Consider the following 57,671-nt stretch of genomic DNA (forward strand, 5'->3'; position numbering starts at 1 on the left):
GGCCGAGATCCGGGCCCGCGGCGAACGCTCCTACCTGTTCGACTACGAAGCGCCGGGGCTGGAGCAGCTGGTCGCGTCGCGTGCCGATGGCGTGCAGGTGATCGAGGATTGGGACGCCAACGAGTTTCGCGCGCTGGTGCATCTGGACGCTTTCGTGGACCGCTACCTGCTGGTGGCGCGGCAGGTCGATGGCGATTTGCTGAACCTGTTGGATGACACCCAGCAGACCGCGCAATTGTACCAGCAGCTTGAGCGCGATCGCGGCCGGATGCTGTTCGAATTCTCGCTGCTGTACCTGGGCTTTGCCGTCATGCTGATGCTGGCGGCGGTCTGGCTGGGGTTGTGGTTCGCCGAACGGCTGTCGCGTCCGGTGGGCCGTCTGGCCGGGGCGGCGCAGCAGGTGGGCGAGGGCAATCTCGAGGTGCGGGTGCGCGAGGAAAAGGGCGACGACGAGATCGCCGTTCTGGGCCGCGTGTTCAACCAGATGACCCGCCAGTTGAAGCGCCAGCGCCAGACCCTGCTGGACACCAATGCCAAGATCGAACAGCGCCGCCGGCTGTTCGATTCGGTGCTGTCCTCGGTCTCGGCCGGGGTGATGGGGCTGGATGCGGATGGCCGCATCGACTTCATCAACCGGTCCGGCGCGCGGCTGATCTTCATGGAGGATCAACCGGTGTCGGGGCGCGCCATGGCCGAGGTCGTGCCCGAGTTCCTGCCGCTGCTGGAAACCCTGCGCCACGGGCGCGAGGATTTCGCCCAGCAGGAGGTCAAGCTGCGGCGCGGCGGGGTGCAGGACATCCTGCTGGTGCGCATGGGCATGCGTTTTGGCAATGACCGCGTGATCGAGGGCTTCGTGGTGGCCTTCGACGATGTCACCGATCTGGTCTCGGCCCAGCGGATGGCGGCCTGGGGCGACGTGGCGCGCCGCATCGCCCATGAGATTAAGAACCCGCTCACCCCGATCCAGCTGTCCGCCGAGCGCATCAACCGCAAGTTCGGTCGCGCGCTGGAGGCCGAGGATGCCGAGAAACTGGGGCAGCTCACCGATGTGATCGTGCGCCAGACCGGCGACCTGCGCCGCATCGTCGACGAGTTTTCCAAATTCGCGCGGATGCCCGAGCCGGAACCCGAACGCGAGAACCTGACCAAACTGGTGGCCGACGCGGTGCTTTTGCAGACCACGGGCCAGCCCGAGGTGCAGATCTCCAGCGACATGCCCTCCGAACCGGCACTGGCCGATCTGGATGCCACGCTGATCTCGCGCGCGCTGGTCAACGTGCTGAAGAACGCCTGCGAGGCGGCGCTGGCCTGCAAGGATCGCGCCGAAGGCGCGGGCGCGCAGGTGCGGGTGTCGCTGGAAATCCTCGATCACCAGTTGCGCCTGTCGGTCGAGGACAATGGCGCCGGCTTCCCGCCGGACCGGGCCAAGCTGTTCGAACCTTATGTGACCAACCGCGAAGGTGGCACCGGGCTGGGGCTGCCGATCGTCAAGAAGATCGTGGAAGATCACGGCGGACGGGTGCGGCTGGAAGATGCCAGACCCTTCGGCCCCGGCGAGCACCGGGGCGCCTGCGTGGTGGTGACCCTTCCACGCGCGGGCGATGAATTGCAGGATGCCGCGCAATGAGAACACCGAGCATGACAATAATGGACAAGGGGGCCAACCCGTGACCGATATCCTGATCGTGGATGACGAACGCGACATCCGGGAGCTGATTTCCGATATTCTGGAAGACGAAGGGTTCACCACCCGTCTGGCCGGCAACTCGGACGACTGCCTGAAAGCGCTGGAGGACGGGCTGCCCGGCCTGATGATCCTGGATATCTGGCTGAAGGACAGCCAGATGGACGGCATCGACATCCTGACCAAGGTCAAGCGCGAAACCCCGGATGTGCCGGTGGTCATCATCTCGGGGCACGGCAACATCGAGATCGCCGTCGCCGCCATCAAGCAGGGCGCCTATGACTTCATCGAGAAGCCGTTCAACATCGACCAGTTGCTGGTGGTCATCCGCCGCGCCATGGAAACCTCGCGCCTGCGTCGCGAGAACACCGAATTGCGCCGCGCCGAGGTTTCGACCGGTGATCTGATCGGCTCCAGCCCGTCGTTCAAATTGCTGCGCAGCCAGCTGGAAAAGGTGGCCAAGACCAACAGCCGGGTGCTGCTGACCGGTGGGCCGGGCTCGGGCAAGGAAAGTGCGGCGCGCTATATCCACGCCCATTCGGGGCGCGCGGGCGGCAGTTTCGTCATGCTCAACTGCGCCTCGGTCTCGCCCGACCGGATGGAACACATCCTGTTCGGGCAAGAGGCGGACGGCCAGCGCGTCGAGCCGGGGCTGCTGGAACAGGCGGACAAGGGCACGCTCTATCTGGACGAGGTCGGCGATCTGCCCCCCGACACGCAGGCGCGCATTCTGCGGGTGCTGGTCGAACAGCAGTTCCAGCGCATCGGCGGCTCCGCGCGGATCAAGGTGGATGTGCGGATCATCTCGTCGACCGCACGCAACCTGGAGCTTGAGATCGAACAGGGCCGGTTCCGGCAGGAGTTGTTCCACCGGCTTGCCGTGGTGCCCATCGCGGTACCTGGACTGGACGAACGCCGCGCCGATATTCCCGAGATCGCCGAGCATCTGATCGACCAGTTCCACGACCGCGACGGTCTGGTGCGCCGCGCGCTCAGCGAGGAGGCCGCGGCGACCCTGCAATCCATGGTCTGGCCCGGCAACATCCGCCAGTTGCGCAACATGATCGAACGGGTGCTGATCCTGGGCTCGGGCGACGGCGAGATCCAGGCCCGCGAACTGCCCAACATGGATGCCGTCCCCGGCGACGAGGATGAACGCGTGGTGCTGTCGTCGGCCATCGCCCGGCTGCCGCTGCGCGAGGCCCGCGAATTGTTCGAACGCGAATACCTGCTGACCCAGATCAACCGCTTCGGCGGCAACATCTCGCGGACAGCGAATTTCGTCGGCATGGAACGCTCGGCGTTGCACCGGAAGCTGAAATCGCTGAACGTCGTCACATCGACCCGCGCCGGGGCGCGCGTGGCGGTCGTTGAAGAGCCGGATGAAGAGTAACGCATTGGTCGGCCCGACCCGGGCCAGACGCGGGGAGCCTAGCGCATGAAGGTCATCATTTGCGGCGCCGGGCAGGTCGGCTGGCAGATCGCCCGCCACCTGGCCGGAGAGCGCAACGAGGTCACCGTCGTGGACCACAACGAGGAACTCGTGCGCCGCGCCACTGACCAGCTGGATGTGACCGGGGTGACCGGCTTTGCCTCCTATCCCAATGTGCTGGAACGGGCCGGGGCAGAAGACGCCGACATGATCATCGCCGCCACCTATTCGGACGAGGTCAACATGGTGACCTGCCAGGTGGCGCATTCGGTCTTCGGCGTGCAGCGCAAGATCGCGCGGCTGCGGGCGCAAAGCTATCTCGACACCCTTCATTCGGACCTCTACCGCCGCGATCACCTGCCCATCGACGTGGTGATCAGCCCCGAAAAAGAGGTGGCCGAAGCGGCGTTGCAGCGGCTGGCCGCACCGTCGACCTTCGACATCGAAAGCTTTCTGGACGACAAGGCGCAGCTCATGGGGGTGCAGCTCAGCGACGACTGCCCGGTGCTGAACACGCCGCTGCGCCAGTTGACCGACCTTTTCTCGACCCTGCGCGCCATCGTTGTCGGGGTGCGCCGCGAGGGCACGCTGTTTGCGCCCGAGCCGCGCGACCAGCTGTTCGCCGGCGATCAGATCTATGTGTTCAGCCATACCGACGACGCCCAACGCGCGCTGGAAATCTTCGGCAAGAGCCAGAGCCGCCAGACCCGCGTGGTCATCGTCGGCGGCGGCAATGTCGGCCTTGCGGTGGCCAGCGCGCTGGAAGCCCGCACCGACCGGGTGCGGGTCAAGGTGATCGAGAAGGATCGCAAGGTCGCCGAAGCCGCCGCCGAGGCGCTGGAACGCACCATCGTGCTGAACGGCGACGGGCTGAACGCCGATCTTCTGGCCGAGGCCAACATCACCAAGGCCGATGCGCTGCTGGCGGTGACCGATGACGACAAGACCAACCTGCTGACCGCGGTGCGGGCCAAGTCGCTGGGCTGCCCGCTGACGATCTCGCTGGTCAATGATCCCGCGCTGTTGCCGCTGATGGGGCCGCTGCATATCGACGCCTATATCAACCCGCGCTCGACCACCGTGTCGTCGATCCTGCGCCATGTCCGCCATGGCCGGGTGCGCAGCGTCTATTCCATCGGTGACGCCGAGGCCGAGGTGCTGGAAGCGCAGGTCCTGAAGACCGCCACGCTGGCCGGCCAGCAGGTGCGCGACATCGACTTGCCGGAAGGCGTGCTGATGGGGCCGTTGCGCAAGGGCGACAAGGTCATCATCCCGCACGGCGGCACGCGGATCGAGGAAGGCGACGTGGTCACCTTCTTCGCGCTGTCCGAGGATGTGCCGGAAGTCGAACGGCTGCTGCAGGTCTCGATTGACTACTTCTAGGATCCGCCGCCAGACCCAGCATCAACGCTGGTACGACCGCCTGCCGCTGCTGGTGATGACGGCGGCGGTGGCGGCGGCGCTGATGCTGGTGCCCGCGATCTATGCCGGCTGGGTCGGCGATCACGACGCTGGCCGGCCGTTCCTGTATGGCGCGCTGACTTTCGCCGCGATCATCCTGTTCATCGGCCTGTCGGTCTGGACCATGGATCAGAACAACGCCGCGCGGGCGATGCTGCTGTCACTGGTTGGCACATTCGCCCTGCTGCCGGTGATGCTGGCCCTGCCGGTGGTCGAGGCGATGCCGGGGCTGAGCTTCCGCTCGGCCTATCTGGAGATGGTCTCCAGCCTGACCACCACCGGCGCCACGGTGTTCTCGGTGCCATCGCGGGTGCCAGACACCGTGCATCTGTGGCGGGCGCTGATGGGATGGTACGGCGGGTTCATCATGTGGGTGGCCTCGATCGCCATTCTCGCGCCATTGCGGATCGGCGGCTTCGAACTGGTGTTGACCTCGGTCTCGCTGGGCCGCGATGCAACCTTGGGGCGGGCGGTCATGGCGGAATACCCGATGCAGCGGGTCTGGCGGTTCTGCCGGGCGCTTGCGCCGGTCTATGGAGGGCTGACCCTGGTGGCCTGGCTGGCGCTGCTGGTGGCGGGTGAGACGCCTTTCATCGCCGCCTGCCATGCCATGTCGGTGCTGTCGACCAGCGGCATCTCGCCGGTCGCTACGCTGGGGCAGGCCGCGTCGGGGCTGGCCGGAGAGATCGTGCTGTTCGTGTTCCTGTTCTTCGCCCTCAGCCGGGGCCTGTTCGCCCGCGACGTGCCGACACCGCTGGGGCGCAAATGGTACCAGGATCCCGAGCTGCGGCTGGCGGTGGTGATGATCGCCGTGGTGCCGCTGCTGGTGTTCAGCCTGCATTGGGTGTCGCTGCTTGAGGTGCTGGTTCTGTCCTCGGACTTGCAGCCCCTGCGCGGCTATTGGGGCGGGCAGTTCATGACCCTGTCCTTCCTCAGCACCGGGGGGTTCATTTCGGCAGACTGGGAAACCGCGCGCAACTGGTCGGGGCTGACCACGCCGGGGCTGATCCTGATGGGGCTGGCGATGATCGGCGGCGGGGTGGCGACCACTGCGGGGGGCGTGAAATTGCTCAGGGTCTATGCCTTGGCCCGCCACAGCCAGTTCGAGATGGCCAAGCTGGTGCACCCGTCGATCGTGGCCAACCCCGGCACCCGGCTGCGCCGGTTCAAGCCCGAAGCGGCCTACGTGGCCTGGCTGTATTTCATGATCTTCGCGGTCACCATCGCCGCGCTGATGCTGGCGTTCTCGGTGGTGGGGGCGGATTTCGACACCAGCCTCGTGCTGACCGTTGCCGGGCTGACCACCACTGGCCCGCTGACCATCGTGGCTGGTGATGTGCCGATTGAACTGGGGCTGCTGAGCGGCCCGCAACAGTTGCTGCTGTGCGTGGCCATGGTGCTGGGGCGGCTGGAAACGCTGGCCCTGATCGCCCTGCTGAACCCGGAATTCTGGCGCGCCTGACCCGGTCGGTGCAAAAATGCTGCATGTGCGAAGTGATATTTCCGCATCCCGCGCGCCGTCTGGCCATCACCGCCTGTTGCGTACAGTCTTGAAACGCGATTGAATGCCCTCCAAGAGCACGGGCCGAGAACAAAAAGGTTTATAAAAAATGGCAACCGACCGTCAGAACCTGCAGGATGCATTTCTGAACCACGTTCGGAAAACCAAGGTTCCGGTGACGATTTTCCTGATCAATGGCGTAAAGCTGCAGGGCGTCATCACATGGTTTGACAATTTCTGCGTGCTGCTGCGCCGGGATGGACAATCGCAACTGGTCTACAAGCACGCGATTTCCACCATCATGCCCAGCCAGCCGATCAGCCTGTACGAGGGCGAAGACTGACCGAGCCTGCCTCCCGCACCCCGGAGCCGACGCGCGCCTGGGTCCTGCATCCCGATATCCCGTCGAAGCCGGGGCGCCGTGCGCCCGCTTTCGCGCTGGAAGAAGCTGTTGCCCTGGCCGCTGCGCTGCCGGGGCTCGACATCGTGGGCGGCGACCTGGTGCGCCTGAACCAGCCGCGGCCGGGGACCCTGTTCGGTACGGGCAAGGTCGAGGAACTGGGCGCGCTGTTCAAGGCCAACGACATCGAACTGGTGCTGATCGACGGTCCCCTGTCGCCCGTGCAGCAGCGCAATCTGGAAAAGGACTGGAAGGTCAAGATCCTGGATCGCACCGGCCTGATCCTGGAAATCTTCTCGGACCGCGCCCGCACCCGCGAGGGTGTTCTGCAGGTCGAGATGGCGGCGCTGTCCTATCAGCGCACGCGACTGGTCCGCGCCTGGACCCACCTGGAGCGGCAGCGCGGCGGGCTTGGCTTCGTCGGCGGCCCTGGCGAAACCCAGATCGAGGCCGACCGCCGCGCCATCGACGAGCAACTCACGCGTCTGCGGCGGCAATTGGACAAGGTCGTCAAGACCCGCGAATTGCATCGCTCGGCCCGCGCCAAGGTGCCGTTCCCCATCGTCGCGCTGGTGGGCTATACCAACGCCGGGAAATCGACCCTGTTCAACCGGGTGACCGGGGCGTCGGTGATGGCCAAGGACATGCTGTTTGCCACGCTGGACCCGACCATGCGGGCGATCGATCTGCCGGACGGGCCGAAGATCATCCTGTCCGACACCGTGGGCTTCATCAGCGCCCTGCCGACCGAACTGGTCGCCGCCTTCCGCGCCACGCTGGAAGAGGTTCTGACCGCCGATCTGATCGTGCATGTGCGCGACATCTCGGACCCCGAGACCGAAGCCCAGGCCGAGGATGTGCGCGAGATCGTGGAAAGCCTTGGCGTCGATCCCGACACGCCGCAGATCGAGGTCTGGAACAAGCTGGACCGCCTGGATGCGGAAGCCGCCGAACGTCTGCGCGCCCTGGCGCCGCGCCAGCCCGATGTGCATCTGATCTCGGCGATCACCGGCGAGGGTCTGGACGACCTTCTGGCCGATATCGCGACCCGCATTTCCGATCCGGTTCTGAACGACACCCTGCATCTGGAATTTTCCGATGGCCGCCGCCGGGCCTGGCTGTTTGCCCAAGGCGTGGTCGAAGCCGAGCGACCGGGCGAGGACGGGGTCGAACTGGACCTGCGCTGGACCGCGCGGCAGAAAGAAACCTTTTCGCGCCTCTGACGCCGGTTTGGCCTTCCGAGACGTCGCTGTGGCGGGTTTTCGCTTGTTTGCACAGCGAAATTCATCTCATGGTTAACCAGTTTCCGGCGCTGAAGTTGTGCTTTGTCAACTTTGCGTCAATGTGGAGCGATACACGCGGAGCGGAATGTCTTGCCGTCGTCCGATGCTCCCGTAAGGTGCCGATATGGCCTTCCGGGACCATCCGGGCTAGACAGCCTTCGTACCAATTTTATCCAGCATCCAGCATTGGCTGGTAAGTGAGCGATCTTGACCGTCGATATCTATGCCCCCACCCCCGGTGATGCCCTCAGTTCCGCAGAGCTGGAGTTCTATCACCTCGTCAACGATTACCGCATCTCCCTTGGCCTGGACGCGATCCAGCTGTCGCAGAGCCTGACCACCGTGGCCGGGCGCCACGCGCAGGACGTGCTCTACAACATCTGGGAGCCGAACCTGCAACAGCCGGCCAATGCCTCGCTGAACAGCTGGAGTGACGCGGTCTATTTCAATGACCATTCGAACACCGGTGTCATGCATGATGCGCCGCAGCGTCTGGGCACGGCCTATGTGGATCCCAACGCCACGCCGACCACGCGTCTGGATCGCGGCTATGAGCTGTCGGTGGCCGGTCCCGCCACGGTGCAAGAGGCGTTCAACGCCTTCTTGGCGTCCGATCCGCATCATAACGTGATCATCAACAACGCCACCTGGGCCACGTTCGATTTCAACGCCATCGGCTTCGGGGTCGAGCAGGATCCCAGCATCACCACCAACGGCGGCACCATCTATCATATCTGGTTCGGCGAGATGGCCGATCCCGCGGGCGCGCCGGACATCAATGGCGACGGCAGCGACAACAGCCTGCGCGGCACGCTGTTCGACGATGTGCTGGACGGTCTGGCGGGCAATGACACGATCCTTGGCGACGATGGCGATGACATCATCCGCGCCGGCACCGGCAACGATGTCTTCAACGGCGGCAACGGTGCCGACACGCTGATCGAGGATCTGAGCGGTGCTGCCGCCCAGCAATTTGTGGTTCAGGTCAACCTGAACACCGGCGACCATGGCGCCAAGGGCGACGCGGCCAACCGCGACACGCTGATCGCCATGGAGAACTATACCCTGATCGGCGACTATGACGCCGAGGTCATGGGCAATGGCGCGGCCAACGTAGTCACAACCGATGCGGGTGACGACACGATCTCGGTCGGGGCCGGTGACGACACGGTCAATGCCGGGGACGGCAATGACACCATCGATGGCGGCGGCGGATCGGACCAGTTGTTCGGGCAGGCCGGCGACGACCATCTGACTGGCGGCTTTGCCAATGACTTCCTGTTCGGCGGGTCGGGCAACGACACCCTGCTGGGCGGCGATTCCAACGACCAGCTGTTCGGCGGCAGCGGCATCGACACCATGGATGGCGGCAACGGGTCGGATTTCTACGTGATCGACGCCTTCGATCTGGTCATGGACACCGGCACCACGGGCTATGACAAGGCGCAGATCAACGATGCGGGCGGCGTATCCGTGCTGATGACCCTGGCCGGATGGGGCGGGATCGAACGTGTCAACGGGTTCACCGGCAACGACACGGTGGATGCTTCGGAACAAACCTCGACGGTTCTGCTGTTCGGCGATGCAGGCGACGATATGTTGACCGGCGGGTCGGGCAATGACGTGCTGATCGGCGGCGACGGCAATGACACGCTGACCGGCAATGATGGCAACGACATCATGCTGGGCGCTGCGGGCAACGACACTTTCAACGGCGGTGCCGGCAACGACGTGTTCTACATCGGCGAAAGCGGCGATGTGGTCAGCGATGGCGGCGCCGGGTTCGACAAGGCAGTGATCTATGACACCAACGGTCTGACCCTGAATGTCGGCAGCTGGGTCGGGGTCGAACGGATCATGGGCCTGACCGGCGACGACACCATCGACGCCACCGGGATGACCACCTCGGTGACGCTGGTGGGCGGGGCTGGCAAAGATGTGCTGACCGGCGGGTCCGATGCAGACGTGTTCTTTGGCGGTGCCGATGACGACACGCTTCTGGGGGCTGCGGGTAATGACGCGCTCATCGCGGGCGCTGGAAACGACATGCTTGACGGCGGCGCGGGCAACGACTTCCTGTTCGGCGGCGCGGGCATCGACGCCTTCGTCTGGACCGACGGGTTCGGCAAGGACGTGGTGAAGGACTTCACCGATGGCATCGACCGGCTGGATTTCGCGGGCCACAGCACGGTGAATTCGACCAGCGATCTTGTGATTACCCAAAGCGGGCAACACACGATCATCAGCCTGGCAGCCGGTGGCACCGACCAGATCACCCTGGCCAACACGCAGGCCAGCCTGATCACCGGTTCGGATTTCGACTTCGTCTGATCCAGACGCCTCGGAACAGACAGCAGGACCCGGCCCATGTGGCCGGGTCTTTTGCGTTCAGGGGGTCGGGCGCAGGGTCGTCACGCCGGTGGCGGCGGCTTCGGCCAAAGCAGGGTCCAGCGACATGGGAATGTATTCGCCGCGCCGCCAGCGTTCGCCCAGATTGTCGTAGAACCGCGAAAACGGATGTCCGGACTGCCCGGTGGCGATGATGAACACCGAACTGTTGGGATCGGCCATGTCATAGACCCCGCGATAGCCCGCCGCGTGCACGTTCAGGAAGGGTTGCGCGCCCAGCCCGGCGGTGCGGCCCCGGTTCAGGGTATGATCGCCGCCCGAAGTCGGCTGGCGGATATTGACCAGCCAGCCCAGCCCCGGAATGCCGCCCAGCACCTCGTGATCATGGGTGGCCTGATGGGCGCTGCCCCATTGCAGCCCTTCCAGGCCGCCGCGATAGGTCTCGGAGATCCACAGCAGCGCGTCGTCCAGCGCCCGTTCGGCCATGTCCCGGCAGGTCTCGATCCCCGACGAGCGGCTGACATCGCACCAGGCCGAGGCACCATCCACGTCGCGAAACACCCGCTCCAGAAAGATCGGGTCTGGGTGGCTGAACGCGGCTGCCAGATCGCGGCCCAGTTCGTCGACGATCAGCCGTTGTTGCAGGGCCTGCACCCAGGCGGCGTAGATCAGCGGCTCGGGCATGTGTTCGTTCATGTCGCCGTTCCAGTTGGCCAGCAGGTCCAGCGCCTCGCGCCGGGCGCGGGCCGGGCTGCCATCGGGGGCGGCCTCGCCGGTGAACCACAGATCCGCGCCGATCAGCGGCAGCAGGCTGCGCGCGGCGGGGCTGATGGTGTCGAGCTGCGCTTCCATGAAGCTGTCGCGCGAATGCACTTCGCGGTTCCGCATCAGCCGTTCCCAGCGATGCACGCGCTGGCTGTCGCCCCAGGCATAGCTGACGTGCAGCGGGAAGGCGCGTTCCAGCGGCTTGTTGTTGGTGTTGCCCAGCAGGCCGCTGTCAGGCTCGGTGAATCGCGGGTTCGTGTCATAGGCCAGTCGGCCCTGCCAGTGGTTCTCGGCCCGCCATCCCGGAGCGGGCAACCGGCCCAGACTGTCATGCTGCGCCGAGCGCCGGGGCAGGGCGCCGATCATCACCATCGCCACGGTGTCGCGGTCGGCCAGCACAAGGTTCTGAGCCGGGGCGACGTATTCGGCCATCACCTCGATCGCCGGGGCCACGGCGCGCTGCCGCATCAGGTGCATCCCGGCGGTCATGGTGCGGTCGTCGGGGGTCAGCGCGGTCCAGGCCAGGCTGGCCACATGGCCCGTGGGCACGATGGTGTTCAGGTCGAACAGGTCGCCGGGCAACACCGGGCCGCGATCGGTCCAGCGCAGGGTCAGGGTCACCGGCTCGGCCCCCTTGACCCGGACCAGCGCGCCTTCGGTGCGGAACGGCACCATGTCGCCGGTGGGGGTTTCGTAAGCGTTGGGATCGGCGGGATCGAGCCGTTCGATATACAGGTCCTGATCGTCGGCATAGGCGCTGGTCAGCCCCCAGGCCAGATCCTCGTTGCGGCCCACCAGAATCAGCGGCATCCCCGGAATGGTGCCGCCGATCACGCCGCCACCCGCAAGTTCGATCCGGGCCAGGTACCAGATCGACGGCGCGGTCAATCCCAGATGCGGATCATTGGCCAGCAGCGTGCCCCCGGTGGTGGAACGGTCGGGCATCGCCGCCCAGACGTTGGACGCCCCGGCCAGCGGCGGGGGCGCGAAGGGCGACAGGGGATCCGCCATCAGCGATGCCGCGGCCAGTTGGGTGTCCGCGGGGATCGGGGAAGGGCCAAGCGCCTCCAGCACCGCCAGCCCGCCGGTGGGATCGTCGGGCAGAATGTCGCCCAGCCGCTCGGGGCTGACGGTCAGCGCGGTGCGGGCGCGCAGAACCTCGTCCTGAAGATGTGCTGTCAGCTTCAGCGCCATCAGCTTGGCGATGGCCAGCGAATCCGACGGTTGCCACGGGGCGATCTCGGGCGGGAACAGGAAGAACTCGGGGGCGCCACGGCCCCGCGCGCCCGTGTTGACCTGATCGATCCACGCGTTGACCCCGGCGGAATAGGCCTCCAGCGCCGCCAGTGTGGCATCGTCCTGCACGGTCTGCGATTGCACGGCCAGCCGATAGAGGTCGAGCCGCCGCAGCGCCTCGTCGATCTTCAGGGTGCGGGGGCCGAAGATCTCGGACAGCCGGCCCTGCGCCGTGCGCCGCATCATTGTCATCTGCCACAGCCGGTCCTGCGCATGAACGAAGCCCAGACCAAAGAAACTGTCGGTGTCGGTGGTGCCGAAGACATGGGGGACATTGGCAGTGTCGCGCACGATCCGCATCGGCGCCGACAGGCCCGGAAGCTCGAAGTTTTCACTGTAGTCAGCCAGCGAGCGGGTGGCGAGGTAATAGGCCAGCGTCGCGGCCAGTGCAGCCAGCACAATGCCCGCCAGGAAAAGGCGCAATACCCAGCGGAAGGCGCGAGTCATGGCAGGCTCCTGCAATCTGTCCTGTCGGGATCATCCCGCGCAGGCACGCGCGGGACAAGGGGCATTCCAGCTTTGCGCGATCAGCGCAGGATGCGGGTGTACTTCGTGCCCTCGATGGTGGCCCCGGCCATCAGGCCCTGCTGCGCGAACAGGAAGGCGATGGCCGAATTCGAGGTCACGGTGCTGGCTTTCAGCGCGCCGCCGATCTCGCCACCGGTAAATTCCGCGGCCGCCCCGGCATCCCAGCCCGGCGAGGTGCGAAAGCGGCGCAGGGATTCCGGCGTCAGGAAGAACAGCACATAGGCATACTGCTGGGCGCCGATCTGGAACCCGACGCTGCCTTGCGTGGCCGAGTAGTAATCCACCGTCACCCCGTCCACCTGCAGCGCGCCTTCGCCGTAGGAGCCGCCGACCATGAATCCGGCCTCGCCGACCAGCGGCATCACCAGCATGCCGACGGATTTGTCGCGCAGTTCCATGGTTTCGGGATAGGTCTTGTACATGAAGGCCAGCGCCGAGGCGACCCGCGTGTCGATGGTTTGCGCCCCTTTGGAGCCCACGGAGTTGTCACAGGCCACCAGAAGCGCGCCGGTACCCAGAAGCAGCCCACGCCGCGTCATGTTGATCATTGTCTTTGCCTCGATTTTCACTGCTCGGAAGCGGTTGCCCCGCAATTGGCGCGCAGTCTAGCGCGAAACGTGCCCCGTGTCACCGCAGCGCAGCATCACCCGGCCAGAAGTCGCGCCGCGCGGGGGGCGAAATAGGTCAGGATGCCGTTGCAGCCGGCGCGTTTGAAAGCCAGCAGGCTTTCCATCATCACCTTGTCGCCATCCAGCCAGCCATTGCGGGCCGCCCCTTCCAGCATCGCGTATTCGCCGGACACCTGGTAGGCGAAGGTGGGCACGCCGAAGCTGTCGCGGACCTGGGTGCAGATGTCGAGATAGGCCATGCCGGGCTTGACCATGACCATATCGGCGCCCTCGTCGAGATCGCGGGCGATCATGCGCAGGGCCTCGTCTCGGTTGGCCGGGTCGATCTGGTAGGTGTTCTTGTCGCCTTTCAGGGCCGCCGAGGCGCCCACCGCATCGCGGAACGGGCCGTAGAAGGCCGAGGCGAATTTCGCCGAATAGCTCATGATCGCCACGTCGGAATGGCCGTGGCTTTCCAGCGCGTCACGGATGGCCCCGATGCGGCCGTCCATCATGTCCGAGGGGCCAAGGATGTCGGCCCCGGCCTCGGCCTGGGCCAGCCCCATGCGCACCAGGGCTGCGACGGTTTCATCGTTGACGATCACCCCGTCGCGAACGATGCCGTCATGGCCGTTGGCATTATAGGGATCCAGCGCGATGTCGGTCATCACCGCGATCTCGGGCACCGCCGCCTTGATGGCACGGATGGCGCGGTTCGACAGGTTGTCGGGATCCCAGGCCATCTCGCAGCTTTCGGTGCGGTCTTCCATTGCGGTGTAGGGAAACAGGCACAGGGCCGGGATGCCCAGATCGGCGGCCATGCGGGCGGCCTCGACCGCCTTGTCGACGGACAGGCGCGAGACGCCGGGCATCGCGGCGATGGGCTCTTCGATGCCGTCCCCGTCGCGCACGAAGACCGGCCAGATCAGATCGGTCACCGACAGGGTGGTTTCACGCACCAGCCCGCGCAGGGCAGGGGTGCGGCGGGTGCGCCGCGGACGATTGCGCAAGTGTTGGCGGTGGGCGTCGGTCATGGGGCGATCCTCTGTGGCTGGTCCCTGACTGCCACCGATGGGCGGCAGGCTCAAGGGCTGGCGGGGGGCTGGGCAATCGCGCCGCATTGGGCTAGCTGGAAGGGAGACCTGAACGGGAACACCCTGCCGTGCCGACCACCATTCTTGACCTGATCGACCTGCGGTCGTTTTCCAACATCTGGTACTGGATTTTCCTGGGCGTGACATGGTCGCGGATCCTGACCCATCCGATGGGGATCCCGGTCGACATGTTGCGGGCGGCGCGTGCCGAGGATGCGGATGCGCGGGAACGCCTGGCGGCGCTGACCGAGATTATGGTGCGCCGGCATCTGGCGCATCTGAACGGTCTGGGGCCGATGCTTGTGGGGACCTGGGCCTTTGCCCTGACCGGGCTGGTGCTTCTGTCGGTGCTCTACCGCGTGGAAATCGCCCAGGCGGTGCTAATGTTGGCCGTGCCGCTGGCGCTGGCGGCCTGGCTCACCGCGCGCGGGGCACGGCACCTTGCGCAAGCGCAACTGACCGTGGACGACCTGCCGCGTGCCCTGAGTGTCCTGCGCTGGAAGCTGCAGGCGCTGGCGTTGCTGGCGGTGTTCTTCAGTGCCTTGTGGGGCATGTTCCACAACCTGTCGGCGATGGTGCTCTAGGGCCGGGGTCGGGTGCCTCCGGCGGGAGTATTTTCGCCAAGAAAAAGAAGCGTGCCGGTCACTGAGCCCAGGGTGCTTGACACGACGGCGGGGCCGGGTAGGTCACGGCGCGGAACCACGCAACCGCCCCGGAGGGTGACATGTCTCAGTCCGACAGCCAGAAACTGATCGTAGGCGGCGCGCCGGAGGGCTTCGATGCGCGGCTGGTGCTGAAGGAGCTGGACCGGGGCCCGGTTCTGCATGTGGCGCGCGATGACAAGCGGCTGGAGGCGATGCGGGCGGCGCTGCGGTTCTTCGCGCCCGATGTGCCGGTGTTCCATTTCCCGGCCTGGGATTGTCTGCCCTATGACCGGGTCTCGCCCAATGCCGACATCTCGGCGGCGCGGATGGCGACGCTGGCGGCGCTGGTGCATGGGGCGCCGGATCGGTTCGTGCTGCTGACGACGTTGGCGGCGGCCACCCAGCGGGTGCCCGCGCGCGAGGTTCTGGCAGAGGCGGCGTTTTCGGCGCGGGTGGGCAATCGGATCGACGAGGCCGGGTTGCGGCAGTTTCTGGTGCGGATGGGGTTTTCGCAGGCGCCTACGGTGATGGAGCCGGGCGACTACGCCGTGCGGGGCGGGATCATCGACATCTATCCGCCGGGCGAGGGCGGCCCGGTGCGGCTGGATCTGTTCGGCGATGTTCTGGACGGGGCGCGGCGCTTCGATCCGGTCAGCCAGCGCACCACCGAAAAGCTGGACGTCGTGGAGCTGGCCCCGGTCTCGGAGATCGTTCTGGATGACGCGGCCATCACCCGCTTCCGGCAAACCTATCGCATCGAATTTGGGGCCGCAGGCGGCGACGATCCGCTGTACGAGGCGGTCAGTGCCGGGCGCAAGCATCAGGGGATGGAGCATTGGCTGCCCTTCTTCCACGCGCGGCTGGAAACCCTGTTCGACTACCTCCCTGGTGCGGCGGTGACGCTGGACGATCAGACCGACGCCATGCGGCTGGCGCGTTGGGAGGGGATCGCCGACCAATACGACACGCGGCGCGAGGCGATGACCCATCGCGCGCGGATGGACACGGTCTATAAGCCCGCAGCCCCCGAAACGCTGTATCTGAACGACGCCGATTGGGAAGCCGCCGTGGCGGGGCGCCGCGTGCTGCGGTTTCATCCCTTGCCGCAGGCCAGTGGGCCGGGCGTCGTCGATGCCGGGGGCCGGATCGGGCGCAACTTCGCCCCCGAACGCCAAGCCGAGCAGACCAATATCTTTGAAGCACTTGCCGATCATATCCGCGCCCGGCGCTCGAAAGGGGCGGTGGTGGTGGCCTCCTATTCCGAGGGCGCGCGGGAACGCTTGCAAGGGCTTCTGGAGGATGAGGAGTTGACGGGGCTGCGGCTGATTTCCGACAGCCGCGATCTGGTTGAAGAGGCCGGGCAGGTGCATCTGGCGATCTGGGGGCTGGAGCACGGCTTCGAGGCGGACGGTTTGACCGTCATCTCCGAACAGGATGTTCTGGGCGACCGGCTGGTGCGCGCACCGAAAAAGCGCAAACGGGCCGAGAACTTTCTGACCGAGACCCAGAGCCTGACGCCGGGCGACCTGGTGGTGCATGTCGATCACGGGGTCGGGCGGTTCACCGGGCTGGAAGTCGTCACTGCCCTTGGCGCGCCGCATGAATGTCTGGCGCTGGAATATGCGGGCGGTGATCGGTTGTATCTGCCGGTGGAGAACATCGAGCTTCTGTCGCGCTTCGGGCATGAGGAAGGTCTGCTCGACAAGCTGGGTGGCGGCGCGTGGCAGGCCAAGAAGGCCCGTCTGAAGGCTCGGATCCGCGAGATCGCCGACCGCCTGATCCGAATCGCTGCCGAGCGCGAATTGCGGCACGCCCCGGTGATGGCACCGCCGGATGCCATGTGGGAGGCCTTCTGCGCCCGATTCCCCTATCAGGAGACAGACGATCAGCTGACCGCCATAGAGGCGGTGCTGGAGGATCTGGAGCGCGGCCGCCCGATGGATCGCCTGATCTGCGGCGACGTGGGCTTCGGCAAGACCGAGGTGGCCATGCGCGCGGCCTTCATCGCGGCGCTGTCGGGCACGCAGGTCGCGGTCATCGCGCCGACCACCTTGCTGGCGCGCCAGCATGCCAAGAGCTTCCGCGACCGCTTCCGCGGTTTCCCGGTCGAGGTGCGGGCCCTGTCGCGCTTCGTCTCGACGAAAGCGGCCAGCGCCACTCGCGCCGGTCTGGCCGATGGCACCGTCGATATCGTGGTCGGCACCCATGCGATCCTGGCCAAATCCGTCCGGTTCCTGAACCTCGGACTGGTGGTCATCGACGAGGAGCAGCGGTTCGGCGTGCAGCACAAGGAGCGGCTCAAGAACCTGCGCTCGGACGTGCATGTGCTGACCCTGACGGCCACGCCGATCCCGCGCACCCTGCAGATGTCGTTGTCGGGCGTCCGCGACCTGTCGATCATCGGCACCCCGCCGGTCGACCGTCTGGCGATCCGCACCTATGTGTCGGAATTCGACACGGTGACCGTCCGCGAGGCGCTGCTGCGCGAACACTATCGCGGCGGGCAGAGCTTCATCGTGGTGCCGCGCATCAAGGACATTCCCGACATGGAGGAGTTCCTGCGCGACCAGGTGCCCGAGGTGACCTTCATGGTTGCGCACGGCCAGATGGCCGCCGGCGAGCTCGATGACCGGATGAATGCCTTCTACGACGGCAAATACGACGTGTTGCTGGCCACGACCATCGTCGAATCGGGGCTGGATATTCCCACCGCCAACACCATGGTCGTGCACCGCGCCGATATGTTCGGGCTGGCGCAGCTTTACCAGATCCGGGGCCGGGTGGGCCGGGCCAAGACCCGCGCCTATGCCTATCTGACCACCAAGCCGCGCGGCAAGCTGACCCCTCAGGCGGAAAAACGGCTGCGGGTTTTGGGCTCGCTCGACAGTCTGGGTGCCGGCTTCACGCTGGCCAGCCAGGATCTGGACATTCGCGGCGCCGGCAACCTGATCGGCGAGGAACAATCCGGCCAGATGCGCGAGGTCGGCTACGAGCTCTACCAGCAGATGCTGGAGGAAGCGGTGGCCAAGATCCGCTCGGGCGAGGGCGAGGGGCTGGCCGAGACCGACGACCAATGGTCGCCGCAGATCAACCTCGGCCTGCCGGTGCTGATCCCCGAGGCCTATGTGCCCGATCTGGACGTGCGCCTTGGCCTTTATCGCCGCCTTTCGGGCTTGCAGAACAAGGTCGAACTGGAAGGCTTCGCGGCCGAACTGATCGACCGGTTCGGCAAGCTGCCGAAAGAGGTGAACACGCTGCTGCTGGTGGTGAGGATCAAGGCCGAATGCAAGAAGGCGGGGATATCCCGGCTGGATGCGGGGCCGAAGGGTGCCACGATCCAGTTCCACAACGACAAGTTCGCCTCGCCCGAGGGGCTGGTGGCTTTCGTGCAGGATCAGAACGGGCTGGCGAAGATCCGCGACAACAAGATCATCGTGCGGCGCGACTGGGCCAAGGATGCCGATAAGGTGCGTGGCGCTTTCGCCATCGCGCGGGATCTGGCAGCCAAGCTGAAGAAGAAGGCCGCCTGAAGGAAAGACCAACCGAATCCGGTCACGGTTAACCGATCGTCAACCGGTGGTTTCTAACCCTGTCGCCAGAGTGTGTTTACCTCTGACAACAGGCGCGGTGCGTGATCTGTCGGTCCGGGGCGGGAGTGATCGGATCATGCGGTGTTTTACGATTGGCGGGGGTCTGGGCATCGCTGCGGCGGTGATGGTGTGGCTGTCCCCGGCCGGGGCGGCCACGCGAGTGGATGCCATCCGCATGGTGTTTCAGGATTTCGCGTACAAGTCGAATTTCTGGGCCGGGGTGATGCCGACGGCCACCGAAGGCGGGGCGCCGCCGATCTCGCGGATCGAGCTGAATTTTCACCTGACCTATCGTACGCCTCTGGATCAGGCCTTTGCCTTCGGGCTGCGGCAGCCTGCGGTGTCCCGGGTGCGAACATTGATCCAGACCGCGGATATCGCGGGATTGTCCGTGTCAGGCGCGCGGGTTTCGCGCAGCGGGATGACGCAGGCGCTGGTGATCCAGAGCGGGGCCGGTTTCGGCCTGCGCGGCGGGGTCGAGATCTTCACGGCGGCTTCCGGCGCAACGACGCCGCTGGCGCGGGTCGCCTTCACGCTTCCGGGGTTGTTCAACATTGACCCGCTGACCGGCACCGAGACCGCCAGCTATGACTACAACAGTCCGCGTTCCTTCGATGCGCCGCGCTATGAAGCGGCGTCCCTGTCAGGGGCGTCGTTTCAGGTGCAGCGCAGTTTCGTCTCGTCGACGCTGGGCCCGGTGCCCGTGCCCGGCGCGCTGGTGTCGGGGATCAGCGGGCTGGCGGCCTTGACCGGGCTTGGCTGGGGCCGGGCCCGCCGTCTCAGGCGCCGCGATGCTGGTCGAAAAAGGCCGTGGCGCGATCGAAGAACTGTTTCCGGCGCGCGGGCGTTTCCATCATGGTCTCGTGGCGGCCGCCGTCGATGATCTCGACCTGTCCGCCGATCATCTCGCGGCCCTGCCGGGTCATGTCGGGCACCGAGACGATCTCGTCGCGGGTCGGCACCACGGTCAGGGTCGGAATGCCGGGGTCGCGGGTGCGCCGCAGGTCGCGGCACTCGACCAGCGCGCGATAAAGCCAGGGGACCGAAGGCGCGCCAAGGTCCAGCCCCGGCACCGCCTCAAGCTGCCGCCGCATATAGGCGATCATCTCGGGATCCGTGGTCAGCCAGTTGTCTGCCGGATCGGCCAGCCGCACGTAGGTTTCGCGCGACATACCCGGTGTGACCCATCCGTTCAGGCGGGTCTTGTGGGCCAGCCAGCCCAGGCCCCAGGCCACCGGGCGCACGCCGCGGTACATGTTGATGCCCCACATCGGCGCCGAGAACACCGCCGAGGTCACATCAAGCCCGTTCAGAACGGCGCGCAGGCCGATGGCGCCGCCCATGGAATGGCCCAGCAAAACCCAAGGGCGCGGCATGTCGTGATGCGCGGCATAGGCCAGCAGGGTCGCCACATCGCGCTGATACTCGGTGAAATCCTCCACATGTCCGATGGCGGGATCGGTCAGGGGGCGGTCGGCCAGCCCCTGGCCGCGAAAATCCACCGCCACCGCGCCATAGCCGCGCGCCAAAAACTCTGTGGCGGGCATCCCGTATTTCTCAAGGTATTCGGTCCGCCCCGGCAGGATCAGGACCGTGCCCCGTGGCCCGCTCGCCAGCCGCCCCACCCGCAGCCGCACGCCGTCGCTGGCCTCGGCCCAATGCGCCTCGGCCCCTTCGGGAGCCTGCGACGACGGGTGATGGAAGGGGGCGGGGCTGAGGTTCACGACAGCGACGACCCCAGTTTCATCGCCATGCCCAGATCGCCCTCGATCTTCAGGCGACCGCCCATATAGGCCGAGGTCGGGTCCAGATCGCCCGACATCAGCTCGCGGAACGTGTCCTCGTCGGCGATCAGGGTCACATCGGCATCTTCCGCGCCGGCGCGCACGCCATCGCTGTCCACCATGATCGAGCCTTCGCCCTCGATATCGAAGCGCGCCACGCCATCAAAGCCGTCGGGCATCTTTTCGGCCAGCTTCTCGACGGCCCCTGCAATCACATCGCTCATTTGTGCTCTCCTGTTGCATTCCCGCAGCTATCGCCGGGAACATGTTTTGCGCTATCCTCGCCATATGCGAAGTATTCGGACCCAGATCAAATACGCCGTAGCGACACTTCTTGTGGCAGTCGGGTTTTCCACCATGGTTTTGGCCGGGGAAGAGCAGCTTGACGCGCTGTTCGACCGGCTTGCCGATCCCGAGCTGGCCAACTGGCAGCAGGTCGAGAACGAGATCTGGGGCATCTGGTCGAAATCCGGCTCCGACACCGCCGATCTGCTGCTGGAGCGCGGCCGCCAGGCCATGGCGGCCGGGGACATGCCGGCGGCCATCGACCACCTGTCGGCGCTGATCGACCACGCGCCCCAGTTCGCCGAAGGCTACAACGCCCGCGCCACCGCCTATTTCCAGGCCGGTCTGCTGGGTCTGTCGATGCGCGACATCGAAGCGACGCTGGCCCTGAACCCGCGCCATTTCGGGGCGTTGAGCGGGCTGGCCATGATCTTTGAGCAGGTCGGCGACGAGGCCCGCGCGCTGGACGCCTATCGTATGGTCAACGCTATACATCCCCACCGCCCGAACGTAAAAGATGCGATGAAGCGGCTTGAAGCCGGCCTGGGCGAAACCGCCCTCTGACACGCGGATCCCGACGGGTGTTCCGGCGGCGAAGGAAAGGGGTCTCATGTCTGGCAGCAGTCGCATCGAAGCGGTGCTTGGACCCACCAACACCGGCAAGACCCATTATGCGATCGAACGGATGCTGATGCATCGCACTGGCGTCATCGGCCTGCCGCTGCGGCTGCTCGCGCGCGAGGTTTACGACCGGATCAAGGAAAAACGCGGGCCTTCGGTGGTGGCGCTGATCACCGGCGAGGAACGCATCGTGCCGGAGCGTGCGCAATACTGGGTCTGCACGGTCGAGGCGATGCCCGAAGGCATGGGCGCCGATTTCGTCGCGGTGGACGAGATCCAGCTGTGCGGCGATCCCGACCGCGGCCATGTGTTTACCGACCGCCTACTGCGCGCGCGCGGCCTGCTGGAAACCCTGTTTCTGGGGGCAGACACCATGCGCAGCGCCATAGCGGCGCAGGTGCCCGGCGTCGTCTTCACCCATCGCGACCGGCTGTCCGAACTGACCTATATCGGCGCCAAGAAGATCAGCCGGATGCCCGCACGCTCGGCCATCGTCGGGTTCTCGGTGGAGAACGTCTATGCCATCGCCGAACTGTTGCGCCGCCAGAAGGGCGGGGCGGCGGTGGTGATGGGCGCGCTCAGCCCGCGCACCCGCAACGCGCAGGTGGAGCTGTACCAAAGCGGCGAGGTCGATCACCTCGTGGCCACCGATGCCATCGGCATGGGGCTGAACCTGGACATCCAGCATGTGGCGTTTTCGTCGCTGTCCAAGTTCGATGGTCGCCGGATGCGCCCCCTGCAACCCAACGAACTGGCACAAATCGCTGGACGGGCCGGGCGCCACACCCAGAACGGCACTTTCGGCGTCACCGGCGAGGCCCGCCCGCTGCCCGAGGATCTGGCGCAAGCCATCACCGCCAACCGCTTCGTGCCGGTCAAGAAGCTGCAATGGCGCAACGCGCGGTTGGATTTCGGCACCGTGGGCCGGCTGATCGCCTCGCTGGAGGAACGCACCGACGACGAATGGCTGTCCCGCGCGCGCGAGGCCGACGACCTGATGGCCCTGAAAACGCTGGCCGAAGTGGGGGCCATCCGGGCCCGGCTGGGCGACCCGCAGGCGGTGCGCCTGTTGTGGGACGTGTGCCGCATTCCCGACTTTCGGGGAATCAGCCACGCCGAGCACGCCACGCTGCTTGAGAGGATTTTCACCGACCTGCACGAAGTGCGCCGCATTCCCGACGACTGGATGGCGCGGCAAGTCAAACGCATTGACCGGACCGAAGGCGATATCGACACTTTGTCGAAACGACTGGCATATATCCGCACTTGGACATATGTCGCGCAGCGGAAAGGCTGGTTGGACGATGAAGCCCATTGGCGTGAAGTCACGCGGGCTGTAGAAGACCGCCTGTCGGATGCGCTTCATGCGCGTCTTACACAAAGATTTGTTGATCGGCGCACATCCGTGTTGATGCGCCGGTTGAAGCAGAGGGAGAGCCTTGTGGCTGAAGTAAACGATTTGGGCGAAGTCACCGTCGAGGAACAGTTCGTCGGACGGCTGGAAGGATTTCGCTTCATCCAGGACAAATCCGGCTCTCCCGATGAGGCCAAGACATTGCGGCAGGCCGGCCTTCAGGCGCTGGCCCCGCATTTCCACCTGCGCGCCGACAAGTTCTACAACGCGCCCGACAGCGAGATCGACTATACCGATCAGGGCGGGCTGATGTGGGGCGAGCACGCGGTGGGCAAGCTGGTCGCAGGGCCCGAGCCGCTGAAGCCGCAGGTCAAGGCCTTTGTCGATGACGAGGCCGGTGCCGATGTGGCCGCCAAGGTGGAACGCCGCCTGCAGCATTTCATCGACCGCAAGGTCGCGACCCTGTTCGAACCGCTGTTGAACCTGCAACGCGACGAAACCCTGACCGGGCTGGCCCGTGGCTTTGCCTTCCGAATGGTCGAGGGCAACGGCGTTGTGCCGCGCGATCAGGTCTCGGGCGACGTCAAGGAACTGGATCAGGAAGCGCGCGGCATGCTGCGCAAGCACGGCATCCGCTTCGGCCAGTTCACCATCTTCATGCCGCTGCTGCTGAAGCCCGCGCCGACACGGCTGCGGCTGGTGTTGTGGTCGCTGGCGCAGGGTCTGGACGATTTCCCCTCCAGCCCGCCGCCGGGTCTGGTGACCGTGCCGACCGCGACCGATGTGCCCGAGGGCTATCACACCATGGCCGGCTATCGCGCCGCCGGAGAGCGGGCGATTCGCATCGACATGCTGGAACGTCTGGCCGACCTGCTGCGCGCGCAGGACACGCGCGGCGGTTTCGAGGCCACGCCCGACATGCTGTCGATCACCGGCATGACGCTGGAACAATTCGCCGGCCTGATGCAGGGGCTGGGTTACAAGGCGGAACGCGACGAGCGTCCCAAGCAGCGCCCGCAGCCGGTTGCGCCGGAAACCACCGCTGAACCCGACGCAAGCGCCGAGGCCGAGACGTCGGAAGCGGCTGCCGCTGAAACCGAAGCCGCGCCGGCGACGGACCCGGCAATTTCGCAACCGGAAACCGAGGTTACGCCCGAGGCGGAAACCCCTGCCGAGACGCCTGTAAAGGAAGCGCCCGCAGTGGCGGCACCAGTCGCAGAGGAAACTCCGGTCGAGGCTACGGTGAGTGAAGACGCCGCGGAGGTGACCGCCGAGGCCGCTGCGGAAGCCCCTGACGCCGACACCGACGCCCCGGCGGAGACCGAGATCGAGGTGTTCTACACCTTCACCTGGGCGCCGCGCCGCCGTCAGGGCGGGCGTCCCCAGCAGGGCCGCCGCGACGAGGGGGCTTCCGGCGATCGTTCGGCCCGGGGCAAACCCCGGGGCGAGGGCAAGCCGCGCGGCGACAAGCCCGGCGGCAAGTTCCAGGGCGGCAAGGGCAAGGGCAAACGGCCGCCGCAGGGTGCCAAGACCTATTCGGCGCGTCCGAAGAAGGCCGAAAAGCCCATCGACCCGGACAACCCCTTTGCCGCCGCACTGATGGGGCTGCGTGACAAGACCTGAGGCCGGACCCGGCGCGCAAGAGCCTGGCTCCATGCGCGTCGACAAATGGCTGTGGCATGCGCGGTTCTTCAAGACCCGCAGCAAGGCCAGCGCCGTGGTGGCGGCCGGGCATCTGCGGGTGAACGGCCAGCACGCCAAAAAGGCGGCGCAGGCCATTCGCGCCGGCGATGTGCTGACCTTCCCGCAGGCGAAAACCGTGCGAATCATCAAGATCCTCGCCCTGGCCGACCGGCGCGGACCGGCCCCCGAGGCGCAGGCGCTTTACGAAGACCTGACCCCGCAGACTCCGCGCGACGACAGCGCCCCGCGCCCTGTTCACGGCCGCCCCGACAGCCGTGACCGCCGCGCCGCACGCGCGGCCAAACAGGCCCGTCTTGAATGATCGGGCCGGTCGGAGTAGGGAAACGCCAAACAAACGGATGAGTGCGCCCCATGACCTATGTCGTCACCGACAACTGTATCGCCTGCAAATATACCGACTGCGTCGAGGTCTGCCCGGTGGATTGTTTTTACGAGGGTGAGAATGCACTCGTGATCCACCCCGATGAATGCATCGACTGCGGCGTCTGCGAGCCGGAATGCCCGGCAGACGCGATTCGCCCGGATACCGAGCCGGACATGGAGCAATGGGTCGAATTCAACCGCAAGTATAGCGAACTCTGGCCGGTGATCTATACCAAGAAGGAACCGCTGCCCGAGGCCGAGGAACGCGACGGCGAAAAGGACAAACTGGGCAAATACTTCTCGGAAGCGCCCGGCGAAGGCGGCTGATTTCCGCCGCACGACCTGCATCCCGCACTCCGGCATTTTCCGTGCCGGTATGCGGGGCTTTGAATTTTTGCGTATATGTGCTATATATTTTGGTCAGCGAAGTATAAATGTCCGGAAACGTCTCGCATCATGGGTGCGAGCACGTTTCTTTTTTCGCCTCGGTTCTCGGTGATTGCACGGGAATCGTCGCGGCCAGAGCAAGGAACACGTCCAGATGAGCCAAGAGTACACGCCGGATTTCCGTGCCAATGATTACGTTGTCTACCCGGCCCATGGCGTCGGGAAAATCGTCTCGATCGAAGAACAGGAAGTTGCGGGCCTCAAGCTTGAACTTTTCGTGATCTCGTTCGAGAAGGACAAGATGACCCTGCGCGTTCCGACGGCCAAGGCGGCCGGCGCCGGCCTGCGGGCGCTGTCGACGCCAGACGTGATCAGCCACGCGATGGAAATCCTGCGGGGCAAGGCCAAGGTCAAGAAAGCCATGTGGTCGCGCCGGGCGCAGGAATACGAACAGAAGATCAACTCGGGCGATCTGATCGCCATTGCCGAGGTGGTCCGCGACCTGCACCGTGCCGACGACCAGCGCGAACAGAGCTATTCCGAGCGGCAGCTGTATGAAGCCGCGCTGGAGCGTCTGACCCGCGAAGTGGCCGCCGTCAAAGGCTCGGGCGAGGATGAAGCCCAGAAGGTCGTGGGCGAGGTTCTGATGAGCCGCGCCGCCTGAGCGCCCGCCATTTCGAAGATTTCAAAGCCGCGCCTTCGGGGGCGGCTTTTTCATGTCAGCAGCACGGTCAGGCTCAGCAGGGCGGCAACCTCGGCGATCTGCTGCGTGGCGCCCAGCACATCGCCGGTCTGGCCGCCTATCTTGGCACGGGCTAGCAATGCCACGGCAACGGCAGCGGCTGCGGTCGCCAACGCCGCAACCATCACGCTGCTGTCCAGACAGGCCCAGGCTCCGGCGATCGCAAGGCCCAAAGCTACGGCCGCCGTGGCCGGGCGCGGCTGTCCAAGGGAGCGCGCCAACCCGTCGGCGCGCGCCGGGGGCAGCGCGGCCCAGACCACCACCATCGCGGCGCGCGACAGCATCCCGACCGCCAGAAGCACCGGCCAGTGCCGCGCCAATTCGGCCAGCCCTTGCCAGCGCAGCAGCCCCAGCAGGATCAGCGCCAGCACGCCGTAGGTGCCGATGCGGCTGTCGTGCATGATCTCGAGCCGTCGGTCGCGGGCAAAGCCGCCCCAGAAGCCATCGGCGCAATCGGCCAGACCGTCCTCGTGCATCGCGCCGGTCAGCACCACCGTCAGCCCCAGCGCCAGCGCCGCCGACAGGCCCTCGGGCAGACCGGCCCACAGCGCGGCCTGCATCAACAGCGCCGCCAATCCCCCCACAACCAGCCCCGCTAACGGATAGGCCCAGGCGGCGCGCGCCCCGCGCCGCTGCGCGGTGTTCATTGCCACGGGCACTGGCAGGCGGGTCAGAAGACCCAGGGCCAGGGCCGGGTCGGCGGGGTCCAGAAGGGCAGGTCGGGGTGCGGTCACTTGGCGGTTTTCCTCCGTGTTGTTCGCCGTTAACGTCCCGCCGGAACAAAAGCAACGAGGCCGCGCATGTCCCAGGATCCCTTTCAGTCGCTTTCGCAAATCCGCGAGATCCTGAGCCAACTTCCGAACCCCGATCAGGAGGCCGTGGTAGGGGCGCTGAACCGCAACGGCCAGTTGACCAAACCGCCCGGCGCGCTGGGACGGCTGGAGGATCTGGCGATCTGGTACGCTGGCTGGCGCGGCGATCACCGCCCGGTCATCCGCGCGCCGCAGGTTCTGGTCTTTGCCGGAAATCACGGGGTCGCCGCGCGCGGCGTGTCGGCCTTCCCGCCCGAGGTGACAGTGCAGATGGTGGCCAATTTCCAGGCCGGCGGGGCGGCGGTCAACCAGTTGGCCAAATGCTTTGGCGCCACCTTCATGGTGGTGCCGCTGGATTTGGACCGCCCGACGCAGGATTTCACCCAAGGTCCGGCGATGAGTGAGGCCGAGATATGCGCCGCTTTCAGCGCTGGCTGGCAAGGCGTGGACCCGGACGCCGACCTACTGATCACCGGCGAAATGGGCATCGGCAACACCACGTCTGCGGCGGCCATCGCTCTGGCCCTGTTCGGCGGCACGGCACGCGACTGGACCGGGCGCGGCACTGGCGTCGAAGGCGCGGCCCTCGAGGCCAAGGCGCAGGTGGTGGCGGACGGTCTGGCAGCCAATGCCGATCTGCTGGCGGATCCGCTGCAGGTGCTGCAAGCCCTTGGCGGGCGCGAGATCGCCGCCATGGCCGGGGCCATCCTGCGGGCCCGCAGCCTGTGCATCCCGGTGATCCTGGACGGGTTCATCTGTTGCGCTGCGGCGGCGGTGCTGGAAAAGGCCCGGCCCGGTGCGCTGGATCACTGCGTGGCCGGGCACCGCTCGGCCGAACAGGCGCATCAGCGGCTGCTGGATGCCCTGCACAAACCCGCGCTTCTGAGCCTCGGGATGCGGCTGGGCGAAGGCTCGGGCGCGGCGCTGGCCATCGGGGTGCTGCAAGGCGCGGTTGCCTGCCATTCCGGCATGGCCACCTTCGCCGAAGCCGGGGTGGCCGGTGGCTGAGCCCTAGTCCGTCGGCGCAGGGATCGCTTCCTTGTCCTCGAAAGAGCCGTCCTTGCGTTCCACCTGGCTGACCAGCGCGGTTTCCAGCTCGCGGCTGAACTGCTTGGCCCGCGCCATATAGGCGGCGTTCTCGGTCACCGGCACGCCGGGCTTCCAGACTTCGGCCTGTTCGCGCAGGGCTTTCCGGTCGAGCTTGTAGTAGAGCGTTTCCAGCTCGTTGGCCTCGAACTCGCTCAGCCCCATGTTCTCCAGCACATAGCGCGCGGCGCGCAGCGAGCTGTCGAACATCTCGCGCACGATGTCATCAGCCCCGGCGCGGTACAGTTCGAACACATGCACCCGGTCGTGGGCGCGGGCGACGATGTGCAGGTCGGGCCGCACCCGGCGCGCATAGCGCACGATCCGGGTCGAGGCGTTCTTGTCGTCCATCGCCACCACCAGCACCTGCGCCTCCATCAGCCCGGCCGAGCGCAGCAGATCGGGGCGGGTGGGATCGCCCAGAAAGCCCTTGAACCCGAACTGTCGCATCAGGCGGATGGTGTTCAGGTCGTTGTCCAGAACCGTGGTGCGAAAGCCGCTCATCTGCACCATGCGGTTGACCACTTGCCCGAAGCGGCCGACACCGGCGATGATGATCGGGCCTTCCTGCTGGATCTGGTCTGGCGGCTGGTCTGGCGGTTCGTCCGAATGGACGCGCTTGGACAGGACCTCGTAGGCGATGAAGAACAGCGGCGTCAGCAGCATCGACAGGGCGATGACCAGATAGATGACCTGCTGGTATTCCGGCGGGATCACACCGCGTTGCAGGCTGAACCCGGCCAGCACGAAGCCGAATTCCCCGGCCTGCGCCAGCCCGAGGGTGAACAATCGCTGATCGCGTCCCTTGAGCTGGAAGATGCGGGCCAGCAACAGCAGGATCGCGCCCTTGGTGAACATCAGCGCCAGGGTCAGCGCCAGAAGCTTGAACGGCTGCGCCAGGAAGGTGGCCACATCCATGCCCGCGCCGACGGTGATGAAAAACAGCCCCAGAAGCAGGCCCTTGAAGGGCTCAAGTGCGGTTTCCATCTCGTGCTGGAATTCCGAGTTGGCCAGCACCACCCCGGCCAGGAAGGTGCCAAGCGCCGGTGAAACGCCAAGGATCAGCATCAGGCAGGCGATGGCAATGACGATCAGCAGCGCCAGCGCCGTGAACATCTCGCGCAGGCGCGTGGCGTGGATGGCGTTGAACACCGGGCGGGTCAGAAAGATGCCCGCAAGGATGATGCCCACCAGCGCGGCCAGAGTCACGAGCGCCTCGCCCCAGCCGGGCAGCTGGGCCAGGTGGCCGCGCGCCCAGTTGGCGAATTCCATCATCCCACCGGCGGAAGTGGCGCCATGTCCGGCGACGTCATGGGCCACGACCGCATGCGGATTGACACCGCCAAGCGCCAGCAGCGGCAACAGCGCCAGCATCGGGATCACCGCCACATCCTGCGTCAGCAGCACCGCGAAGGTGGCCCGCCCGCCATTGGTCTGCATCAGCCGCTTTTCGGACAGTGTCTGCAACACGATCGCGGTCGAGGACAGCGACAGGGCCAGCCCCACCGCCAGCGCCGCCGACCATGTCAGCCCCAACGCCATGGCGGCGGCCATGATCGCGCCGGTGCTCAGCACCACCTGCAACCCGCCCATGCCGATCAACCGGTGTCGCATCGCCCAGAGGGCGCGGGGATCCAGTTCCAGCCCGATCAGGAACAGCATCATCACCACGCCGAATTCGGCAAAATGTTGCAGGCTTTCGGTCTCGCTGCCGACCACGCCCAGAACCGGCCCGATCAGGATGCCGGCCAGCAGGTAGCCCAGCACCGATCCCAATCCCAGGCGCGACGCAATGGGCACCGCCAGAACGGCGGCAAGAAGATAGATCACGGCCTGAAACAGGAAACTTTCCATGGTCCCTCGGTTTGGTCGGGTGTGCGGGCGTTGCGGGTTGACCCCACTGTGACGCGCTGGTCGCGGGGCCGCCACCGGTCATTGCGCGGATGCGGCCATCCCACGCGCTTTTTACCGGCGCGGGGGATTTCTAGCCGCGCGGCATGGTCAAGGTCACGTTGCGTCCGCCCTTCACATAGCTCAGCCGCCCTTGGTTGATGGCCGACACCTTGCCGCCGTCGATGCGGTCACCGACCTCGACATTGACGACCCGGCCCGAGGGCAGGCGGACAAGGGCGCGCGGTGACCGGCTTGAGCCGAAAGTGCCCAGAAGGTTGATCTCGTTCAGGTCGATGCCGCTACCACGGGTGGCCTGTTTCGCCACCTTCTGGGGCGAGGCCGCCGTGGGCGTCGCCACCTGGTCCTGCCGAATCACTTGCGGCTTGGGCTTGGCCACGCTGGCGGCGGCAAACCGCTGGGCCGCCTGCGGCGAGCGCGCTTGGGGGCGCGGGGCCTGGCTGACGGCCTGCGCGGTGGCGGGCGCGTCGCGCACCGCATCCTGGGCCGAGGCCGGGCGCGGCACCGGGCGATAGAGTGCCAGTTCGGTCTTGGTCTTGCCGCCAAGGGCGGCGCGCTCGAACCTTTCGTCCAGACCCTGCGGACGGGCGCGGGGCGCGACGTTTTTCAGCGGGTGATCCTCGGCCAGACCGGCGCGGGTCAGCACGATGGTGACTTCGACCGGCTCGTCCCGGTCCGGGCGCGGGCGGGCCTGACCGGGCGGTTGACCTTCGAACACCAGCACCCCGTCGGGGGTCGGCGTGCCTTCGGCGCTGGGGCGTACCAGACCGCGCTCGTCCACCACGAAGATCTGCGCGGCGGGTCCGGGCGGCTGGGGCGAGGCGGGCAGGCTGTCGGCGGACCAGGTGGTCAGATCGGTCAGCGCCAGCGCGTCTGTGCGAAAGCTTGGATCCAGCCCCGGCATCGCAAGGTCCAGCAGATCCTGATCGTCCAGCGGTTGGGTCAGGATCGGCGCCGGGCTGTAGAAAACCGTCAGATCCTCGGGCAGCGGCGGCGGCAGGTCGGCGGTGCGCGTCATCCCGACCGGATCGGCGGCGGCAGCGATGCTCTCGGCGTTTTCGGCCTCATCCGCCGCGATTTCGGCGTCCTCAAGCTGTTCCGGCTCCGCCGCGATGATCCGGGCCGGGGGCTCACTTTCCTGCACCTCGGGCACATCTTCAACGGGCCAGAGCGCAGCCACGGACAGACCGGCCACCAGCACCCCCGTCAGCGCGGCGGCAATGCGCAGGCGCGGGCCGGGGGTCAGCCGGTGGCGCAGGCTGCGCGCCGCCACGGCGCGCTTGACGCGGGGCGGCGGATCGTCGGCCTCGATCTCGTCGAGGCTGCGAAGATGTTCGGGGTTGCGGCGGGCGACCTCATCGGCGCGGGCGCGCGCCTTCATTTGCGCGGCCAGAGAGGGCGACGGCGCGCGTGCGACCGGCGGTTCCACAGGCACCTCGGTCACGCCGGGGGCGGTGTCGGGGTCGGGCAGATGGGGGGGGCCTTGCGCGCCATCCGCAGGCCGCAGCCCGCCAAGGTCGGGCTGATCCGGGAACTGGCCCGGTTCGGGGCGGGCGGTGAAGGCCGACGGCGTGGCCCCGCAGGCTTGCAGAAACACCGTGGCTTCCTCGATCACCACGCGCGGGGCGGCAGCGATCAGGAACCAGCCGCCCTGCAAATCCCAATCCAGCGCCATGTCCTCGGTCAGATGCGGATGCTTTTCACAAAGAACCGCGATCAGCCGGGCGGTAGGGTCCTCGGCGGTCTCGCCGATCTCCTGCACGGGCAGCGCGGCATAGGTCATCTGGTCGGGGGGCAGCGCCACCAGCAGATCCAGCGCCTCCAGCGGTGTATCCAGATGCCCCGCACCAAGACGCAACAACGCCGACAGCCGGGTGTGCAGCCCGTCTCCGGCTAGTGGCGTGCGCCCCAGCCGCGCCCAGCCCCCGCCTTGGGGAACCAGAAGCGTTGCCCACTCTTCCGAGAGGTCGAGAGCACATCGTTGCGTCATTTGCCTGTCCGGACTGCCTTGCCGCTGCATAGCGCGGTTTGTTTTCCAGAATGCTACCATATCTGGAAAGACAGGACAGGCCCAACCGGACCTGAATACATCCAAACCAAAGGAAAACAGCATGACCAGACCGCTGATCCCACTTCTTCTGAGCGCGATGCTGATGGCCGGGGCTGCCGCTGCCGACACGCCGCAGCGCAGCATCACCGTGACCGGCGAGGGGCGCGTGGCCGCAGCTCCGGACATGGCGCGCTTGCAGGCGGGCGCGGTGGCGCGGGCCGACACCGCCGAGGGCGCGCTGGCGGCCATGTCGGACATGATGGCGGCGGTGCTTGAGGCACTGAAGGCCGAAGGCATCGCGCCCGAGAAGATCCAGACCCAGTCGCTGGGGCTGATGCCGCTGAGGCCCAACCGCAATGACCCCGGCGTCGATCCGCTGGCGGTGATCGGCTTCGAGGCGCGCAGCGAGGTGGCGGTCGAACTTACCGATCTGGCGCGGGTGGGGCCGGTCATCGACACGCTGGTCAAGGCCGGGGCCAATGACATCTCGCGGCTGAGCTTCGACATTGCCGACCCCGCAGGCCTACGCGATGCCGCGCGCAAGGCGGCGGTGGCCGATGCGCTGGCTTCGGCAAAGCTCTACGCCGATGCGGCCGGGGTCGAACTGGGCGAAGTGCTGAGCCTGAGCGAGCAGGGCGGCGGGATGCCCCGGCCCGAAATGGCGGGCCGGGCGCTGATGGCCGATGCGGCGGTGCCGGTGGCCGAGGGCGAATTGCAGGTCACCGCGCGGGTAACGCTGGTCATCGCCCTCGACTGATCGGGCCTAGCTGGTGGCCTTGGCCAGGGCCTGATCGATGTCGTGGATCAGGTCCTCGGCGTCCTCGATGCCGATGGACAGACGCACCACATTGGGGGCCGCGCCGGCGGCCTCCTGCTGCTCCGGCGTCAGCTGACGGTGCGTGGTCGAGGCCGAATGGATCACCAGCGACCGGGTGTCGCCAAGGTTGGCCACATGGCTGAAGATCTCGACACTGTCGACGAATTTCACGCAGGCCTCGTAGCCGCCCTTGATGGCGAAGGTGAATAGCGCCCCCGCGCCCTTGGGGTACAGCGCCTGAACCCGGTCGTAATAGGGCGACGAGGGCAACCCGGCGTAGGTGACGTAATCGACCCGGTCGTCGTCTTCCAGCCAGTTGGCGATGACCTGCGCGTTCTCGACGTGGCGCTGCATCCGCAACGACAGGGTCTCGATCCCCAGCAGCGTGTAATGCGCCGCCTGCGGGTTCATGGTCATGCCCAGGTCGCGCAGCCCCACGGCGATGGAATGGAAGGTGAAGGCCATCGGGCCAAGGGCGGAGTGGAAGGTCAGCCCGTGATAGGCGGGCTCGGGTTCGCTGAGCGAGGGGAACTTGTCGCTGGCCGACCAGTCGAATTTGCCGCTGTCCACCACGCAGCCGCCGGTGACAGTGCCATTGCCGGTCAGGTACTTGGTGGTCGAATGCACCACCAGGTCGGCGCCCTGTTCGATCGGGCGGCACAGGTAAGGCGTGGCCGAGGTGTTGTCGACGATCAGCGGCACGCCGCCGTCATGGGCAATGCCCGAAATGGTCGGCAGGTCGGTCACATAGCCGCCCGGATTGGCGATGGATTCGCAGAATACTGCGCGGGTGTCATCGTCGATGGCCGCTTTCACCGCCTCCACATCGTCGAAATCGACGAATTTGGCCGACCAGCCGAAGCGTTTGATGGTCTGGCTGAACTGGGTGATCGTGCCGCCGTACAGACGGGTCGAGGCCACCACGTTCTTGCCCGGTCCCATCAGCGGGAACAACGCCATGATCTGCGCCGCATGGCCCGACGAACAGCACACCGCCCCGGCGCCGCCTTCCAGCGTCGCGATACGTTCGGCCAGCACGGCAACCGTGGGGTTGGTCAGGCGCGAATAGATGTAGCCGACCTCTTGCAGGTTGAACAACGCCGCGGCGTGATCGGCATCGCGGAACACATAGGCCGTGGTCTGATAGATCGGTGTCTGCCGGGCGCCGGTGGCCGGATCGGGGCTGGCGCCTGCATGGATCTGCAGCGTGTCGAAACCTAGTTTTGCCGTGTCGGACATTGCTCTCTCCCTGTGGTGTCGCCAAAGTAGCAGTAAGTGAAGGTTTTCTCCCCGACAAGCTGCCAAAGGTTCCTGCCATGCCCATGCCCTTTCACCTTGCCATCAATGTGGCCGATCTGGACGACGCCCGCGCCTTTTATGGCGGGCTGCTGGGGGCCGAGGAGGGGCGCAGCACCGACACCTGGGTCGATTTCAACTTCTTCGGCCATCAGCTGTCGCTGCACCTTGGCCCGGTTCTGGAAACCCGCAACACCGGCAAGGTAGGCGAGCACATGGTGCCGATGCCGCATTTCGGCGTGGTCCTGACCATGGCCGACTGGGAGGCGCTGGCCGCGCGGCTGACCGAGGCCGGGATCGATTTCGTGCTGCCGCCCTCGCGCCGGTTCGAAGGCCAGCCCGGCGCGCAAAGCACCATGTTCTTCCGCGACCCCTGCGGCAATCCCATCGAGGTGAAGGGCTTTGCCGACACCGAGGGAATTTTTGCCAGCTGACCGCAATCGCGCCCCATCCCGTCAAACGGGTTGATCGGGGCGTTGCGCTTGCCTAGGCTTCCTGAAATTGCACCGGCATTTGGGCCGGTATTCAGGGAGTTGGACCATGAATTTCACCCGTTTTGGCGCGGTTGCCCTGTCGGCGCTGCTGGCCATGCCCGCCGCCGCCGACATCACCATCGCCCATGTCTACGGCAAGACCGGCCCGTTCGAGGCCTATGCCAAGCAGTCCCATGTGGGCCTGATGATGGGGCTGGAATACGCCACCGGCGGCACCATGGAGATCGACGGCGAGAAGATCGTGGTGATCGAGAAGGACACCCAGCTGAAGCCCGACATCGGCCGGGCGCTGCTGGAAGAAGCCTATGGCGATGACGCGGTCGATCTGGCGGTCGGCCCGGTCAGTTCCGGCGTGGCGCTGGCGATGCTGCCGGTGGCCGAGGAATACGAGAAGATCCTGATTGTCGAACCGGCCGTGGCCGACAGCATCACCGGCGCCAACTGGAACCGCTACATCTTCCGCACCTCGCGCAACTCCAGCCAGGATGCCATCGCCAATGCCGTGGCCCTGGGCGGCGAGGGGGTCAGCGTGGCGACGCTGGCGCAGGATTATGCCTTTGGCCGCGACGGTGTGGCGGCCTTCGAGGAAGCGCTCGCCGGCACCGGGGCAGCGCTGGTGCACAAGGAATTCGTGCCCACGGATACGACCGATTTCACCGCCGCCGCCGAGCGGATCTTCAACGCCATGAAGGACGTGGACGGCGAGAAGAAGCTGTTCATCATCTGGGCCGGGGGTGGCAACCCGATGAGCAAGATCAACGCGATGGAGCCAGCGCGCTTCGGCATCGACATTGCCACGGGCGGCAACATCCTTGCGGCGCTGAAGGCCTACAAGGAACTGCCGGGCATGGAAGGGGCGACGTATTACTACTACGAAATCCCGCAGAACCCGGTGAACGACTGGCTGGTGACCGAGCATTTCGCCCGCTACGACAGCCCGCCGGATTTCTTCACCGCAGGCGGCATGAGCGCCGGCATCGCCGTGGTCGAGGCGATCAAGGCCGCAGGCTCTACCGAAACCGAGGAACTGATAGCCGCCATGGAAGGCATGTCGTGGGAAACGCCCAAGGGCACCATGACCTTCCGCGCCGAGGATCATCAGGCGCTGCAGTCCATGTATCATTTCAAGATCAAGGTGGACGACACCGTGGAATGGGGTATTCCTGAACTGGTACGTGAGCTTACGATCGACGACATGCCGATCCCGGTTCGCAATTGACGATAGCGCGCCCTGCCTTGTGCACCGGCGGGGCGCTGCGGACGGGTGAGTGACGGCAATGGCCGATATGGTATTGGAGACCCGTGACCTGACCGTCCAGTTTGGCGGTCACGTGGCGGTGGACAGGATCAGCACCGGCTTCCGGGCCGGCGAGCTGACCGCGATCGTCGGGCCCAACGGGGCCGGAAAGACCACCTACTTCAACCTGATCTCGGGACAGATCGCGGCCACCCGCGGGCGCGTTCTGCTGGAAGGGCGCAACATCACCCGCAAGCCCGCCTCGATACGCACGCGGATGGGCTTGGGGCGCGGCTTCCAGTTGACCAACCTGTTTCCCGATCTGACGGTCTATGAAAACGTTCGCCTGGTGGTGCAGGCGCATCAGCGCAAGGGGGGGCGCCTGCTGCGGCTGGCCGACAGCGATGGCCACATGCGCGACATGACCCATCAGGCGCTGGAACAGGTGCAGATGCGCGCGCAGGCCGACAAGCCGGTCAGCGAACTGCCGCACGGAGACCAGCGCAAGCTTGAGGTCGCAATGCTGATCGCCATGGATCCCAAGGTCTACATGTTCGACGAACCCACCGCCGGCATGTCGCCCGATGACGCGCCGGTGGTTCTGGACCTGATCGCGCGACTGTCGCAGGACCGCAGCAAATGCATCCTGCTGGTGGAACACAAGATGGATGTCATCGGCGCGCTGGCGGACCGGATCATCGTGCTGCACAACGGCGCACTTGTGGCCGATGGCGCCCCGCAGGACGTGATGGCCTCGGCCATCGTGCAGGAAGCCTATATGGGACGGGCACAGGCCAATGTCTGACGACGAAGACAAGATCAACCTGCGGGTCGACCGCCTGGCCGCGGCCATGGATGCCGCCCGCGCCCGCGCCCGTGGCGAACAGCCCGCCGAAGCGCCCAAGCCCAGGGCCAAAACGCCGCCCCCCGTGAGCGAGGAATTCGCGCCGCCCGAACCCGGTGCCTCGCTGGAAGAGGCCACCCGTCTGGCCACCCGACCGTTTGGTGCTTCTTTCGAAGAGCCCGCACCAGTCGCGCCCGATCCCGAACCCGAGGACGCGCAGGAGGCTGGGCTCCCCGACACGGACCCGGTTGCCGAGGCCGCGCCGAAGACGGACGCCGTTCCTGAGCCTGAGCCTGAGCCTGAGCCTGAGCCTGAGCCTGAGCCTGAGCCTGAGCCTGAGCCTGAGCCTTGGTCGGAGCCCGCGCTTGAGCCGGAACCCGAACGGGTTTCGGAAGCGGAACCGGAATACGATCCAGAGCCATTCGAACCGAAGGACGGCTTTAGGCCGGAAGACGAAGTCACCCACGCCGGAGATTCCCTGGCTGACGATGACGTTCACCCCGACGCGGCATTGTCCGAGCAGGATGAACAGGACGAAGACTGGACCGAGGATGTGCCGCCCATCGCAGATGCGTCGGGCTTTGAAGACGACCCAATTCCTGCGGACACCGGCCCCCTTGTCCTGAGCGAATACCATCAGGCCGAAGACGGCATGGGCGCGGCCTCCGATCCCGCCGCCTTCGACGATCAGCCGATCCACATCCGGGTGGAGCCGCCGGTCACCTATTGGGATGACCCGGAAGATCCCGGCCTGACGCTGGTCCCCCCGCTGCCCGAGACGCCGCTGCCCGTGACCCCGTCCATCCTGGCCCCGCGCGGCCCGGCCCTGCTGCGCCTGTCGGGCGTGCAGACGGATATCGGCCGCTATCACATCCTGCACGGGGTCGATCTTGAGGTGCCCACCGGCGGCGTCACCATGCTGCTGGGCCGCAACGGCGCGGGCAAGACCACGACGCTGCGCACCATCATGGGGCTGTGGCGGGCGCGGGCCGGAACGATCACACTTGGCGGGCAGGAAATTCAAAGCCAGCGCCCGCACCGGATTGCGCGGGCCGGCATCGGCTTCGTGCCCGAGGATATGGGCATCTTCTCGGATCTGACGGTGGCCGAGAACATGGCGCTGGCAGCCCGGAGTGGCCGGATCAGCCGCGACCGGCTGGACTGGATCTTCCGCGCCTTCCCGGCGCTGGATCAATTCTGGCGGGCGCGAGCCGGCACTCTGTCGGGCGGGCAGAAACAGATGCTGTCGGTGGCCCGCGCGGTGATCGAGAAACGCCGCCTGTACCTGATCGACGAACCCACCAAGGGGCTGGCCCCGGCCATCGTCCATTCGCTGGCGGGCGCGCTGAAGGATCTGAAATCGCAGGGCGCTTCGATCCTGATGGTGGAGCAGAATTTCGCCGTGGCCGCCGAACTGGGCGACACTGCGGCGGTGATGGAAGACGGGCGCATCGTCTGGGCGGGCGAAATGGCGGAACTTGCCGGATCGCCCAACCTGCAGGCGCGCTACCTTGGACTGAACGTGGAGGCCCTATGAGCAGCAGCACCCCCGACGTGGGCGCGATCCACGCCACCACACCGCGCCGGATCGGCGGACGCCGCTTTCCGGCGCTGGTGCCGCTTCTGCTGGTGCCGGGACTGGTGATCCTGGGCCTTGTGGCCATGGCGCTGCAGGCCAGCCTGCCCGAGGGCGCGGGGTGGGCAACGCTGCTGGAGCCGGCCACATGGTCCGCCCTGCCGATGGCCGCCATCGCGATCCAGCCCAGCTGGCTGACCCTGACGGTGTCCGGGCTGGCAATGGGGATGATGATCTTCCTGATGGCCTCGGGGCTGACACTGGTCTTCGGGCTGATGGATGTCATCAACTTCGGCCATGGCGCCTTCATCTCGGTCGGGGCCTTCGTCGGGGCGAGCGTGCTGTTCGCCTATGCCAGTTGGGTCGGCGCGCCGGATCTCGGGCTGAACCTGGCCGCCGTGGCCCTGGCGGTGCTGGCGGCGATGGCGGCCACCGGCGCCATGGGACTGGTGTTCGAACGGGTGATCGTGCGCCCGGTCTATGGTGCGCATCTGAAACAGATCCTTGTCACCATGGGCGGGCTGATCATCGCCGAACAGTTGATCCACGTGATCTGGGGCCCGGACGAGATCTTCCTCAGCCGCCCCGAGACCCTGAAGGGCGCGCTGACATGGCAGGGCGCCGCGCTGGAGAAATACCGGCTGCTGGCGGTGGCCGTGGGGCTGGTGGTCTTTGCCCTGATGGGGCTGGTGCTGCGCTTCAGCCGGATCGGGCTGATCGTGCGTGCCGGAGTGCAGAACGGCGAGATGGTCGAGGCCATGGGCTATCGCCTGAGCCGCATCTTCGTGCTGGTCTTTGTCGCCGGCTCGGCGCTGGCCGGGCTGGGCGGCGTCATGTGGGCCATGTATCAGGAGGTCGTCACCGCCCAGATGGGCGCCGAACTGATGGTGCTGGTGTTCATCGTGGTGATCATCGGCGGGCTGGGATCGGTCGAGGGCTGTTTCATCGGCGCGCTGCTGGTCGGGCTGACCCAGAACTACACGGCCTTTCTGGAACCGAAGATGGCGCTGGTGTCCAACATTGGCCTGATGGTGCTGATCCTGATGTGGCGACCACAAGGGATGCTGCCGGTTGTGAGGGCGAAATGATGGTCAGGCTGCTGTCCGGCGACAAACCCGGATCCGTCCTCTTGTCGCTGATCTTGCTGGGGATATTCCTGTCCCTGGCCTTCGCGCCCTTCCTGTTCGAGGGCACCCGCGCGCTGGATACGGCGGCGCGGATCTGTGTCTTCATCGTGCTGGTGGCCAGCTATGATCTGCTGCTGGGCTATACCGGCGTGGTCAGTTTTGCCCATACGATCTTTTTCGGTTTCGGGGCTTATGGCGTGGCGCTGGCGTCGATCCACATGGGCCGCAGTTTCGAGGCGCTGGCGATGGGCGCCGGGGCCGGGGCGCTGGGGGCGGCGCTGCTGGCGGCGGTGATCGGGCTGTTCTCGCTGCGCGTGCGGGCGATCTTCTTTGCCATGATCACGCTGGCAGTGGCCTCGGCGGTGGCGGTGCTGGTCTCGCAGCTGTCAGTTCTGACCGGCGGCGAGGATGGGCTGACCTATCGCATCCCGCGTGAGTTGACAGCGGCGGTGACCTATGGGCAGGCGCCGGAGTGGCGCTTTGCCCTGCCCGAAGCGGTGGCGCCCGGCACCGAGGAGGGACCGGCGATGCTGACCCTCGGCGGCGACCGGATCAGCGGCAAGATCGCCAACTACTACCTTGTTTTTGCAGGTTCCCTGATCCTTGTGCTGCTGATGCTGCGGATCGTGAACTCGCCCTTCGGGCGGGTGTTGCAGGCGATCCGCGAGAATGATTTCCGGGCCGAGGCCATCGGCTATCGGGTGGTCAGCTACCGCATCGGGGTGACGGTTCTGTCGGCGGTGATGGCGGCGCTGGCGGGGTCGCTGTTCGCGATCTGGCTGCGCTATGTGGGGCCGGACACGGTGCTGAGCTTCGAGATCATGATCGACATCCTGTTGATGGTGGTGATCGGCGGCATGGGCACGATCTATGGCGCGGTGATCGGCGCGGTGGTGCTGATGCTGGCGCAGAATTACCTCAAAGACCTGATGGCGGGGGCGGCCAGCGGACTGGCGGATGTGCCCTATGCGGCGGACCTGCTGAACCCGGATCGCTGGCTGTTGTGGCTGGGGGTGCTGTTTGTGCTCAGCGTCTATTTCTTTCCCACGGGCGTGGTCGGACGGCTGCGCGGCAAGCGCGGCTGAGGGTCGAATTCCGGGGCTGGACAGCGTCTGGAAAAGGTATGGCGGGCGTATGGCTGCGCTGCCAGCCCGCTGAAAACAGCCGCCGACCGGGATCGGCATGAAAAAAGGGCGGCCCCTGGGCCGCCCCGTTTGTGTCTGCACCAACAATGCGCGGTCAGCCGACGCGGGCCTTCATCTCGCGCATCAGGCGGGCGTTTTTCTCCATCGCGGCGACTACATCGTCATAGGTGGTCATGCCCTGCGCTTCCAGCATCGCCAGCATCCGCTGGAACACCTCGGCGGTGGCCACGGTGTCGCCATAGGCGGTGTGGCGGACCTCGGCCGGGATGACCACACCGAAGCGGTCGGCCAGCGCATCCAGCGTGTGCACCTCGTTCTGGCCAAACAGGATCGCCGACAGCAGCACCGTGTCGATCACCGGGTGATCGAAGGGCGCGCCGATGGTCTCGGCATGGCGATGGAAGAAGGCCATGTCGAAGGGCGCGTTGTGGGCGACCAACACGGCGTTCTGGCAGAATCGGTGGAACTGCGCCCCGGCTTCCTTGATGGTGGGCATGCCCTTCACCATGTCCTCGGTGATGCCGTGGATCTCGGTGGATTTGGGCGGGATCGTGCGCTTGGGATCGACCAGTTGATCCAGCACCTCGCCATCCACGCGCTTGCCGTTCAGCAGGCGCACGGCGGCGATCTGCACGATCTCGTCGCCGCCCTTGGGATCGAGCCCGGTGGTTTCGGTGTCGAAGACCACATAGGTCAGTTCCGACAGCTTCTTGCCGGTCACCGCGCCGTCGCGGACCTGGGTCAGCAGGTCGAAGTCGAAGACCGTGGGCCGCCCGTAGCCGGGTTTCAGCGATCCCAGCGCCTCGACCATGCGGGCCTCGGCGATGGGCAGCATCAGCGCGGCCTGACCCGAGTCCGTGGTTTCGGGCCAGATGTCCGAGTTGTGGTGGTTCAGGATTTCCTGCCCGGTGATCTCGATCGGGCCGTCTTCCAGCGGGGCATCCAGAACCTCGCGCAGGGCCGGGATCGGCAGCGCGCCGCCATCCCAATGCAACGAGACCATGGCACCGGGCCCCTCCATCTCGACGGTCAGCGACAGCGCCTTGGCCAGCCCCAGATCGGTGATCTTGTGGATAAGCGAGGCCAGAAGGCTGGACAGGGCAAAGCCGTCGCAGCGCAGGCTGATGTGCGGGCTGGGCGCGTCCAGCGGCAGTGCGTCGGGGCCAAGATGGCCACGGATCGCGTCGATCAGCTGCGAGGCGCGCACGTCCTGCATCGGCCACCAGGTGTCCTGATCGGCGTCGTGGCGTTCGGCCAGAGTGTTGACGACCTCGACCAGTTCGGCGGCTTCGGACCGGAGGGCCGCGTCATGATCGGCGAAACCGCCGACCGGATCGTTGATCATGTCCAGCACCGCTTGCAGGCGGGCCGCGGGCAGGCGCACCGAGTCTATGGTCTCGGTCAGCAGCCGTTCGCGTTCGCTGTGCATCTTCATGTCCTTGGACACGTCGCGCAGGGTCAGCACGTAGCCGGGCTTTTCGCCCATCCCCAGCGCCCCGCTGACCAGTCGCATATGCGCCGCGATGGTGCGGCCACAGGCCACCGTCGAGACCAGCACGTCGCGATGCTTCTCGCCGGTTTCGGCCTTCAGCAGGGTTTCATAGGTGCGCCGGATCGGGCCTTCGCGCAGCAGGTCGAAGATCATCCGGTCCAGACGGGGCCGCCCGGTGTCCTGCAGAAGATCCACCGAGGTCGGGTTGTAGAACACGATCTGGTGGCTGGGCGCGCACAGGATCAGCCCCATGTCCACGTCCGACAGCAGCGCGGTCAGCTGCGCGGTCTGTTCCTTCAGGCGCGAAGTCTGCTCGGCCACGGTTTCCTCAAGCTCGGAGCGGGCCGAGGCCAGGGTCCTGGTGAGTTCGCCGGCGGCGGGGGCCAGATCGCCGAGGTATTTCGCGGGCGCGGCGTCCAGATCGCGAGAGATGTCGGCATGGGCGCGGGCGCGCAATTCGGACGACAGCCGTTCGATGGCGCGGGCGACGTTTTCGTCAAACAGGTACCAGATGCCGGCGACAAGAGCGGCCGTCAGGAACCCGGCCATGATGCCGCCGGTGGTCAGGGCGGCCATGGGCTGCGCGGGATCCATGCGCGCGGCGGCGAAGGCGAGGCTGCCGGCCAGAATGGCCAGGGCGCCACAGCCCAGGAGGGCGAAGAACAGGAATATTCTCAGCCGTAAAGACAGGGTGTTGAACATCGGTCAGGCCTCCAGCAGCCGTCCGACCTCGATGCGCAGCGACGACATGGGGAAGGGCATCGACAGGAAGGCGTCGGCCCCCATGGCGCGGGCCCGGCGCTTGTCGATGGCGCGGCCCGAATTCTGTAGCACCAGCAGGCGCGCATGATCCAGGTCGCGGCGTTGCCGGATCTCTTGCGCCAAGCCGAAGGCCGACATGTCGCTGGTCCGGCTTTCCAGCACGATCACATCGGGGCAGGCGGCGCAGAGCCCATCCAGCACGCTGGTGGCGCAGGGCGCGCGGGTCAGGGCGCAGCCATCGCGGCTGAGGCTGTGTTCGATGGCATCGCCCAGCGTGTCATCCAGCCCCAGCAGGGCCACGCGGGCCTCGTGTCCGTTGCATGAAAATGTCTTTGTCATCCCAATACCTCCTCCTCACAGGTCTTGAGCAAAACCGGATCTTCCGGTTCCAGCGGAATCCACGCGCTTTCCTCCACATTGCCGTCGGCATCCATGGCGACCCCCTCCATGAGGTCGGCACGGCGGTTGTTGGCGCAGTCGATGACGACTCGGATCTGCCGGACCGGGGCCCAGCGTCCGAAGAAAAACAGGTCGACCATGCGTTGGCCGGGCAGATCGTCGTTGGTGCGGATGGTTTCGCGATCCACGGCGACGAAGCGGTCCACCTGCGGCGAGACATAGGTCCACGGCTTGTAGAACGCCGAGGTTTCATGCGACCAGGCGACGACGATCTCTTCGGGCAGGGTGGTCGTGGTGCGGTCGTACCAGGTGTACTCGGACCAGACCGAAAACCCGATCATGGCCAGACCCGCGCCGGCCGGCAGAATCCAGCGCGGCAGCCGTTTGCCAACGATCAGGTTCACCAGCAGGATCACCCCTGCCGCGCCAAGGCCGATCGCGAAGGTCGCGAAGAGTTCTAGAAACATATGTCCTCCCAGGGTGGTCCGCAGCGGCGAACCGAAGTGTTAACCGATCATGCCGCGTCCGTGTCCAAGAGCCGATTGCAGCGTCTTTACCACGACGAAAGCGTCGCGAAGATGACTTCGCTCAAAGTCGGACAGTTCTGTCGGCGAAAGAAAGTTGTCAGGGGCGGCGCCGTGGCGCACCAGCTTGGCCTGATGATCCAGACGGGTCTGGGCGATCAGGTCGTAGGCGTCCATCAGGTCGCTGCCGCCGGATTTCGACAACACGCCCTTAGCCTCGGCCTCGATCAGGCGGGCGCGGGTGTTGGCGGCGGTCAGCTCGCCCTGGATCGCATAGATCCGGGCCAGGTCCACGATCGGCACCACGCCGTTGTGTTTCAGGTCGATGCGGTTCTTGTGCTCGCCCGAGCGGATGGTGGCGAAGCCGCGCAGCAGGCCCAGCGGCGGCGTGTGCTTGAGCGAGTTCGAGATCATGTGCGACACGAAGATCGAATTGGCCGAGGCCTTGGACAGAACCTCGCGCTGGAGCCCGTCGAACAGGCTGGCGTCGCCGCCGATCACTCGCAGGTCGAACATCACCGAGGCCAGCATCTGCGCCTCGGGGCTGGGCTTGGCGATCCAGCCTTCGAAATAGCCGCGCCAGACCCGCACCGGCTGCCGCCAGCGGGTCGCTGTCGCCATCATATCGCCGGGGCAATAGACATAGCCGCAGGTGTTCAGCCCGTCGCAGACGAATTTCGCCAGCTTCTCGAAATAGGGCATATCCTCGGCAGTGACGCGGTCATCGAGGAACAGGCAGTTGTCCTGATCCGACACGCCGGTCTGTTCGCGCCGGCCCTGGCTGCCGCAGGCGAGCCAGCAATAGGGCACCGGCGGCGGGCCGAGCTTGGCTTCGGCCAGCGCCAGCAGGCGGCGGGTGACCGCATCGCCGATGTCGGTAATCAGCCGGGTGACGACCTCGTGCGGGTTGCCCGAGCCCACCAGTTGCACCAGCAACTGCGGGATCTGCTTGGTGACCTTGGCCAGGGCCGCCGGGGTGCGGGCACTGGCGACATCCGAGACGAACTGCGCCGAGGTGATGGCCTGCAGGCGGGTCAGGTCGGTCTGGGTGACCATGCCGAGGATGCGGTCGCCCTCGGCGATGGGCAGATGGCCGATATGGCGTTCGTGCATCACGTGCAGCACGTCCGAGGCCAGCGCATCCGGGGGCAGGGTGATCGGCTGCGGCGTCATGATCCGCGATACATCCAGCGCGGAATCGATGCCTTCTGCCACGACCCTGTGCGACAGGTCGGTGGTGGTGACGATGCCTTTCAGGACGCCGTCCTCGACCACCGCAAGGCTGGAGATGTTCTTTTCGCGCATCTGCCGCGCGGCCTCGCGGATCGAGGTGGTGGGCGGGCAGGACACCGGCGGGCCGGTCAGCAGGTTCGACACCTGCGTGGTGGCCAGCGACATGGTGTTGGGCTTGTCGCCCGAAGTGCCGCGATCGAAGAATTTTGCAAAGGCGGGCTGCGTGTCCAGCAGGCGGGTGACCTCGGTCACCGGCAGGATCAGCAGGGAAACATCGGTGGTGGCGAGGGCGTTGGTGACGGCGATGCCGTCCCGGAACAGGCCGCGTTCGCCGAAACTGTTGCGCGGGCCAAGCAGCGAAAGCTGGCCGCCCTGGGCATCGTGGATCTCGACCGAACCATCGAGGATGACATAGAGGCCCGGAAGCTTGTCGCCGATGGAATAGATCGTCTCGCCCTTGCTGCGCGTCTCGACCATGAAGGCGTTGGCAACCTGGTTCAGGTCTTCGGGGGGGAGGGCGTCATAGGGGTGCAGGGCGGACAGGAAGATGCGCACTGCGTCGGGGGTGACTTCCATCGAAAGCTCCTTTGAGGAAGAAGCCGGGCGCAGCCTGTGCCGCGCCCAGCGATGGCTGCGGCCGGGGCGCGTTGGGCGCCCCGGCGGATCTTGTCAGGACCAGATCAGTGGTCGATGGCAGCAGCGCCGGCACCTTTCGGGATGCGGATGCTTTCCACCAGTTCCTGGATCTCCTGCGGCGGCTCTTCCGTGGCGTTCGACACGAAGTAGGCGACCACGAAGTTCACCAGGGCACCGATCGAACCGATCGCGGTGGACTGGATGCCCAGCAGCGACCCCTGGATGGTGTCAGGGAACTGGTTGGTCCCTGCGATGAAGAACCAGCCCTTGTGCATGAAGATGTAGATCAGCGTGAACAGCAGACCCGACACCATGCCGGCAACAGCGCCCTTGTTGTTGATGCGCTTCACGAAGATGCCCATCATCAGAGCCGGGAAGATCGACGCGGCGGCCAGACCGAAGGCAAGTGCCACGGTTTGAGCAGCGAAGCCCGGAGGGTTGAGGCCGAGGTAGGTGGCGACACCAATGGCAACCGCCATCGAGATACGCGCCCAGAGCAGTTCGCCCTTTTCCGAGATGCCGGGGTTCAGCTGACCCTTGATCAGGTCGTGCGACACCGAGGACGAGATCGCGAGCAGCAGGCCGGCAGCGGTCGACAGCGCGGCGGCAAGACCACCGGCGGCGACGATTGCCAGAACCCAACCGGGCAGCTGTGCGATTTCAGGGTTGGCAAGAACGATGATGTCCCGGTTCACCGTCAGCTCGGAGCCTTTCCAACCGCGCGGCGTGGCCACATCGGCGTCGAAGGTCGAGTTGGCGTCGTTGTACCACTGGATGCGGCCGTCACCGTTCTTGTCTTCGAACTTCAGCAGGCCGGTCTTTTCCCAGTTGGTCATCCAGTCGGGACGGCTTGCGTATTCGATCGGCTCTTCGGCCACACCGTTCGGATAGATGGTGTCGACCAGGTTCAGTCGCGCCATGGCGCCAACCGCCGGAGCCGTCAGGTACAGCAGGGCGATGAAGACCAGGGCCCAGCCAGCCGACCAGCGGGCGTCAGCCACTTTGGGAACGGTGAAGAAGCGGATGATGACGTGGGGCAGACCCGCGGTACCGATCATCAGCGAGAAGGTGAAGAGCACCATGTTGATGACCGCGGACGGGGTGCCATCCTGCGCGGTGTAATCCGCAAAGCCCAGATCGGTGACAACCTGGTTCAGACGCTCCAGCAGCGGCTCGCCCGAGGCGACGTCGTTGCCGAACAGGCCGATGCCGGGGATGGCGTGGCCGGTCAGTTGCAGCGAGATGAAGACCGCCGGGATGGTGTAGGCGGTGATCAGAACGCAGTACTGAGCCACCTGCGTGTAGGTGACGCCCTTCATGCCGCCGAGAACGGCGTAGGCGAACACGATGGCGGCGCCGATGAGCAGGCCGGTGGTGTTGTCCAGTTCCAGGAAGCGCGAGAAGGCAACGCCAACACCGGTCATCTGACCGATCACATAGGTGATCGAGGCGGTGATCAGGCAGATCACGGCCACCAGACGCGCGGTCGGGCTGTAGAAACGGTCGCCAATGAATTCCGGCACGGTGAACTTGCCGAACTTGCGCAGGTAGGGGGCAAGCAGCAGCGCCAGAAGCACGTAGCCGCCGGTCCAGCCCATCAGGTAGGACGAGGTTGCGTAACCGCCGAAGGCGATCAGGCCGGCCATCGAGATGAACGAGGCGGCCGACATCCAGTCAGCGCCCGTGGCCATCCCGTTGACAACCGGGTGCACACCGCGACCGGCTGCGTAGAATTCCGAGGTCGAGCCCGCACGGGCCCAGATTGCAATGCCGATGTAGAGCGCGAAAGTCGCGCCGACCACCAGCAAGTTGAGGGTAAACTGATCCATCGTTCCCTGTCCCTTACTCTTCGACGCCGTGCTCTGCGTCGAGCTTGTTTACGCGCCATGCGTAGAAGAAAATGATGGCAAGAAATACCAAGATGGAGCCCTGCTGGGCGAACCAGAAGCCCAGGTCGGTGCCACCCACCGGAATACCCTTGAGGAGCGGGCGCAGCAGGATGCCGAACCCGAAGGAAACGAGGGCCCAGATGGCGAGGCAAACCTTGATGATATTCAGGTTCGCTTGCCAGTAGGCGTTGTTGGACGAATTATCCGCCATAGCGGTCTCTCCCTTTAAGACATGCTTTCCCGGAGCCCGGAACGGTGTGTTCCAAAATCCAATGGTGAAAGCGGTTGCTCTGCCGACACCCCCCCAAGTCCCACCGGGGGGAGCCGGCTCTCCCTTACGCCGAAGCGTCTTCCACGATGCGACCGAGGCCCTGCGCGATCGCGTCGATGTCGCCCATGGCGTCAACGCGTTGCAGGACGCCCTTGGCGTCGTAGTAGTCGATCAGCGGCGCCGTTTGCGCGTGGTAGGCTTCAAGCCTGGACCGCACGGTTTCGGCATTGTCGTCGGCCCGGCGCTTGAACTCCGTGCCTCCGCATTTGTCGCAGGTCCCGTCAACGGCGGGCTGCTTGAAGCTGTCATGGTAGCCTTCGCCGCATTTGGCGCAGGTGTAGCGGCCCGAAACCCGCTCGACCATGGCTTCATCCTCAACGTCCAGCGAGATCGCGGCGTTGATCTTCTGTCCGGTTTCTTCCAGCAGCGCGTCCAGGCTTTCGGCCTGTCCGGTGGTGCGCGGGAAGCCGTCAAGAATGACACCCTTCTGAGTGTCATCCTCGGCCAGGCGATCCTTCAGGATGGCCAAAACGATCTCGTCAGAGACGAGCTTGCCCGCCTCCATCACCGCCTTGGCGGCCTTGCCGGCGTCGGTGCCCGTGGCAACCGCCGCGCGCAGCAGATCGCCGGTGGACAGCTGGACGAGGCCGAATTTCTCTTCCAGCATCCGGGCCTGGGTGCCCTTCCCGGCGCCCGGAGGGCCGAGAAGGATGAGGACTGCGGGTGTCGTGGTCACGATGTCTGCTCCGTCCATGACTTATTTTTTGTTCATGCGGTTTTCGATGAGATCATCGACCACGGCCGGTTCGGCCAGCGTCGAGGTATCGCCGAGCGCCCCGAAATCGTCTTCCGCGATCTTGCGCAGGATGCGGCGCATGATCTTGCCCGACCGGGTCTTGGGCAGGCCGGGCGCCCACTGGATCAGGTCCGGAGCGGCAATCGGGCCGATCTCGGTGCGGACCCAGGTGCGCAGCTCCTTGCGCAGTTCCTCGGTCGGCTCGACGCCGTTCATCAGGGTGACATAGCAGTAGATGCCCTGGCCCTTGATGTCGTGCGGGTAGCCCACCACCGCAGCCTCGGCGACCTTGGCATGAGCGACCAGGGCGCTTTCCACCTCGGCGGTACCCATCCGGTGGCCGGACACGTTGATCACGTCATCGACGCGGCCGGTAATCCAGTAGTCGCCATCGGCATCACGGCGGCAGCCGTCACCGGTGAAGTAGTAGCCCTTGTAGTCCGAGAAATAGGTCTTCTCGAACCGCTCGTGGTCGCCATAGACGGTGCGCATCTGGCCGGGCCAGCTGGCCTTGATGCAGAGCACGCCTTCGGTCGGGCTTTCGTGGATTTCCTCGCCCGACTGCGGATCCAGAACCACCGGCTCGACGCCGAAGAAGGGCTTCATGGCCGATCCGGGCTTCAGCGCATGGGCGCCGGGCAGCGGGGTCAGCAGGTGACCGCCGGTTTCGGTCTGCCACCAGGTGTCGACGATCGGGCATTTGCCCTTGCCGACATTGTCGTTGTACCAGTTCCAGGCTTCCGGGTTGATCGGCTCGCCCACGGTGCCGAGGATGCGCAGGCTGGAGAGGTCGGCTTTCTCGACGAACTCGGTGCCCTTGCCCATCAGTGCGCGGATGGCGGTCGGCGCGGTGTAGAACTGGTTGACCTTGTGCTTCTCGCAGACTTCCCAGAAGCGCGAGGCGTCGGGATAGGTCGGCACGCCTTCGAACATCACCGTGGTGGCGCCATTGGCGAGCGGGCCGTAGACAATGTAGCTGTGGCCGGTGACCCAGCCCACGTCCGCGGTGCACCAGAAGACATCGCCTTCCTTGTAGTCGAAGACGTACTTGTGGGTCATCGCGGCGTACAGCAGGTAGCCGCCCGAGCTGTGCACGACGCCCTTGGGCTGGCCGGTCGAGCCCGAGGTGTAGAGCACGAACAGCGGGTCTTCGGCGTTCACTTCCACGGCGCGGCTGTGATCGTCGGCCTCGGCATGCAGTTCCGAATAGTCGTAGTCGCGGCCATCGACCCAGGTGGTCTGGCCACCGGTGCGCTTGACCACCAGGCATTTGACCGAGTCCTTGCAGTGCAGCAGGGCGGCGTCGGCGTTCGACTTCAGCGGGGTCTGGCGACCGCCGCGCGGGGCGTAGTCGGCGGTGATCACGACCTTGGCGTCGGCCCCGTTCACACGGGCGGCCAGCGCGTCCGGCGAGAAGCCGGCGAACACGATCGAATGGATGGCCCCGATCCGGGCGCAGGCCAGCATGGCGTAAGCGGCTTCCGGGATCATCGGGAGATAGAGGACGACGCGATCGCCCTTGCGGACGCCAAGGCCCTCAAGGATGTTGGCCATCTTGCAGACTTCGGTGTGCAGCGCCTTGTAGGTGATGTGCTGCGCCGGCTCTTCGGGGTTGTCGGGTTCGAAGATGATGGCGGTCTGGTCGCCCCGGGTTTCAAGGTGGCGATCTACGCAGTTGGCGCAGACGTTCAGGGTGCCGTCCTCGAACCACTTGATGGACACCTTGCCGAAGTCAAAGGTGGTGTCCTTGACCTTGGTATACGGCTTGATCCAGTCCAGCTGCTTGCCGTGCTCGCCCCAGAAGGCATCGGGGTCGGAAATCGACTCCGCGTACATACGATTGTAGGTTTCGGCATCAATATGCGCGTTTGCGGCGATCTCAGCGCTCGGCGGATAGGTTGCTGTGTCCTGACTTTGACCCGTCATCGGAGTCCTCCCGTCATTAGTCAACTTCGCGTTCAGTCATGCGCCCGCAGCAATGCGGATATGAGCACATGTCCCGACTGTCCCGTAGTCACTTTATCACCATTTGAAAACACCAGAATAAGTCGTAGATATTCCACGCCTTTTTTGTCAACGATTTTGCCGCTTTCGTCGAAAAGCTGTAAAGTCGTTCACGATTAGGATTTTCACAAGGATTTCGGGCTGTTGCTCATCCGCGCCTGGTCTGCTGCGCCCCGCCAGTAAACAGGAATCTGGAATACACGTCATCCGCGCTGTGGTGTGACAAAATCTCCGCCGCTCTTGAAGCGCCGCGCCGCTGCCAAGGCGCCGCTGACGAAGGGTCAATTGCGCCGCCTGATTCTGCTGGCGCAATTTTGTTACGCCGGCCTCACTGTTAGCGCACAAAAAAACACATTCCAAAATACACGTTTCCGAAGGCATCCTGGGGGTTCTACGGTGCATCCGGAAGTTGAGTGGCGCGGGGGATCCGCGCCCGTTGTTCAAGGGAAGCATTCGATGAAACCTGTTGTTGTCCTGATGGCCGCCCTGTGCGCGGCCACCTCTGCCCAGGCGGGCTCGCGCGATTGCGTGCACACCCATGACGTGGCTTGGCAGATCACGCTGGATCCCGACACCAACTATGGCAACGCGCTGACGCTGCAGAAGCACACGCCCAGCGGCATGACCGACAAGAACGGCCGGCCGCAGTATGATCTTGCGGCGCCGATCAGCTTCCAGACGCAGACCTACAGTGTGATGAGCGATTTCACCGATCCGGGGCTGGACGATGTCTGCAAGGTGCGCGGACGCCTGCCGCCCGAGGAGGTGCGGATCTTTGCCCGGCTGGTGCGCTATTACGGGGTCGATGTGGGATATGCCGAGGGCGACAGCAAATACAGCAAGGCGGGCAAGCTGGTGGCCACGGTCAATGGCGAGACGCGCAGCAAGATCGGGCGCGTCGGGTCTCCGGGCGGCAGTTTCGATCATGACTCGGGCGGCATCAGTGGCGGCAGCGTGGCGGTTGGGTCCACCTTCGACGTGAGCGCGGTGCTGGAACTGCTGAACTGGAACGGCGGCAACGGCGCGATCCAGCACTACTTTACCCTGTCGCCCGAATTGCGCGGACGGACCAGCGGGACGGTGCGCTACTATACCGATGTCGCGGCCGGGTCGTCGGCGCCAGCCCCCAGCAGCGGCGCGTCGCCTGTGCCCCTGCCAGCGGGAGGCGCGCTGATGATCGGCGGGCTGCTGGCGCTGGCTGGCCTGCGGTCGCGGCGGCGCGCACGGGACTGAAGGCTCAGTCCATGGGCAGACCGCTGGGCACGGCATCGGGCCGGCCCAGCGGATGCTGCCCGGCGGTGGCGCCGGTCAGCGCGTGCAGGAAGGCCAGCAGGGCGTCGACCTCGGCCACGGTCAGATCGACGGGCGCAAGGTCGCGCCGGGCCGCCTGGCGGGCCAGTTCCGCCTTGTCCTGCCAGACGATGAAATCGACAGCGCTCAACCAAGGGGCATCGGGCAGTCCGGCCATTTCGGGTTGCCACCGGGCCAGCGCCGCGTCGGGGTCGAGGTGGTGCTCAACGATGCCGCGCAGGGTCGGGTAGGCGCCGTTATGCCCCCACGGCCCGGTCAGCGCCACGTTGCGCAGCGAAGGGGTGCGGAAGCGATAGGCATCCTCCAACCGGTCGCTTTCGCCCATCCGCCCGACATCGCGGGCGTGCGGATCGAAGGGACGGGTGCGGCCCGGTCCGAAGGGCGGCAGGCCGATGGCGTGAAAATCCTGATCGGTCAGCAACGGGCCGGAATGGCAGCGCGCGCAACCGGCCTTGCCATAGAACAGGTTCAGCCCGGCCCGCGCCTGGGCACTCAGGGCATCGGGATCGCCGGCGAGATAGGCATCGAAGGGGCTGTCGAAACTGCGCCAGTCGGCGTTGATATAGTCGCCGATGGCCTCGGCCACCTCGACGATGGTGACTTGCGCGGGGCGGTCGATGGTGTCGAAGGCGGCCACGAAGCCCGCGCCATAGGCGGGCAGGATGCGCACCCGTTTGGCCAGGATCGGCCAGGCGGCGTCGATACGGTCGTGTACCGCGCCCGCGATCTCGTTCTCCTTGGGGTTCCCTGCCATCTCGAATTGCGCCACCAGCGGAAACACCGCCTGCGCCGCGATCAGCGTATCCAGACCCGGCGGCAGCCATTCCTGCGCCGGAGAATTGTAGGCGTTGCCGTAGAGGTTCGACGACTCCAGCCGCCCGTCGTGGAACATCACCCGGATGTCGCGGTGTCCGAGGTTCCACAGGCTGGGGGCATTGCGCGGGATACGCTTGGCGATGCGGTCGGGGCCGCTGCCCGCCGTGCGCTCGGGGCCCAATCCCACGCCGCCCTCGCCGATGCCAAGGCTCAGCCCGTCGCTGCCCGCGTGTTCAGGGTGGTGGCAGGTGGCGCAGGCGATGTTGCGGTTGCCCGAAAGGATCTTGTCGAAGAACAGCAACTGGCCCAGTTTCGCCTTGGCGGGATCGAACGGGTGGAAATCCTCTGCCGTGATCGGGTCCGGCAAGGGATAGCTGTGCGGCCCGGCCACCGCCGCCAGCGGAAGGAGCAGGAGATGACCCAGAACCACAGCCTTGGTGCCGCCGCGATTGCGGTGTGTCTGGCGCTGACCGGACCGGCCGTCGCGGATCTGGAAGAGGCGCGCGACATGATGGAGGCCGGAGCGTTCGAGGATGCCCGCGCCGCGCTGTGGCCTGCGGCCCGGTCCGGCAATGCCGAGGCCGAGGAATTGATTGGCGTCATGTATGCCATGGGGCTGGGGGTGGCGCGGGACGACCAGCGCGCCTTCGACTGGTATCTGCGCTCGGCGATGAAGGGCCATCCCGGCGCGCAATCGGGGGTCGGCTGGTACTACGAGGTTGGCCGTGGCATGCCCGCGCCGGATCTCGTGCGCGCCTATGCGTGGTACGTGCTGTCCGCCATTGGCGGCGATCCCGACGCGGCGATCAGCCAGGAAGAGGTGGTCAAGAAGATGACGGCGGAGGAAATCGCGCAGGCGCATATGATGGTCGATGATTACCGGGTCTGGATGTATCCGTTCCGCTAGGGGGGACCGGCAGGGGGGCGCTGTCAAGCGCGGCTTGCAGGGGTGCGCGTGACCCGCGCGCCAAATTCCGCTATAGTTGCAGAATGTCAGACCGACACGGCCTCGGTGGGCCGGGGTCCAATCCGCCCCGCGCAGCCGTGCCGCCGTGTCCCATCCACACTACAAGGGGGGACGTGGGATGCTGAGATTGGTTCTGCTGATGGCGCTGCTGTGGCCAGGCACCGCGATGGCCGTGGTGATGTCCGCCAAGGAGATCACGCCGAATACCGACGAAATCTACAATTCAGCCTTTTGGTTCAGGATCGATCTTGAGGACGACCGGCCGCGGGGGCCGTATTCCGAGTCGGTGTTCTTTTCCATGGGCGGCGCCCATTGGAAGGTTGCCGGAACGGTAACCTTTTCGGGCGATGCCAGCGCGGCGGGAAGCGAAACCATGAGCTTCTCGTCCATCGGGTACACTCATCTGACCCACCCGCACCCGTCCGAGGCCATCAGCGGCTATGCCTCCCTGCCGAGGACATTCACCGCATCCGACTACCTGAACTACCGGCTGGACATGAACGGCAACCGGGTGCCGAAGCTGGACGGGAAGCGGATTCGGGTTTGGCTGTTCAATGTCGAGGAACCGCATATCGCGGCGCCGGGTGAGGGCATGGGGCAGGGCCATGACGACACCTTCAAGGGCAAGTTCGGCACCACGGTGGGCACCCATTTCATTCGCCCGGACAATGACGTGTTCACCATTTTCAAAAGGGTCGATATTCGCTTCGAATCCGTCCACCCGGCGCCGGTGCCGCCCGCAGCGCTGGCCCTGGGATCAGCGCTGGCCGGGCTTGTGGGGCTGGGCTGGATGAGGCGTCGGCAAAAACCTGACGCGCGGCGCGGTGGCGCCAAAAACAAAAGGCAGGCCATCTGGCCTGCCTGATCGGATCGGTCCAGGGTGCGGAGGGATCCTCTCCCCAGATCGTTACCTCTTGCGGCGGAAGCGGCGCGCCAGCACCAGCGCGCCAAGCCCAGTGGCAGCCAGTGGCAGCCCTGCGGGCAGCGGAATCGGCGCCGGTGCATTGCTCGGCGGCAGGCCACCGGACTTGGTGATGACGTAGCTGACGCCATTGCCGTTCTTGAAATCGGCGTTGAAGAAGTCGACCGCCACGGCCAGCGGGCCGGTGTATCCATCCAGCGCGAAGGAGATCTTCAGCGGGGTGCTGTCGCTGATCTTGTCGTAGCTGGCCCCGAATTCCAGCGACCACCAGTCGTTCTTGTTCTTGAACGCCTCGTCCTTGATGCGCAGGTTCAGGCCGCCCCAGTTGCCCCCCACATTGGTGAAGGAGAAGTCCAGCGAGGTGGTGCCGTCTTCGAAACCGTCAAAGAACAGGAAATCGCTGTCGCCGTTGTTCTTCTGGCCGCCGATCACGGTGCCCACGTCCTTGCCGAAAACGGCGGACTGGTTGGGGTTGTTGCCAAACTCCCCCGACACGGCTTCATCCGCGACAACGGTGGCCGCCACAACCGGCGCGGCGCCCAGAAACAGGGCGGCAAATACTGCCAGAAATGTCCTGCGATGGAAGGTCATCTGTCTATCCTCACTCTCACCTTGGATATGGCCCCGGGCGATCCTGCGCACAATGGAGTGAAGGATAGAATAACGTGCCGTGACGCAACGTTACGTGCACGTCAAGCAGGACTGCGGGCCAATCCGACGCCGGGCCGGCCCGCAGTAGGGATTATTGCAGGTCGGCGCTGCGCGCGGCGTCCAGTTCCGCCTCGGCCTCGGCCACCGCCTCGGTCAGGGCGGTGAAGATCGGCTCGCCGCGATCCACGTTCTGCTTGAACCATTCGTAGACCGGTGCGGCGGCTTCCTTGAACGCGGCCTTTTCCTCGGGCGTCGGCACGTAAAGGTCACCACCACCGGCAACGAATTCCTCATAGGCGGCGATGGATTTTCGCTTGGGCGAGGCAAAGGTGGCCTGTTGCAGCGCATAGAACCCATCGACCACGACGCGGCGCAGGCCTTCCGGCATCTCCATGAAGCGGGCGTTGTTCATCCACCACAGGGCGCCCATGTAGGCGTGGCCGTCCAGCGTGACGTATTGCAGCCCGGCATCGGGAAATTTCATGCCCATGATGTCGGTGATGCCGTTCTTGGAGCCTTCGACGACGCCGGTCTGGAACGAGGTGAACAGTTCGGGCCACGGGATCGGGGTCGGCGAGGCGCCAAGCGCGCGCACCAGTTCCTGCGGCAGGTCGGCGACCACGGTGCGGATCTTCAGCCCTTCCATGTCGGCCGGGGTCTGCACGCGCCGCTTGGTGTTGGCGAAGTTGCGCCAGCCGCCGGTGTTGCCGATGGTCATCAGGCGGATGGTGCCGCCGGAATCCTCAAGCGCCATATTGCGCATGGTGCGGGTGAAGTCGCCCTGCAGCACGGCTTCGGCGATGCGGTCGTCGGCCATCAGATAGGGCAGATCCAGCACTTGCACATAGGGGAAGATCCCCGCCGCCCCGCCCGAGGTCGAGATATAGATGTCGATCGAGCCATCGGCGATGCCCTGCAGGCACTCCGCCCCGTTTGAGCACAGCTGCGTGCCCATGAACAATTCGACCTCGATGGCGCCGTTCGAGGCCGCCTCGACGAAGTTCTTGAAGACGATCAGGCCGTCGTAATCCTCGTCGGCCTCGTTGGCGTTGGCGGTGGCGCGCAGCGTGTAATCCGCCGCCATGGCCGCCATCGGCGTGACCGCAAGGGCCGCGGCCAGAAGCGGTTTGGTTAGGTTCTTGAGCATGTCTCTCTCCCTGTAGTTGTTTTGTTTGCTCAGTTCACGAAGCCCGCGAGGCGGGGGATGGTCATCGAGAAGGCGGGGACGAAGGTGATCAGGAAGATCACCACCACCTCGACGGCCAGAAACGGCAGGATGGCTTTGGAAATTGTCTCGACCCGTTCGCCCGACACCGACGAGGCGACGAACAGAACCAGCCCCATGGGCGGCGTGGCCAGCCCCACCGTCAGGTTGACGCTCATGATGATGGCGAAATGCACTGGGTCAACGCCCAGATCGACGAAGATCGGGCCCAGAATCGGGCCAAGGATGATGATCGCCGGGCCCGCGTCCAGGAACATGCCGACAATGAACAGCAGCAGGTTGATCAGGAACAGCAGGACCAGCGGGTTCTGGCTGAGGCCAAGGATGAACTCGGCCAGAATCTCCGGGGCGTGGGACAGGCTGACCACGGTCTTGAAGGCCATGGCGGCGCCGACCAGCAGAAGCACCACCGCCGAGGTGGTGCCGGCCTTGGCCAGAATGTCGGGCAGATCCGCCAATTTCAGGCTGCCCATGATGAAAAAGCCGATGAGCAGGGCATATGCGACGGCGACGGTCGCGGCCTCGGTCGGGGTGAAGACGCCGCCCAGGATGCCACCCAGGATTATGACCGGGGTCATCAGCGGAAAGAAGGCGCGCAGGCTGGCGTGTCCCCGCTGCCGCCATGTGGTCTTGGCCGAGGCGATGGGAAAGTCATAACGGTCGGCCATGACCTTGACCATCAGCATCAGCCCGACCCCGACCATGATCCCCGGCACGATGCCCGCCAGAAACAGCGCGGCCACGCTTTCGCCCATGACATAGGCATAGATGATCATGATGCCCGAGGGCGGGATGATCGGGCCGATCACCGAACTGGCGGCGGTGATGGCGGCGGCGAAACGGCGGGTATAGCCCTGGCGTTCCATCGCCGGGATCAGCATCGACCCCAGCGCCGAGGTGTCCGCCACCGCCGAACCCGACAGCCCGGCAAACAGCATCGACGACAGCACGTTCACATGCGCCAGCCCGCCGCGCAGATGCCCCATCAGGGCTTGCGCGAATTCCACCAGCCGTTCTGTGATGCCGCCGCGGTTCATCAACTCGCCCGCCAGCATGAAGAAGGGAATGGCCATCAGCGGGAAGCTGTCCATACCGTTGTAGACATTGCGATAAAGCAGGGCGATGTCGCGCTCCTGCCCGTTCAGCCACAACAGCAGTCCGGGGGCGGCCAGCAGCGCGAAGAACACCGGCAGGCCGACCATCAGGAAGATCAGGAAGACGGGCAGGAACCAGATCAGCATCACTCGGCCTCCACGACATCGTGCGGCAGCGTACGCAGTTGGTCCTCAAGGCCCAGCAAGGTCGCCAGCCCGCGCAGCAGCAATTCGACATTAACCAGTACCAGCAGGATCAGCCCGACGTAGAGCGAGGCATACATCATCGCCAGCGGCATCTTGGCCCAGCCCCAGGTCAGCGCGAAGGCGGCATCGGCCTTGGTGCACAGGGTCAGCGAAAGGTCGAGACCGGGCAGGGGCATCGCGAAACTGAAGGTAAAGGGCATCC

At 65.8% G+C, this 57,671-nt stretch carries 48 protein-coding genes (1 of these 48 running past the window's edge); 26 read left to right on the forward strand and 22 right to left on the reverse strand.

Annotated elements, in window-relative coordinates:
- The 7 genes from AB0T83_RS13535 to AB0T83_RS13565 form a co-directional block, all read left to right on the forward strand.
- A partial coding sequence (locus AB0T83_RS13535; RefSeq protein WP_366193681.1) for a sensor histidine kinase occupies positions 1 to 1,627 on the forward strand: 1,627 nt, incomplete at its 5' end.
- Positions 1,628 to 1,667: 40 nt separating this feature from the next.
- A complete protein-coding gene (gene ntrX / locus AB0T83_RS13540) occupies positions 1,668 to 3,077 on the forward strand; it encodes a nitrogen assimilation response regulator NtrX (RefSeq protein WP_366193682.1) in 1,410 nt (469 codons plus the stop codon).
- 45 nt (positions 3,078 to 3,122) lie between these two features.
- The gene (gene trkA / locus AB0T83_RS13545) at positions 3,123 to 4,499 is read left to right on the forward strand and encodes a Trk system potassium transporter TrkA (protein WP_366193683.1); all 1,377 of its coding nucleotides are present in this window, start codon (positions 3,123 to 3,125) and stop codon (positions 4,497 to 4,499) included.
- Entirely contained in the window at positions 4,486 to 6,039 is a 1,554-nt protein-coding gene (locus tag AB0T83_RS13550; RefSeq protein WP_366193684.1) for a TrkH family potassium uptake protein, read from the forward strand. The genes trkA and AB0T83_RS13550 overlap by 14 nt, the downstream gene beginning before the upstream one ends.
- Positions 6,040 to 6,187: 148 nt before the next feature.
- Positions 6,188 to 6,421 (forward strand): RNA chaperone Hfq, encoded by a 234-nt coding sequence (gene hfq, locus AB0T83_RS13555; protein ID WP_193141180.1) that lies wholly within the window; start codon positions 6,188 to 6,190, stop codon positions 6,419 to 6,421.
- A complete protein-coding gene (hflX, locus tag AB0T83_RS13560; protein WP_366193755.1) occupies positions 6,418 to 7,701 on the forward strand; it encodes a GTPase HflX in 1,284 nt (427 codons plus the stop codon). The genes hfq and hflX overlap by 4 nt, the downstream gene beginning before the upstream one ends.
- Before the next feature lie 267 nt (positions 7,702 to 7,968).
- Entirely contained in the window at positions 7,969 to 10,092 is a 2,124-nt protein-coding gene (locus AB0T83_RS13565; RefSeq protein WP_366193685.1) for a CAP domain-containing protein, read from the forward strand.
- Between the two features lie 57 nt (positions 10,093 to 10,149).
- Here AB0T83_RS13565 and AB0T83_RS13570 read toward each other — a convergent pair whose 3' ends face one another.
- The 3 genes from AB0T83_RS13570 to hemB all read right to left on the reverse strand — a co-directional run bounded on the left by AB0T83_RS13570 (position 10,150) and on the right by hemB (position 14,341).
- Positions 10,150 to 12,618, reverse strand: coding sequence for a penicillin acylase family protein (locus tag AB0T83_RS13570; RefSeq protein WP_366193686.1), 2,469 nt, complete (start codon positions 12,616 to 12,618; stop codon positions 10,150 to 10,152).
- A gap of 80 nt (positions 12,619 to 12,698) precedes the next feature.
- A complete protein-coding gene (locus AB0T83_RS13575) occupies positions 12,699 to 13,247 on the reverse strand; it encodes a lipid-binding SYLF domain-containing protein (protein ID WP_366193687.1) in 549 nt (182 codons plus the stop codon).
- A gap of 95 nt (positions 13,248 to 13,342) precedes the next feature.
- On the reverse strand, positions 13,343 to 14,341 hold the full coding sequence (gene hemB, locus AB0T83_RS13580) for a porphobilinogen synthase (protein ID WP_366193688.1): 999 nt from the start codon (positions 14,339 to 14,341) through the stop codon (positions 13,343 to 13,345).
- A 128-nt stretch (positions 14,342 to 14,469) separates the two neighbouring features.
- Here hemB and AB0T83_RS13585 point away from each other — a divergent pair, with 128 nt between their 5' ends.
- The 3 genes from AB0T83_RS13585 to AB0T83_RS13595 all read left to right on the forward strand — a co-directional run bounded on the left by AB0T83_RS13585 (position 14,470) and on the right by AB0T83_RS13595 (position 19,518).
- Positions 14,470 to 14,985 (forward strand): hypothetical protein, encoded by a 516-nt coding sequence (locus tag AB0T83_RS13585; protein WP_366193689.1) that lies wholly within the window; start codon positions 14,470 to 14,472, stop codon positions 14,983 to 14,985.
- A gap of 140 nt (positions 14,986 to 15,125) precedes the next feature.
- Positions 15,126 to 18,575, forward strand: coding sequence for a transcription-repair coupling factor (gene mfd, locus AB0T83_RS13590; RefSeq protein WP_366193690.1), 3,450 nt, complete (start codon positions 15,126 to 15,128; stop codon positions 18,573 to 18,575).
- Between the two features lie 136 nt (positions 18,576 to 18,711).
- Entirely contained in the window at positions 18,712 to 19,518 is an 807-nt protein-coding gene (locus AB0T83_RS13595; protein ID WP_366193691.1) for a hypothetical protein, read from the forward strand.
- On the opposite strand, the gene AB0T83_RS13600 is transcribed toward AB0T83_RS13595, so the two are convergent.
- Positions 19,415 to 20,359 carry an alpha/beta fold hydrolase gene (locus AB0T83_RS13600; protein ID WP_366193692.1) on the reverse strand — a complete coding sequence of 315 codons (945 nt, stop codon included), beginning with the start codon at positions 20,357 to 20,359 and terminating at the stop codon, positions 19,415 to 19,417. The genes AB0T83_RS13595 and AB0T83_RS13600 overlap by 104 nt on opposite strands.
- The gene (locus AB0T83_RS13605; protein WP_366193693.1) at positions 20,356 to 20,643 is read right to left on the reverse strand and encodes an SCP2 sterol-binding domain-containing protein; all 288 of its coding nucleotides are present in this window, start codon (positions 20,641 to 20,643) and stop codon (positions 20,356 to 20,358) included. Before AB0T83_RS13605 ends, AB0T83_RS13600 begins: the two co-directional genes overlap by 4 nt.
- A gap of 64 nt (positions 20,644 to 20,707) precedes the next feature.
- Here AB0T83_RS13605 and AB0T83_RS13610 point away from each other — a divergent pair, with 64 nt between their 5' ends.
- The 5 genes from AB0T83_RS13610 to AB0T83_RS13630 all read left to right on the forward strand — a co-directional run bounded on the left by AB0T83_RS13610 (position 20,708) and on the right by AB0T83_RS13630 (position 25,797).
- Positions 20,708 to 21,268, forward strand: coding sequence for a tetratricopeptide repeat protein (locus AB0T83_RS13610; protein WP_366193694.1), 561 nt, complete (start codon positions 20,708 to 20,710; stop codon positions 21,266 to 21,268).
- Between the two features lie 46 nt (positions 21,269 to 21,314).
- Positions 21,315 to 24,302, forward strand: a complete 2,988-nt coding sequence (locus AB0T83_RS13615; RefSeq protein ID WP_366193695.1) for a helicase-related protein — start codon at positions 21,315 to 21,317, stop codon at positions 24,300 to 24,302.
- 31 nt (positions 24,303 to 24,333) lie between these two features.
- Complete coding sequence (locus AB0T83_RS13620) at positions 24,334 to 24,684, forward strand: RNA-binding S4 domain-containing protein (RefSeq protein WP_366193696.1); 351 nt, start codon at positions 24,334 to 24,336, stop codon at positions 24,682 to 24,684.
- A 50-nt stretch (positions 24,685 to 24,734) separates the two neighbouring features.
- Positions 24,735 to 25,073 carry a ferredoxin FdxA gene (gene fdxA, locus AB0T83_RS13625; protein WP_193141167.1) on the forward strand — a complete coding sequence of 113 codons (339 nt, stop codon included), beginning with the start codon at positions 24,735 to 24,737 and terminating at the stop codon, positions 25,071 to 25,073.
- 214 nt (positions 25,074 to 25,287) lie between these two features.
- Positions 25,288 to 25,797: a CarD family transcriptional regulator gene (locus tag AB0T83_RS13630; RefSeq protein ID WP_366193697.1), complete on the forward strand. Its 510-nt coding sequence runs from the start codon at positions 25,288 to 25,290 to the stop codon at positions 25,795 to 25,797.
- A 50-nt stretch (positions 25,798 to 25,847) separates the two neighbouring features.
- Here the strand turns inward: AB0T83_RS13630 and cobS are convergent, their stop codons facing one another.
- Positions 25,848 to 26,609, reverse strand: coding sequence for an adenosylcobinamide-GDP ribazoletransferase (gene cobS / locus AB0T83_RS13635; protein WP_366193698.1), 762 nt, complete (start codon positions 26,607 to 26,609; stop codon positions 25,848 to 25,850).
- 66 nt (positions 26,610 to 26,675) lie between these two features.
- On the opposite strand from cobS, the gene cobT reads away from it, so the two are divergent.
- Positions 26,676 to 27,695: a nicotinate-nucleotide--dimethylbenzimidazole phosphoribosyltransferase gene (gene cobT, locus AB0T83_RS13640; RefSeq protein WP_366193699.1), complete on the forward strand. Its 1,020-nt coding sequence runs from the start codon at positions 26,676 to 26,678 to the stop codon at positions 27,693 to 27,695.
- A gap of 3 nt (positions 27,696 to 27,698) precedes the next feature.
- Here cobT and AB0T83_RS13645 read toward each other — a convergent pair whose 3' ends face one another.
- Positions 27,699 to 29,627, reverse strand: a complete 1,929-nt coding sequence (locus AB0T83_RS13645) for a cation:proton antiporter domain-containing protein (protein WP_366193700.1) — start codon at positions 29,625 to 29,627, stop codon at positions 27,699 to 27,701.
- Between the two features lie 130 nt (positions 29,628 to 29,757).
- Positions 29,758 to 31,674, reverse strand: coding sequence for a hypothetical protein (locus tag AB0T83_RS13650; protein WP_366193701.1), 1,917 nt, complete (start codon positions 31,672 to 31,674; stop codon positions 29,758 to 29,760).
- Between the two features lie 121 nt (positions 31,675 to 31,795).
- Between AB0T83_RS13650 and AB0T83_RS13655 the strand changes: the two genes are divergently transcribed.
- Positions 31,796 to 32,491: an SIMPL domain-containing protein gene (locus AB0T83_RS13655; protein WP_366193702.1), complete on the forward strand. Its 696-nt coding sequence runs from the start codon at positions 31,796 to 31,798 to the stop codon at positions 32,489 to 32,491.
- Positions 32,492 to 32,497: 6 nt separating this feature from the next.
- Here AB0T83_RS13655 and AB0T83_RS13660 read toward each other — a convergent pair whose 3' ends face one another.
- Positions 32,498 to 33,790: an O-acetylhomoserine aminocarboxypropyltransferase/cysteine synthase family protein gene (locus tag AB0T83_RS13660; protein WP_366193703.1), complete on the reverse strand. Its 1,293-nt coding sequence runs from the start codon at positions 33,788 to 33,790 to the stop codon at positions 32,498 to 32,500.
- A 77-nt stretch (positions 33,791 to 33,867) separates the two neighbouring features.
- Between AB0T83_RS13660 and AB0T83_RS13665 the strand changes: the two genes are divergently transcribed.
- The 6 genes from AB0T83_RS13665 to AB0T83_RS13690 all read left to right on the forward strand — a co-directional run bounded on the left by AB0T83_RS13665 (position 33,868) and on the right by AB0T83_RS13690 (position 40,210).
- Positions 33,868 to 34,281, forward strand: a complete 414-nt coding sequence (locus tag AB0T83_RS13665; protein WP_366193704.1) for a VOC family protein — start codon at positions 33,868 to 33,870, stop codon at positions 34,279 to 34,281.
- Positions 34,282 to 34,387: 106 nt separating this feature from the next.
- Complete coding sequence (locus AB0T83_RS13670) at positions 34,388 to 35,560, forward strand: substrate-binding domain-containing protein (RefSeq protein WP_366193705.1); 1,173 nt, start codon at positions 34,388 to 34,390, stop codon at positions 35,558 to 35,560.
- Between the two features lie 58 nt (positions 35,561 to 35,618).
- Complete coding sequence (locus AB0T83_RS13675) at positions 35,619 to 36,383, forward strand: ABC transporter ATP-binding protein (RefSeq protein ID WP_366193706.1); 765 nt, start codon at positions 35,619 to 35,621, stop codon at positions 36,381 to 36,383.
- 823 nt (positions 36,384 to 37,206) lie between these two features.
- Positions 37,207 to 37,959, forward strand: coding sequence for an ABC transporter ATP-binding protein (locus AB0T83_RS13680; protein ID WP_435891175.1), 753 nt, complete (start codon positions 37,207 to 37,209; stop codon positions 37,957 to 37,959).
- A complete protein-coding gene (locus tag AB0T83_RS13685; RefSeq protein WP_435891174.1) occupies positions 37,956 to 39,086 on the forward strand; it encodes a branched-chain amino acid ABC transporter permease in 1,131 nt (376 codons plus the stop codon). The genes AB0T83_RS13680 and AB0T83_RS13685 overlap by 4 nt, the downstream gene beginning before the upstream one ends.
- Positions 39,083 to 40,210, forward strand: a complete 1,128-nt coding sequence (locus tag AB0T83_RS13690; RefSeq protein ID WP_366193707.1) for a branched-chain amino acid ABC transporter permease — start codon at positions 39,083 to 39,085, stop codon at positions 40,208 to 40,210. The genes AB0T83_RS13685 and AB0T83_RS13690 overlap by 4 nt, the downstream gene beginning before the upstream one ends.
- Positions 40,211 to 40,364: 154 nt before the next feature.
- Here AB0T83_RS13690 and AB0T83_RS13695 read toward each other — a convergent pair whose 3' ends face one another.
- The 8 genes from AB0T83_RS13695 to acs form a co-directional block, all read right to left on the reverse strand.
- On the reverse strand, positions 40,365 to 42,464 hold the full coding sequence (locus AB0T83_RS13695) for a 3'-5' exonuclease (protein ID WP_366193708.1): 2,100 nt from the start codon (positions 42,462 to 42,464) through the stop codon (positions 40,365 to 40,367).
- A gap of 3 nt (positions 42,465 to 42,467) precedes the next feature.
- Positions 42,468 to 42,863, reverse strand: a complete 396-nt coding sequence (locus AB0T83_RS13700) for a response regulator (protein WP_366193709.1) — start codon at positions 42,861 to 42,863, stop codon at positions 42,468 to 42,470.
- Positions 42,860 to 43,390, reverse strand: coding sequence for a hypothetical protein (locus tag AB0T83_RS13705; RefSeq protein WP_366193710.1), 531 nt, complete (start codon positions 43,388 to 43,390; stop codon positions 42,860 to 42,862). Before AB0T83_RS13705 ends, AB0T83_RS13700 begins: the two co-directional genes overlap by 4 nt.
- A 39-nt stretch (positions 43,391 to 43,429) precedes the next feature.
- Positions 43,430 to 45,256, reverse strand: coding sequence for a DUF294 nucleotidyltransferase-like domain-containing protein (locus tag AB0T83_RS13710; protein ID WP_366193711.1), 1,827 nt, complete (start codon positions 45,254 to 45,256; stop codon positions 43,430 to 43,432).
- Positions 45,257 to 45,360: 104 nt separating this feature from the next.
- Entirely contained in the window at positions 45,361 to 47,145 is a 1,785-nt protein-coding gene (locus AB0T83_RS13715) for a sodium:solute symporter family protein (RefSeq protein WP_366193713.1), read from the reverse strand.
- Positions 47,146 to 47,158: 13 nt separating this feature from the next.
- Complete coding sequence (locus tag AB0T83_RS13720; protein ID WP_193141151.1) at positions 47,159 to 47,416, reverse strand: DUF4212 domain-containing protein; 258 nt, start codon at positions 47,414 to 47,416, stop codon at positions 47,159 to 47,161.
- A gap of 124 nt (positions 47,417 to 47,540) precedes the next feature.
- The gene (locus AB0T83_RS13725) at positions 47,541 to 48,230 is read right to left on the reverse strand and encodes an adenylate kinase (protein WP_366193715.1); all 690 of its coding nucleotides are present in this window, start codon (positions 48,228 to 48,230) and stop codon (positions 47,541 to 47,543) included.
- 3 nt (positions 48,231 to 48,233) lie between these two features.
- A complete protein-coding gene (gene acs, locus AB0T83_RS13730; protein ID WP_366193716.1) occupies positions 48,234 to 50,198 on the reverse strand; it encodes an acetate--CoA ligase in 1,965 nt (654 codons plus the stop codon).
- 534 nt (positions 50,199 to 50,732) lie between these two features.
- Between acs and AB0T83_RS13735 the strand changes: the two genes are divergently transcribed.
- On the forward strand, positions 50,733 to 51,509 hold the full coding sequence (locus tag AB0T83_RS13735) for a hypothetical protein (protein WP_366193717.1): 777 nt from the start codon (positions 50,733 to 50,735) through the stop codon (positions 51,507 to 51,509).
- Positions 51,510 to 51,513: 4 nt separating this feature from the next.
- Here the strand turns inward: AB0T83_RS13735 and AB0T83_RS13740 are convergent, their stop codons facing one another.
- Positions 51,514 to 52,827, reverse strand: a complete 1,314-nt coding sequence (locus AB0T83_RS13740; protein WP_366193758.1) for a cytochrome-c peroxidase — start codon at positions 52,825 to 52,827, stop codon at positions 51,514 to 51,516.
- Here AB0T83_RS13740 and AB0T83_RS13745 point away from each other — a divergent pair.
- Together AB0T83_RS13745 and AB0T83_RS13750 are read left to right on the forward strand one after the other, a co-directional pair.
- On the forward strand, positions 52,819 to 53,310 hold the full coding sequence (locus AB0T83_RS13745) for a tetratricopeptide repeat protein (RefSeq protein WP_366193719.1): 492 nt from the start codon (positions 52,819 to 52,821) through the stop codon (positions 53,308 to 53,310). The genes AB0T83_RS13740 and AB0T83_RS13745 overlap by 9 nt on opposite strands.
- A gap of 178 nt (positions 53,311 to 53,488) precedes the next feature.
- A complete protein-coding gene (locus AB0T83_RS13750) occupies positions 53,489 to 54,235 on the forward strand; it encodes a hypothetical protein (RefSeq protein ID WP_366193721.1) in 747 nt (248 codons plus the stop codon).
- Between the two features lie 42 nt (positions 54,236 to 54,277).
- On the opposite strand, the gene AB0T83_RS13755 is transcribed toward AB0T83_RS13750, so the two are convergent.
- The 4 genes from AB0T83_RS13755 to AB0T83_RS13770 all read right to left on the reverse strand — a co-directional run.
- Positions 54,278 to 54,883 carry a VPLPA-CTERM sorting domain-containing protein gene (locus AB0T83_RS13755; RefSeq protein WP_366193722.1) on the reverse strand — a complete coding sequence of 202 codons (606 nt, stop codon included), beginning with the start codon at positions 54,881 to 54,883 and terminating at the stop codon, positions 54,278 to 54,280.
- 151 nt (positions 54,884 to 55,034) lie between these two features.
- The gene (dctP, locus tag AB0T83_RS13760) at positions 55,035 to 56,090 is read right to left on the reverse strand and encodes a TRAP transporter substrate-binding protein DctP (RefSeq protein ID WP_366193724.1); all 1,056 of its coding nucleotides are present in this window, start codon (positions 56,088 to 56,090) and stop codon (positions 55,035 to 55,037) included.
- Positions 56,091 to 56,119: 29 nt separating this feature from the next.
- The gene (locus AB0T83_RS13765) at positions 56,120 to 57,409 is read right to left on the reverse strand and encodes a TRAP transporter large permease (protein WP_366193726.1); all 1,290 of its coding nucleotides are present in this window, start codon (positions 57,407 to 57,409) and stop codon (positions 56,120 to 56,122) included.
- Positions 57,409 to 57,671 carry the final stretch of a TRAP transporter small permease gene (locus AB0T83_RS13770; protein WP_366193727.1) on the reverse strand. Its footprint extends 394 nt past the window's final position, so the window shows 263 of its 657 coding nt (coding positions 395-657); its start codon lies beyond the right edge, outside the window; it ends in the stop codon at positions 57,409 to 57,411. The genes AB0T83_RS13765 and AB0T83_RS13770 overlap by 1 nt, the downstream gene beginning before the upstream one ends.

Origin of the sequence: Meridianimarinicoccus marinus (genome assembly GCF_040689105.1) — a bacterium.
GTDB classification, from domain to species: Bacteria; Pseudomonadota; Alphaproteobacteria; order Rhodobacterales; family Rhodobacteraceae; genus Meridianimarinicoccus; species Meridianimarinicoccus marinus.

Bases quoted from the DNA above. Each gene is read 5' to 3' on its own strand.
- hfq (WP_193141180.1), top strand. From the start codon at position 6,188: ATGGCAACCGACCGTCAGAACCTGCAGGATGCATTTCTGAACCACGTT.
- AB0T83_RS13675 (WP_366193706.1), top strand. From the start codon at position 35,619: ATGGCCGATATGGTATTGGAGACCCGTGACCTGACCGTCCAGTTTGGC.
- AB0T83_RS13755 (WP_366193722.1), bottom strand. From the start codon at position 54,883: ATGACCTTCCATCGCAGGACATTTCTGGCAGTATTTGCCGCCCTGTTT.
- AB0T83_RS13765 (WP_366193726.1), bottom strand. From the start codon at position 57,409: ATGCTGATCTGGTTCCTGCCCGTCTTCCTGATCTTCCTGATGGTCGGC.
- AB0T83_RS13645 (WP_366193700.1), bottom strand. From the start codon at position 29,627: ATGGAAAGTTTCCTGTTTCAGGCCGTGATCTATCTTCTTGCCGCCGTT.
- AB0T83_RS13575 (WP_366193687.1), bottom strand. From the start codon at position 13,247: ATGATCAACATGACGCGGCGTGGGCTGCTTCTGGGTACCGGCGCGCTT.
- AB0T83_RS13685 (WP_435891174.1), top strand. From the start codon at position 37,956: ATGAGCAGCAGCACCCCCGACGTGGGCGCGATCCACGCCACCACACCG.
- AB0T83_RS13650 (WP_366193701.1), bottom strand. From the start codon at position 31,674: ATGACGCAACGATGTGCTCTCGACCTCTCGGAAGAGTGGGCAACGCTT.
- AB0T83_RS13705 (WP_366193710.1), bottom strand. From the start codon at position 43,390: ATGTTTCTAGAACTCTTCGCGACCTTCGCGATCGGCCTTGGCGCGGCA.
- AB0T83_RS13720 (WP_193141151.1), bottom strand. From the start codon at position 47,416: ATGGCGGATAATTCGTCCAACAACGCCTACTGGCAAGCGAACCTGAAT.
- AB0T83_RS13670 (WP_366193705.1), top strand. From the start codon at position 34,388: ATGAATTTCACCCGTTTTGGCGCGGTTGCCCTGTCGGCGCTGCTGGCC.
- AB0T83_RS13620 (WP_366193696.1), top strand. From the start codon at position 24,334: ATGCGCGTCGACAAATGGCTGTGGCATGCGCGGTTCTTCAAGACCCGC.
- cobT (WP_366193699.1), top strand. From the start codon at position 26,676: ATGTCCCAGGATCCCTTTCAGTCGCTTTCGCAAATCCGCGAGATCCTG.
- AB0T83_RS13605 (WP_366193693.1), bottom strand. From the start codon at position 20,643: ATGAGCGATGTGATTGCAGGGGCCGTCGAGAAGCTGGCCGAAAAGATG.
- AB0T83_RS13725 (WP_366193715.1), bottom strand. From the start codon at position 48,230: ATGGACGGAGCAGACATCGTGACCACGACACCCGCAGTCCTCATCCTT.
- AB0T83_RS13700 (WP_366193709.1), bottom strand. From the start codon at position 42,863: ATGACAAAGACATTTTCATGCAACGGACACGAGGCCCGCGTGGCCCTG.
- trkA (WP_366193683.1), top strand. From the start codon at position 3,123: ATGAAGGTCATCATTTGCGGCGCCGGGCAGGTCGGCTGGCAGATCGCC.
- AB0T83_RS13660 (WP_366193703.1), bottom strand. From the start codon at position 33,790: ATGTCCGACACGGCAAAACTAGGTTTCGACACGCTGCAGATCCATGCA.
- AB0T83_RS13665 (WP_366193704.1), top strand. From the start codon at position 33,868: ATGCCCATGCCCTTTCACCTTGCCATCAATGTGGCCGATCTGGACGAC.
- AB0T83_RS13610 (WP_366193694.1), top strand. From the start codon at position 20,708: ATGCGAAGTATTCGGACCCAGATCAAATACGCCGTAGCGACACTTCTT.
- acs (WP_366193716.1), bottom strand. From the start codon at position 50,198: ATGACGGGTCAAAGTCAGGACACAGCAACCTATCCGCCGAGCGCTGAG.
- AB0T83_RS13750 (WP_366193721.1), top strand. From the start codon at position 53,489: ATGCTGAGATTGGTTCTGCTGATGGCGCTGCTGTGGCCAGGCACCGCG.
- AB0T83_RS13615 (WP_366193695.1), top strand. From the start codon at position 21,315: ATGTCTGGCAGCAGTCGCATCGAAGCGGTGCTTGGACCCACCAACACC.
- dctP (WP_366193724.1), bottom strand. From the start codon at position 56,090: ATGCTCAAGAACCTAACCAAACCGCTTCTGGCCGCGGCCCTTGCGGTC.
- AB0T83_RS13595 (WP_366193691.1), top strand. From the start codon at position 18,712: ATGCGGTGTTTTACGATTGGCGGGGGTCTGGGCATCGCTGCGGCGGTG.
- AB0T83_RS13695 (WP_366193708.1), bottom strand. From the start codon at position 42,464: ATGTTCAACACCCTGTCTTTACGGCTGAGAATATTCCTGTTCTTCGCC.
- AB0T83_RS13710 (WP_366193711.1), bottom strand. From the start codon at position 45,256: ATGGAAGTCACCCCCGACGCAGTGCGCATCTTCCTGTCCGCCCTGCAC.
- AB0T83_RS13630 (WP_366193697.1), top strand. From the start codon at position 25,288: ATGAGCCAAGAGTACACGCCGGATTTCCGTGCCAATGATTACGTTGTC.
- AB0T83_RS13745 (WP_366193719.1), top strand. From the start codon at position 52,819: ATGACCCAGAACCACAGCCTTGGTGCCGCCGCGATTGCGGTGTGTCTG.
- AB0T83_RS13735 (WP_366193717.1), top strand. From the start codon at position 50,733: ATGAAACCTGTTGTTGTCCTGATGGCCGCCCTGTGCGCGGCCACCTCT.
- hemB (WP_366193688.1), bottom strand. From the start codon at position 14,341: ATGACCGACGCCCACCGCCAACACTTGCGCAATCGTCCGCGGCGCACC.
- AB0T83_RS13655 (WP_366193702.1), top strand. From the start codon at position 31,796: ATGACCAGACCGCTGATCCCACTTCTTCTGAGCGCGATGCTGATGGCC.
- fdxA (WP_193141167.1), top strand. From the start codon at position 24,735: ATGACCTATGTCGTCACCGACAACTGTATCGCCTGCAAATATACCGAC.
- mfd (WP_366193690.1), top strand. From the start codon at position 15,126: ATGTCTCAGTCCGACAGCCAGAAACTGATCGTAGGCGGCGCGCCGGAG.
- AB0T83_RS13570 (WP_366193686.1), bottom strand. From the start codon at position 12,618: ATGACTCGCGCCTTCCGCTGGGTATTGCGCCTTTTCCTGGCGGGCATT.
- AB0T83_RS13715 (WP_366193713.1), bottom strand. From the start codon at position 47,145: ATGGATCAGTTTACCCTCAACTTGCTGGTGGTCGGCGCGACTTTCGCG.
- AB0T83_RS13690 (WP_366193707.1), top strand. From the start codon at position 39,083: ATGATGGTCAGGCTGCTGTCCGGCGACAAACCCGGATCCGTCCTCTTG.